The organism is Rhodococcus sp. SB1D, assembly GCF_048573875.1.
GTDB lineage: Bacteria > Actinomycetota > Actinomycetes > Mycobacteriales > Mycobacteriaceae > Rhodococcus_F > Rhodococcus_F qingshengii.
Genome location: NZ_JBMAIQ010000018.1, coordinates 1 through 56,902, shown reverse-complemented (window position 1 = coordinate 56,902; position 56,902 = coordinate 1). Strand labels below are relative to the sequence as shown.

Annotated in this window: 58 protein-coding genes and 1 riboswitch (1 of these 59 cut by a window edge); of the genes, 23 read left to right on the top strand and 35 right to left on the bottom strand. The window is 63.3% G+C overall.

Going from position 1 to position 56,902, the window contains the following annotated elements; all coding sequences use genetic code 11:
- Together ACN50D_RS28655 and ACN50D_RS28650 are read right to left on the bottom strand one after the other, a co-directional pair.
- Positions 1–420: the 5' portion of a deoxyguanosinetriphosphate triphosphohydrolase gene (locus ACN50D_RS28655; RefSeq protein WP_007731110.1), read on the bottom strand. The gene continues 879 nt to the left of window position 1, outside the view; only the first 420 of its 1,299 coding nucleotides appear in the window; the start codon lies at positions 418–420; the stop codon falls past the left edge of the window.
- A gap of 5 nt (positions 421–425) precedes the next feature.
- Positions 426–1,004, bottom strand: coding sequence for a YdcF family protein (locus ACN50D_RS28650; RefSeq protein ID WP_128638009.1), 579 nt, complete (start codon positions 1,002–1,004; stop codon positions 426–428).
- Positions 1,005–1,184: 180 nt separating this feature from the next.
- Here ACN50D_RS28650 and ACN50D_RS28645 point away from each other — a divergent pair, with 180 nt between their 5' ends.
- Both ACN50D_RS28645 and ACN50D_RS28640 read left to right on the top strand, forming a co-directional pair.
- Positions 1,185–3,251: a TPM domain-containing protein gene (locus ACN50D_RS28645; RefSeq protein ID WP_075833620.1), complete on the top strand. Its 2,067-nt coding sequence runs from the start codon at positions 1,185–1,187 to the stop codon at positions 3,249–3,251.
- 99 nt (positions 3,252–3,350) lie between these two features.
- The gene (locus ACN50D_RS28640) at positions 3,351–4,088 is read left to right on the top strand and encodes a polyprenol monophosphomannose synthase (RefSeq protein ID WP_003944487.1); all 738 of its coding nucleotides are present in this window, start codon (positions 3,351–3,353) and stop codon (positions 4,086–4,088) included.
- Here the strand turns inward: ACN50D_RS28640 and ACN50D_RS28635 are convergent.
- The gene (locus tag ACN50D_RS28635) at positions 4,063–4,869 is read right to left on the bottom strand and encodes a helix-turn-helix domain-containing protein (protein WP_047270801.1); all 807 of its coding nucleotides are present in this window, start codon (positions 4,867–4,869) and stop codon (positions 4,063–4,065) included. The two genes, ACN50D_RS28640 and ACN50D_RS28635, sit on opposite strands and share 26 nt — an antisense overlap.
- A gap of 138 nt (positions 4,870–5,007) precedes the next feature.
- Between ACN50D_RS28635 and ACN50D_RS28630 the strand changes: the two genes are divergently transcribed.
- Positions 5,008–5,373 carry a nuclear transport factor 2 family protein gene (locus ACN50D_RS28630; RefSeq protein WP_007731104.1) on the top strand — a complete coding sequence of 122 codons (366 nt, stop codon included), beginning with the start codon at positions 5,008–5,010 and terminating at the stop codon, positions 5,371–5,373.
- Between the two features lie 48 nt (positions 5,374–5,421).
- Positions 5,422–5,913: a MepB family protein gene (locus ACN50D_RS28625; RefSeq protein WP_007731102.1), complete on the top strand. Its 492-nt coding sequence runs from the start codon at positions 5,422–5,424 to the stop codon at positions 5,911–5,913.
- Here ACN50D_RS28625 and ACN50D_RS28620 read toward each other — a convergent pair.
- Positions 5,888–6,469, bottom strand: a complete 582-nt coding sequence (locus ACN50D_RS28620) for a dihydrofolate reductase family protein (protein ID WP_054827647.1) — start codon at positions 6,467–6,469, stop codon at positions 5,888–5,890. The genes ACN50D_RS28625 and ACN50D_RS28620 overlap by 26 nt on opposite strands.
- A gap of 94 nt (positions 6,470–6,563) precedes the next feature.
- Positions 6,564–7,955 carry a glycine--tRNA ligase gene (locus ACN50D_RS28615; protein WP_003944491.1) on the bottom strand — a complete coding sequence of 464 codons (1,392 nt, stop codon included), beginning with the start codon at positions 7,953–7,955 and terminating at the stop codon, positions 6,564–6,566.
- 198 nt (positions 7,956–8,153) lie between these two features.
- Between ACN50D_RS28615 and ACN50D_RS28610 the strand changes: the two genes are divergently transcribed.
- A complete protein-coding gene (locus ACN50D_RS28610; protein ID WP_003944457.1) occupies positions 8,154–8,537 on the top strand; it encodes an ArsR/SmtB family transcription factor in 384 nt (127 codons plus the stop codon).
- Between the two features lie 11 nt (positions 8,538–8,548).
- Entirely contained in the window at positions 8,549–8,980 is a 432-nt protein-coding gene (locus ACN50D_RS28605) for a Fur family transcriptional regulator (protein ID WP_003944514.1), read from the top strand.
- 5 nt (positions 8,981–8,985) lie between these two features.
- Here ACN50D_RS28605 and ACN50D_RS28600 read toward each other — a convergent pair whose 3' ends face one another.
- The 3 genes from ACN50D_RS28600 to recO are packed head-to-tail and all read right to left on the bottom strand — an operon-like array spanning position 8,986 to position 10,995.
- Positions 8,986–9,408: a YbjN domain-containing protein gene (locus ACN50D_RS28600; protein WP_019749000.1), complete on the bottom strand. Its 423-nt coding sequence runs from the start codon at positions 9,406–9,408 to the stop codon at positions 8,986–8,988.
- The gene (locus ACN50D_RS28595) at positions 9,405–10,223 is read right to left on the bottom strand and encodes an isoprenyl transferase (RefSeq protein ID WP_003944543.1); all 819 of its coding nucleotides are present in this window, start codon (positions 10,221–10,223) and stop codon (positions 9,405–9,407) included. The genes ACN50D_RS28600 and ACN50D_RS28595 overlap by 4 nt, the downstream gene beginning before the upstream one ends.
- Complete coding sequence (gene recO, locus ACN50D_RS28590) at positions 10,180–10,995, bottom strand: DNA repair protein RecO (protein WP_029255636.1); 816 nt, start codon at positions 10,993–10,995, stop codon at positions 10,180–10,182. Before recO ends, ACN50D_RS28595 begins: the two co-directional genes overlap by 44 nt.
- Before the next feature lie 96 nt (positions 10,996–11,091).
- Here recO and ACN50D_RS28585 point away from each other — a divergent pair, with 96 nt between their 5' ends.
- On the top strand, positions 11,092–11,841 hold the full coding sequence (locus ACN50D_RS28585; RefSeq protein WP_003944575.1) for a TetR/AcrR family transcriptional regulator: 750 nt from the start codon (positions 11,092–11,094) through the stop codon (positions 11,839–11,841).
- Here the strand turns inward: ACN50D_RS28585 and ACN50D_RS28580 are convergent.
- Together ACN50D_RS28580 and ACN50D_RS28575 are read right to left on the bottom strand one after the other, a co-directional pair.
- The gene (locus ACN50D_RS28580; RefSeq protein WP_211921214.1) at positions 11,838–12,827 is read right to left on the bottom strand and encodes an AurF N-oxygenase family protein; all 990 of its coding nucleotides are present in this window, start codon (positions 12,825–12,827) and stop codon (positions 11,838–11,840) included. The two genes, ACN50D_RS28585 and ACN50D_RS28580, sit on opposite strands and share 4 nt — an antisense overlap.
- A gap of 103 nt (positions 12,828–12,930) precedes the next feature.
- Positions 12,931–13,371 carry a DoxX family protein gene (locus ACN50D_RS28575; protein WP_003944516.1) on the bottom strand — a complete coding sequence of 147 codons (441 nt, stop codon included), beginning with the start codon at positions 13,369–13,371 and terminating at the stop codon, positions 12,931–12,933.
- Between the two features lie 138 nt (positions 13,372–13,509).
- Positions 13,510–13,603, top strand: a riboswitch (TPP riboswitch).
- A 17-nt stretch (positions 13,604–13,620) separates the two neighbouring features.
- On the opposite strand from ACN50D_RS28575, the gene ACN50D_RS28570 reads away from it, so the two are divergent.
- Complete coding sequence (locus ACN50D_RS28570) at positions 13,621–14,385, top strand: 3-oxoacyl-ACP reductase (RefSeq protein ID WP_007731086.1); 765 nt, start codon at positions 13,621–13,623, stop codon at positions 14,383–14,385.
- A complete protein-coding gene (locus tag ACN50D_RS28565; RefSeq protein WP_007731085.1) occupies positions 14,385–15,665 on the top strand; it encodes an LLM class flavin-dependent oxidoreductase in 1,281 nt (426 codons plus the stop codon). The genes ACN50D_RS28570 and ACN50D_RS28565 overlap by 1 nt, the downstream gene beginning before the upstream one ends.
- Here ACN50D_RS28565 and dinB read toward each other — a convergent pair.
- Positions 15,662–16,960 (bottom strand): DNA polymerase IV, encoded by a 1,299-nt coding sequence (gene dinB, locus ACN50D_RS28560; RefSeq protein ID WP_007731083.1) that lies wholly within the window; start codon positions 16,958–16,960, stop codon positions 15,662–15,664. The genes ACN50D_RS28565 and dinB overlap by 4 nt on opposite strands.
- A 121-nt stretch (positions 16,961–17,081) precedes the next feature.
- On the opposite strand from dinB, the gene ACN50D_RS28555 reads away from it, so the two are divergent.
- Both ACN50D_RS28555 and ACN50D_RS28550 read left to right on the top strand, forming a co-directional pair.
- The gene (locus ACN50D_RS28555) at positions 17,082–17,543 is read left to right on the top strand and encodes a MarR family winged helix-turn-helix transcriptional regulator (protein WP_007731082.1); all 462 of its coding nucleotides are present in this window, start codon (positions 17,082–17,084) and stop codon (positions 17,541–17,543) included.
- Entirely contained in the window at positions 17,540–18,520 is a 981-nt protein-coding gene (locus ACN50D_RS28550; protein ID WP_042924097.1) for a zinc-binding alcohol dehydrogenase family protein, read from the top strand. The genes ACN50D_RS28555 and ACN50D_RS28550 overlap by 4 nt, the downstream gene beginning before the upstream one ends.
- A gap of 9 nt (positions 18,521–18,529) precedes the next feature.
- Here ACN50D_RS28550 and ACN50D_RS28545 read toward each other — a convergent pair whose 3' ends face one another.
- The 6 genes from ACN50D_RS28545 to kdpF are packed head-to-tail and all read right to left on the bottom strand — an operon-like array spanning position 18,530 to position 26,297.
- Complete coding sequence (locus ACN50D_RS28545) at positions 18,530–19,210, bottom strand: response regulator (protein ID WP_003944545.1); 681 nt, start codon at positions 19,208–19,210, stop codon at positions 18,530–18,532.
- Entirely contained in the window at positions 19,207–21,747 is a 2,541-nt protein-coding gene (locus ACN50D_RS28540) for a sensor histidine kinase (protein WP_158170118.1), read from the bottom strand. Before ACN50D_RS28540 ends, ACN50D_RS28545 begins: the two co-directional genes overlap by 4 nt.
- A gap of 7 nt (positions 21,748–21,754) precedes the next feature.
- Positions 21,755–22,405, bottom strand: coding sequence for a potassium-transporting ATPase subunit C (locus ACN50D_RS28535; RefSeq protein ID WP_007731080.1), 651 nt, complete (start codon positions 22,403–22,405; stop codon positions 21,755–21,757).
- Positions 22,406–22,411: 6 nt separating this feature from the next.
- Positions 22,412–24,517 (bottom strand): potassium-transporting ATPase subunit KdpB, encoded by a 2,106-nt coding sequence (gene kdpB, locus ACN50D_RS28530; protein WP_007731079.1) that lies wholly within the window; start codon positions 24,515–24,517, stop codon positions 22,412–22,414.
- The gene (gene kdpA / locus ACN50D_RS28525; protein WP_003944472.1) at positions 24,514–26,199 is read right to left on the bottom strand and encodes a potassium-transporting ATPase subunit KdpA; all 1,686 of its coding nucleotides are present in this window, start codon (positions 26,197–26,199) and stop codon (positions 24,514–24,516) included. Before kdpA ends, kdpB begins: the two co-directional genes overlap by 4 nt.
- On the bottom strand, positions 26,199–26,297 hold the full coding sequence (gene kdpF, locus ACN50D_RS28520; protein WP_007731078.1) for a K(+)-transporting ATPase subunit F: 99 nt from the start codon (positions 26,295–26,297) through the stop codon (positions 26,199–26,201). The genes kdpA and kdpF overlap by 1 nt, the downstream gene beginning before the upstream one ends.
- 329 nt (positions 26,298–26,626) lie before the next feature.
- Between kdpF and ACN50D_RS28515 the strand changes: the two genes are divergently transcribed.
- Entirely contained in the window at positions 26,627–28,045 is a 1,419-nt protein-coding gene (locus ACN50D_RS28515; protein ID WP_007731074.1) for an amidase, read from the top strand.
- Positions 28,046–28,049: 4 nt separating this feature from the next.
- A complete protein-coding gene (locus tag ACN50D_RS28510; RefSeq protein WP_003944561.1) occupies positions 28,050–28,601 on the top strand; it encodes a TetR/AcrR family transcriptional regulator in 552 nt (183 codons plus the stop codon).
- Here the strand turns inward: ACN50D_RS28510 and era are convergent.
- From era to ACN50D_RS28485, 5 genes are all read right to left on the bottom strand, one after another.
- Positions 28,598–29,515 (bottom strand): GTPase Era, encoded by a 918-nt coding sequence (gene era, locus ACN50D_RS28505; protein WP_211921215.1) that lies wholly within the window; start codon positions 29,513–29,515, stop codon positions 28,598–28,600. The two genes, ACN50D_RS28510 and era, sit on opposite strands and share 4 nt — an antisense overlap.
- A gap of 24 nt (positions 29,516–29,539) precedes the next feature.
- Positions 29,540–30,844 (bottom strand): hemolysin family protein, encoded by a 1,305-nt coding sequence (locus tag ACN50D_RS28500; RefSeq protein WP_003944509.1) that lies wholly within the window; start codon positions 30,842–30,844, stop codon positions 29,540–29,542.
- A gap of 21 nt (positions 30,845–30,865) precedes the next feature.
- Positions 30,866–31,408 (bottom strand): rRNA maturation RNase YbeY, encoded by a 543-nt coding sequence (gene ybeY / locus ACN50D_RS28495; RefSeq protein ID WP_003944525.1) that lies wholly within the window; start codon positions 31,406–31,408, stop codon positions 30,866–30,868.
- 48 nt (positions 31,409–31,456) lie between these two features.
- On the bottom strand, positions 31,457–32,545 hold the full coding sequence (locus ACN50D_RS28490; RefSeq protein ID WP_054826182.1) for a PhoH family protein: 1,089 nt from the start codon (positions 32,543–32,545) through the stop codon (positions 31,457–31,459).
- 112 nt (positions 32,546–32,657) lie between these two features.
- Positions 32,658–33,353, bottom strand: a complete 696-nt coding sequence (locus tag ACN50D_RS28485; protein ID WP_007731067.1) for a TetR/AcrR family transcriptional regulator — start codon at positions 33,351–33,353, stop codon at positions 32,658–32,660.
- Between the two features lie 128 nt (positions 33,354–33,481).
- Here ACN50D_RS28485 and ACN50D_RS28480 point away from each other — a divergent pair, with 128 nt between their 5' ends.
- On the top strand, positions 33,482–35,086 hold the full coding sequence (locus ACN50D_RS28480; RefSeq protein ID WP_211921217.1) for an MFS transporter: 1,605 nt from the start codon (positions 33,482–33,484) through the stop codon (positions 35,084–35,086).
- Here the strand turns inward: ACN50D_RS28480 and ACN50D_RS28475 are convergent.
- The 5 genes from ACN50D_RS28475 to hrcA form a co-directional block, all read right to left on the bottom strand.
- Positions 35,078–35,854, bottom strand: coding sequence for an alpha/beta hydrolase family protein (locus ACN50D_RS28475; RefSeq protein WP_065352637.1), 777 nt, complete (start codon positions 35,852–35,854; stop codon positions 35,078–35,080). The two genes, ACN50D_RS28480 and ACN50D_RS28475, sit on opposite strands and share 9 nt — an antisense overlap.
- A 14-nt stretch (positions 35,855–35,868) precedes the next feature.
- Positions 35,869–37,107, bottom strand: coding sequence for a L,D-transpeptidase (locus ACN50D_RS28470; RefSeq protein ID WP_003944568.1), 1,239 nt, complete (start codon positions 37,105–37,107; stop codon positions 35,869–35,871).
- 123 nt (positions 37,108–37,230) lie between these two features.
- Positions 37,231–37,992 (bottom strand): 16S rRNA (uracil(1498)-N(3))-methyltransferase, encoded by a 762-nt coding sequence (locus tag ACN50D_RS28465; protein WP_003944495.1) that lies wholly within the window; start codon positions 37,990–37,992, stop codon positions 37,231–37,233.
- A gap of 2 nt (positions 37,993–37,994) precedes the next feature.
- On the bottom strand, positions 37,995–39,146 hold the full coding sequence (gene dnaJ, locus ACN50D_RS28460; RefSeq protein WP_003944460.1) for a molecular chaperone DnaJ: 1,152 nt from the start codon (positions 39,144–39,146) through the stop codon (positions 37,995–37,997).
- Between the two features lie 80 nt (positions 39,147–39,226).
- Positions 39,227–40,270 carry a heat-inducible transcriptional repressor HrcA gene (gene hrcA, locus ACN50D_RS28455; RefSeq protein WP_003944583.1) on the bottom strand — a complete coding sequence of 348 codons (1,044 nt, stop codon included), beginning with the start codon at positions 40,268–40,270 and terminating at the stop codon, positions 39,227–39,229.
- Between the two features lie 157 nt (positions 40,271–40,427).
- Here hrcA and ACN50D_RS28450 point away from each other — a divergent pair, with 157 nt between their 5' ends.
- A complete protein-coding gene (locus ACN50D_RS28450) occupies positions 40,428–40,751 on the top strand; it encodes a type II toxin-antitoxin system VapB family antitoxin (RefSeq protein ID WP_003944521.1) in 324 nt (107 codons plus the stop codon).
- Between the two features lie 3 nt (positions 40,752–40,754).
- Here the strand turns inward: ACN50D_RS28450 and ACN50D_RS28445 are convergent, their stop codons facing one another.
- Both ACN50D_RS28445 and hemW read right to left on the bottom strand, forming a co-directional pair.
- On the bottom strand, positions 40,755–41,375 hold the full coding sequence (locus tag ACN50D_RS28445) for a CG0192-related protein (protein ID WP_065352966.1): 621 nt from the start codon (positions 41,373–41,375) through the stop codon (positions 40,755–40,757).
- A 35-nt stretch (positions 41,376–41,410) separates the two neighbouring features.
- The gene (hemW, locus tag ACN50D_RS28440; RefSeq protein WP_042450186.1) at positions 41,411–42,637 is read right to left on the bottom strand and encodes a radical SAM family heme chaperone HemW; all 1,227 of its coding nucleotides are present in this window, start codon (positions 42,635–42,637) and stop codon (positions 41,411–41,413) included.
- Positions 42,638–43,139: 502 nt separating this feature from the next.
- Here hemW and ACN50D_RS28435 point away from each other — a divergent pair.
- The 7 genes from ACN50D_RS28435 (at position 43,140) to ACN50D_RS28405 (ending at position 50,378) form a co-directional block, all read left to right on the top strand.
- A complete protein-coding gene (locus ACN50D_RS28435) occupies positions 43,140–44,867 on the top strand; it encodes a nitrite/sulfite reductase (protein WP_125051439.1) in 1,728 nt (575 codons plus the stop codon).
- Positions 44,864–45,577: a phosphoadenylyl-sulfate reductase gene (locus ACN50D_RS28430; protein ID WP_003944488.1), complete on the top strand. Its 714-nt coding sequence runs from the start codon at positions 44,864–44,866 to the stop codon at positions 45,575–45,577. Before ACN50D_RS28435 ends, ACN50D_RS28430 begins: the two co-directional genes overlap by 4 nt.
- Positions 45,574–46,509 (top strand): sulfate adenylyltransferase subunit CysD, encoded by a 936-nt coding sequence (gene cysD / locus ACN50D_RS28425; RefSeq protein ID WP_007731054.1) that lies wholly within the window; start codon positions 45,574–45,576, stop codon positions 46,507–46,509. The genes ACN50D_RS28430 and cysD overlap by 4 nt, the downstream gene beginning before the upstream one ends.
- Positions 46,509–47,795 carry a sulfate adenylyltransferase subunit 1 gene (locus ACN50D_RS28420; protein ID WP_020969973.1) on the top strand — a complete coding sequence of 429 codons (1,287 nt, stop codon included), beginning with the start codon at positions 46,509–46,511 and terminating at the stop codon, positions 47,793–47,795. The genes cysD and ACN50D_RS28420 overlap by 1 nt, the downstream gene beginning before the upstream one ends.
- Positions 47,796–47,799: 4 nt before the next feature.
- Positions 47,800–48,555, top strand: a complete 756-nt coding sequence (locus ACN50D_RS28415; RefSeq protein WP_007731050.1) for a sirohydrochlorin chelatase — start codon at positions 47,800–47,802, stop codon at positions 48,553–48,555.
- Between the two features lie 94 nt (positions 48,556–48,649).
- The gene (locus ACN50D_RS28410) at positions 48,650–49,426 is read left to right on the top strand and encodes a DUF998 domain-containing protein (RefSeq protein ID WP_042450193.1); all 777 of its coding nucleotides are present in this window, start codon (positions 48,650–48,652) and stop codon (positions 49,424–49,426) included.
- A gap of 55 nt (positions 49,427–49,481) precedes the next feature.
- Positions 49,482–50,378 carry a universal stress protein gene (locus ACN50D_RS28405; RefSeq protein WP_003944544.1) on the top strand — a complete coding sequence of 299 codons (897 nt, stop codon included), beginning with the start codon at positions 49,482–49,484 and terminating at the stop codon, positions 50,376–50,378.
- Between the two features lie 125 nt (positions 50,379–50,503).
- Here ACN50D_RS28405 and ACN50D_RS28400 read toward each other — a convergent pair whose 3' ends face one another.
- From ACN50D_RS28400 to ACN50D_RS28375, 6 genes are all read right to left on the bottom strand, one after another.
- Positions 50,504–51,553, bottom strand: coding sequence for a sulfate/molybdate ABC transporter ATP-binding protein (locus ACN50D_RS28400; protein ID WP_007731046.1), 1,050 nt, complete (start codon positions 51,551–51,553; stop codon positions 50,504–50,506).
- Positions 51,550–52,356, bottom strand: coding sequence for a sulfate ABC transporter permease subunit CysW (gene cysW / locus ACN50D_RS28395; RefSeq protein ID WP_003944503.1), 807 nt, complete (start codon positions 52,354–52,356; stop codon positions 51,550–51,552). Before cysW ends, ACN50D_RS28400 begins: the two co-directional genes overlap by 4 nt.
- The gene (gene cysT / locus ACN50D_RS28390) at positions 52,353–53,201 is read right to left on the bottom strand and encodes a sulfate ABC transporter permease subunit CysT (RefSeq protein ID WP_030536617.1); all 849 of its coding nucleotides are present in this window, start codon (positions 53,199–53,201) and stop codon (positions 52,353–52,355) included. The genes cysW and cysT overlap by 4 nt, the downstream gene beginning before the upstream one ends.
- Before the next feature lie 7 nt (positions 53,202–53,208).
- Positions 53,209–54,240 (bottom strand): sulfate ABC transporter substrate-binding protein, encoded by a 1,032-nt coding sequence (locus ACN50D_RS28385; RefSeq protein WP_003944569.1) that lies wholly within the window; start codon positions 54,238–54,240, stop codon positions 53,209–53,211.
- A gap of 196 nt (positions 54,241–54,436) precedes the next feature.
- The gene (locus tag ACN50D_RS28380; protein ID WP_309599318.1) at positions 54,437–54,526 is read right to left on the bottom strand and encodes an Ms4533A family Cys-rich leader peptide; all 90 of its coding nucleotides are present in this window, start codon (positions 54,524–54,526) and stop codon (positions 54,437–54,439) included.
- Between the two features lie 123 nt (positions 54,527–54,649).
- Entirely contained in the window at positions 54,650–54,856 is a 207-nt protein-coding gene (locus ACN50D_RS28375) for a hypothetical protein (RefSeq protein ID WP_003944489.1), read from the bottom strand.
- Between the two features lie 82 nt (positions 54,857–54,938).
- Between ACN50D_RS28375 and ACN50D_RS28370 the strand changes: the two genes are divergently transcribed.
- Entirely contained in the window at positions 54,939–56,897 is a 1,959-nt protein-coding gene (locus tag ACN50D_RS28370) for a glycoside hydrolase family 15 protein (RefSeq protein ID WP_003944557.1), read from the top strand.
- Positions 56,898–56,902 lie beyond the last annotated feature (5 nt).

Here is a 56,902-nt window from a genome sequence, read left to right as displayed (position 1 = left end):
CTGCGCATTGCCCTCGAAACCGCCGCAGTCCTTGGCGACTTCGTCGAGGGCCTTCTCGCCGTTGTGACCGTACGGTGGGTGCCCGATGTCGTGCGCGAGACCGGCGAGGTCCACCAGGTCCGGATCGCAACCGAGTCCGTCGGCGATCCCTCGCCCGATCTGTGCGACCTCCATCGAGTGCGTCAACCGCGTGCGAGGTGTGTCACCGTCGCGCGGGCCGACAACCTGGGTCTTGTCGGCCAAGCGCCGCAAAGCCGCGGAGTGTTGGACACGCGCCCGATCTCGCGAGAAGTCCGAACGATGCTGCGCCGCTGCGATCTGCGAACCCGGCAACCCCGCTCGCTTCGGCGCCTCGACGACACGACGTTCGAGGTCGTGTTCGGAGTAGGTGCCGCCTCCGTAGGTGGTGTGAGCTGTCATGGTCTCTATTGCCCTGCCGTGTAGGGGAAGTCTGCCGAGAAGTGCGTGAGCTGATACCAGAGCAGCGCGCCGGTTTCGCGAGCGATTCCGTGCAACTGGGATTCGCGGGTGAAGACAGCCGGGCCCTGACGAGTAGGTGCGGTCCACGCCTGGAGTCCTGTGTCGCGGGCCATCGTCCGCGTTCGCAAGGAGTGCCACGGGTCACTGACCAGGACAGCGGAATTGATTCCCTGCGAGGACATCTCGGCGCTCACCGCGTCGATACTGAGCAGTGTGTCCGAACCGGTCTCCACCGCGGTGATCGCACTCGAAGGAATTCCGCGATCGGTCAGATACATCTTTCCCGACGCCGCTTCGGTGTACTCGTCACCTTCTTGTTTGCCGCCGACAGTGATGATCTGCGGCGCCACTCCGCGCTTGTACAGCTTGTACGCCTGCTCGAGTCGGGCCTCGAAGACGGACGACGGAGTGCCGGAATACTGAGCCGCGCCCAGAACGACTATCGCGTCGGCCGGCCGCGTGTCGTCGATGCGCGCCACCTGCCACACCCGGAACGCAGTACCCCCGACCAGAACCACGGCCATCAACACGGCACCGGCGATCAGTCGGCGCGTCCAGCGAGCCAATCCTGCCCCGAAGCCGCCCGCCCGCGAGGGTGATGGGTCGTGGGGGCGGTTACCGAAAGCAGGTTTCACTCCCGCAATTCTGCCAGTTCGCAGCGATCACCTCCGATGCCGACGCGCCACAACGGATAGATTTGCGTCATGGCCCTCGCACCACACTTCGCGCAGTTGTCCTCGGTAGAGCAGAGTCGGACAACCACCCGACCCGTTCGGCGTCGGGGAAGCGCCGCCGCCGTCGCTGCGATTTTCGCTCTGCTGGCGCTCGTCTTCAGTCCTGCGCTCGCCTCGGCGGACGCCCCGATGGTGTTGCCGAATCACATCACCGACACCTCCGGGGTCCTCGATTCCGGGCAACGCAGCGACATACAAGCCGCGATCGATCAACTCGGCGAGGACCACCAGATCGATCTGTGGGTCGCGTTCGTCCCCGATTTCAACAACCTGGGTGGCCAGGCGTGGGCACAGCAGACAGCCACGAAGTCGACGCTGAGTACCAAGTCCGTCCTGCTTGCAGTTGCCACGGCAGAGCGTGCTTACTACCTCGACGTCCCGGCCGAGCTGCGCAACATCACGGATTCCGACATCGAATCGATCAATACCGACGCGGTGGAACCGGCTCTCGCCGAGGATGATTGGACCGGCGCGGCGATTGCCGCGGCCGGCGCACTCGGCGACGCGAACAACACGAGCGGCGGAATGGGAGTCGGAACACTCCTCATCGCGGGCGGCGCTGTGGTGGTCGGGACGGGCGGCGTGGTCCTGTACTCACGCAAGCGCAAGAACGACAAGAACAAGGCAAGCGTCGAAGCCGCGAAGAACATCTCCCCCGACGACATCGCCAGCCTCAACGCACTCCCGCTGCCGACGCTCGACGAACGCGCGAAGGAGATCCTCGTCGAGACGGACAACGCGATCGCCGGCAGCCAGGAGGAACTCGATCTGGCCCGCAGCGAGTTCGGAGATTCCGCCGTCGCACCCTTCTCGGCAGCATTCGACAAGGCCAAGGCCACCCTCGCCGAAGCCTTCGCGATCAGGCAGCGACTCGACGACGCCATCCCGGAAACTCCCGATCAACGCCGACAGATGCTGATCGACATCATTTCCTCGTGCGGTCGAGCCGACCAAGAACTCGAAGCTCGCGTCGAGGAGTTCGACGGGCTTCGCGACCTTCTCATCAACGCCCCCGCACGTCTCGATGCGTTGACGCAGAGTGTTGTTTCTCTCAGCGTGCGCTTGCCCGAATCCGAGGCGATTCTGACCAAATTAAAGGATCAATTCCCCGCGCCGACGCTGGCATCGGTCGTGAACAACGTCACGATGGCGAGTGAGCGCCTGACGCTCGCCGAGAAGTCGATCGAGGAAGGACGAGACGCGACGGCACTGCCGGCAGGTAAGCAAGGCGCTGCCGTCACTGCGATTCGCACGGCCGAAGCCGCCCTCGATCAGGCACGCAAGCTACTCGACGGCGTCGATCACGCCGCCGACGACATCCGAAACGCCATCGCGACACTTCCGTCCGCGATGGACGACGTCCAGCAGGGCATCACCGCTGCGGACGCTTACCTGGCGCAAGGCGGGCAGAAGTTGGCGGACGCGAAGGCCGCAGCCCAGGCAGCGTTGGCGAATGCTCAGACGTCGAAGGACAGCGATCCGCTGACAGCCTTCAACCAGATCGTCGCAGCCGACGCCCAACTCGACGCGCTTCTTGCCGACGCTCAGGAGCAGAAGCAGCAGCTCGAACGTGCACAGCAGCGCCTCGCCCAGGACATTCTGGCCGCACAGGCTCAGGTGACCGCTGCAGGCGACTTCCTCGGAACCAGGCGCGGCGCGATCGGGGCGGAGGCGCGCACTCGCTACGCCGAGGCTCAGCGGCACCTGCAGGCGGCCCAGCAATTGCAGACCTCGGATCCGTCGAAGGCACTGCAACACGCCCAGGCCGCGACCACCTTGGCGACGCACTCACTTCGCGCCGCGCAGAACGACGTCAACACCTGGGAAGCAAACCAACGACCCCGCGGTGGCGGCGGCGATGCGACGGGAGCGATCCTCGGCGGCATCCTGATCAACAGCATTCTGCGAGGTGGCGGCGGGCCCCGCTCGTACGGCGGACCGAGCAGCAGCGGACGCTCCGGTCGCGGTGGCGGCGGCGGTGGTTTCGGCGGCGGGGGCGGCGGCCGAACCAGTCGAGGCGGCGGCGGCCGGTTCTGACGGATCCCGTCGAGGTAGTAAAATCCCTACTTTGTTCACGACCGCACTCGTCGTACGCTTCATCCGGCAAGTCGGGATCACAGATCATACGAAGGTGTTATGGAAAGCGTCGCCCCGCAGATAACCGTCGTTGTACCCACATACAACGAGCGTGAGAACCTGCCAAAGCTCGTCGATCGCCTCGCCGCGTTGAAGATCCCGAACCTGCACGTCCTCGTGGTGGATGACAACTCCCCCGACGGAACGGGCGAGGTTGCGGACAAGTTGGGTATCGATGGTCCCATCCCGGTCGGAGTGCTTCACCGCACGGTCAAGGACGGTCTCGGCCGTGCTTACGTCGCGGGCATGAGCCGGGCTCTGGCGGAGAACGCAGACATCGTCATTCAGATGGACGCAGATCTCTCGCACCCGTCCGAAGCGATCCCCGCCATGATCGAGATCCTCACCACTACCGATGCGGCAGTCGTTCTCGGCTCCCGCTACGTCGAAGGCGGCGCAGTCGCCGGCGACTGGCCGTGGCACCGCAAGGCCTTGTCCGCCTGGGCGAACTTCTACGTCAACGCCATTCTGCGACTGCACGTCAAGGATGCGACCGCCGGCTTCAAGGCGTGGCATGCAAAGACCTTGCGCGACATCGACGTCGAATCGGTGCAGAGCAACGGCTACGCGTTCCAGGTCGAGATGAACTACCGAGTTGTTCAGCGCGGCATGAAGATCGCCGAAACGCCCATCCGCTTCGAGGAGCGCACCGAAGGCGTCTCCAAGATGAGTCTCTCGGTTCAGTTGGAGTCTGCTCTGGTGCCGTGGAAGCTCAAGTTCGGCAAGAAGTCCCTGTGACCTCGGCGGCCGATCGAAAGTAGTCGGCCGTCTGCGTGTCCGACGGGTAGAACGATTCGATCGCAATCTCTGCGAGCGTGACGTCGCGCGGCGTACCGAACACGGTGGTGGTGCTGAACATCGCCAGTTCGGTATCGCCGACGCGTACACGCAACGGAACCAGCAGGGAATTCGCGCGGTCGTCGTGCCAGTCTCCGCCGCTCGGATAGGCGCGCAGCTCGTCGAGCAACGACGACAGCTGCACATCCGCACTGACCTCCACTTCCCGAGCCAGCCTTGTGAGCAGGTGGGCCCGCCACTGCGCGAGGTTCACGATCCGCGGCGCCATGCCCTCGGGATGCAAGCTCAGACGCAATACGTTCACCGGTGGTTCCAGGAGGAAATCAGCGGCGCCCGCGGTCAAAATTCCCACGGCCTGGTTCCCGGCGACCATCTCCCACTGCTGATCGACCACCACGGCCGGATACGGGTCATGCGCGTCGATGATGCGATCGATGGCCTCACTCACCGCTGACATCGGCGCTTCTGCCAACGACTTCTGCGAGTACTCCGGCGCGTGGCCACTTGCCAGCAGAAGCGTGTTCTGTTGTCGTAGAGGAACATCCAGACATTCGGACAGGTGAAGAATCATGTCCCGGCTCGGCTTGGAGCGGCCGGTTTCGATGAAGCTCAGATGCCTGGTCGACACTCCTGCCGCCGCCGAGAGTCCCAACTGAGTGAGCCTTCGCCGCTCCCGCCACCGCTTGAGTTCGGAGCCCACGTCCATCGTCTCGAAGGTCATTCTTTCAAGTTAGCGACCCGAGGTAGCCGAGGCCATGACCTCAGAGGTAATCGACCCGACGCAGTTTCGGAGGAACAGTGGTCTCAGCCGGCGAGGCCGCCGGACATTCACCACCGGAAACTGATCAAGGGAGCGACCATGAGCGACTTCGACGCAATCGCCGACGCCTACATCGACATGTGGAACGAAACCGATACCACCGCCCGTAAAGCACGGGTCGAGCAATTGTTCGCACCCGGCGGTCGCTACACCGATCCGCTCGCGGACGTCACCGGACACGTTCAGATCGACGCGATGATCAACGCTGTGCAGCAACAATTTCCGGGCATGCACTTCACCCTCGTCGGACCTGTGGACGCGCATCACCGACAGGCCCGATTCGGTTGGGCTCTCGGCCCGTCGGGGGCCGAGTCACTGATCGACGGATTCGACGTACTCGAACGCGACGACGACGGCCGGGTGACGCTTGTCCTCGGGTTTCTCGACAAGGTGCCTTCGGCCTGAATCGGGACTACCACCGACAGCGTTCGTCACGAAGGTTGTCGGTGGTTCGTGGCATCATCGGTGCCGATGAACGCCGACGGATTTACCTGGTCCACACCGATTCCCGAGTCCGAGGGTGCTGAGTACGACGCTCACACGTTGACCGTCAACGGCCTTGCCTCCGTCTATCGAACCGCCAAGACGACGCCGACCAAGCTCGGTCAGTTCGTCACGCTGTGGCGCCGTTCCGAGGCCGGGCCCATCCGCCCATTCGACACCAGCGACGGCGTCGCGCTGTTTGTGGTGAAGGTATACGACGAAGAGCATTCGGGGCACTTCGTCTTTCCCGTCGAAACCCTCGTCGAACACGAGATCGTCTCGACGAACTTCTCCGGCGGTAAGCGCGCTGTCCGGGTCTATGCGCCCTGGGTTACGCCGACCAGCGCGCAAGCAGTCAGAACTCAGCGCTGGCAGATCCGGCATTTCGGCGAGTTCCCTGATGTACTCAGCTCGACTGTGTTCAGCTCAACTGCGTTCAGCTCAACTGATACGTCGCGATGATGACGCCTGTTGTCGTAGGGACGCTGTCGGTGAGGGTGAACTGAGCGAGCGCAGCTCCGTCGGGGAACAATCTGCGCCCGGTTCCGAGAACCAGCGGATGTATCAGCAGAGTGTAGGTGTCGACGAGACGTCGCGCGGCCAAGGACGTGATCAAGTCGCCGCTGCCCAGAATCACCAGATCCGGGCCCTCACTTTCCTTGAGCGTGGCGACCGCGTCGGCGGCATCGCCTTTCAACACAGTCGAGTTCTTCCACGGCAGCGGTTCACCCAAAGTCCTTGACGCTACGTATTTCTGCGTGTTGTCGAGCACCTCGGTAAACGGATTGTCGGTCTGAAACGGCCAGTACGAGGCGAAGTTTTCATAGGTTCTGCGTCCGAACAGCAACTCCGATTTCTTCGCCATCCCCTCCCCCATCTTCTGCGCCATGACGGAATCGTTGAAGGGTGCTGCCCACCCACCGTGCTCGAATCCGCCACGACGGTCCTCGTCCGGCCCACCAGGTGCCTGCATGACACCGTCGAGAGTCACGCTGTTGGTCACGCTGAGTTTTCTCATAACTTCGATCCTGCGCCTGAAGGACCATCGGGGAAAGAGAAAACGGGCGGTCCTTCTCGATTGAGAAGGACCGCCCGTCAGCTTAGAACGAGAATCAGGAGCCGATCAGCCGTGCGGCCAGGTAGCTTTCCACCTGATCGAGGGCGACGCGTTCCTGCGCCATGGAGTCACGCTCACGCACCGTCACAGCCTGGTCTTCGAGAGTGTCGAAGTCGACCGTGATGCAGAACGGTGTGCCGATCTCGTCCTGGCGACGGTAACGACGACCGATGGCGCCGGCGTCGTCGAACTCGACGTTCCAATTCTGACGCAGCTGCGCTGCAAGATCTTTGGCCTTCGGCGTCAGGTCCGCGTTACGCGAGAGCGGCAGAACGGCAGCCTTGACGGGAGCGAGTCGACGATCCAGGCGGAGCACTGTGCGCTTGTCGACGCCGCCCTTGGAGTTGGGCGCCTCGTCCTCGGTGTAGGCGTCGACCAGGAAGGCCATCAGCGAACGCGTGAGACCGGCCGCCGGCTCGATGACGTACGGCGTGTACCGCTCGCCCGTCGTCTGGTCGTAGTAGTTCAGCTCGGTGCCCGAGTGCTTGGAGTGCGTCGAGAGATCGAAGTCGGTACGGTTCGCGATACCTTCGAGCTCGCCCCATTCGCTGCCCTGGAAGTGGAAGCGGTACTCGATGTCGGTCGTGCCCTTCGAGTAGTGCGAAAGCTTTTCCGGCGCATGCTCGTACAGACGCAGGTTGTCCTTGTTGATACCGAGGCCGGTGTACCAGTCAAGGCGGTAGTCGATCCAGTACTGATGCCACTGCTCGTCCTCGCCCGGCTTGACGAAGAATTCCATCTCCATCTGCTCGAACTCACGGGTGCGGAAGATGAAGTTGCCGGGGGTGATCTCGTTGCGGAAGCTCTTGCCGATCTGGCCGATGCCGAACGGCGGCTTCTTACGCGAGGTGGTCAGCACGTTGGCGAAGTTCACGAAGATGCCCTGTGCGGTCTCGGGGCGAAGGTAGTGCATGCCCTCTTCGCTCTCGACGGGGCCGAGGTACGTCTTGAGCATCATGTTGAAGTCGCGCGGCTCGGTCCACTGGCCGACGGTGCCGCAATCGGGGCAACCGATGACATCCATCGAGACGTCGTCCGGGTTGTCGAGCTTCTTCTTCTCCGCGTACGCCTCCTGCAGGTGATCCTGACGGTGACGCTTGTGACAGTTGAGGCACTCGACGAGCGGGTCGTTGAAGACACCGACGTGACCGGACGCGACCCACACCTCGCGGGGCAGAATCACCGACGAGTCGAGGCCGACGACGTCCTCGCGGCTGGTGACCATGTTGCGCCACCACTGGCGCTTGATGTTCTCCTTGAGCTCGACACCCAATGGGCCGTAGTCCCATGCGGACTTGGTACCGCCGTAGATCTCACCGCACGGGTAGACCAGGCCTCGCCGCTTGGCGAGATTGACAACGGCTTCGATCTTGGACTTGGGTGCCACTCGATTGCTCTCCATCTGGGTAATAGATGCATGATTTTCGTGCGCTTTTCGCACCATCAGCCTATCTGGCGGCTGCCACGCACTTCCGTCCAAGGTTGACATGCATACTTGTGCATATCAAAATGAAAGTGATTTGCAATAATGTGGTGAGATGGCTATGCCCGGACATCATGATCTACCCCTCGAAGGAGCCTCGCTGTGAGCATTGCGGATACCGGCGATCTCCACAAAAGCCATGATCATTCCGACCTCGGACACACGCACGACCCGTTCGAAGCCGCACCGCCCGCGCCCGTGCCGCCCAAGGAAACCCTGGCGGCCGCCGGCGAAATTCTGCGGGCGCTCGCTGCACCCGTTCGGATCGCGATCGTGCTTCAGTTGCACGAGTCGGAGCGTTGCGTTCACGAACTCGTCGGAGCTCTCGGTGTCACTCAGCCACTCATCAGCCAGCATCTGCGCGTACTCAAAGCAGCGGGCGTCGTCCGCGGCGAGCGCAACGGACGAGAAGTTCTCTATCGACTCGTCGACGATCACCTTGCACACATCGTCGTCGACGCTGTCGCCCACGCCGAAGAAGGATGAGATTCCACCGCATGAACACCCCGGGCAGTACGACCTCGAAACGTGGACCGGCCACAGTCGGCGTTCGTTCCACGAAACAGCGCAGCGCCATCTCCGCCCTGCTCGACGACATCGACGAATTCAAGTCGGCACAGGAATTGCACGACGAACTGCGCAAGCGAGGTGAAGGCATCGGCCTGACCACCGTCTACCGCACGCTGCAGGCACTCTCCGACGCCGGAACCATCGACGTCCTACGCACCGACACAGGTGAGTCCGTCTACCGACGCTGCTCCTCCGGGCACCACCATCACCTGGTGTGCCGCAACTGCGGATTCACCGTCGAGGTCGAGGGCCCGACGGTCGAGCAGTGGTCACAGACCATCGCCGAGGACAACGGTTTCACCGAAGTGAGTCACACCGTCGAGATCTTCGGCACCTGCCGCGACTGCGCCGCCGCCTGAGAGCGTCAGGGAATCAAACCCTGCCGGGCGGTATCGGCACCGGTGAGCGCCAGTAGCAACATCGTGGTCAGTGCCTCGTCGTCCAGTCCGGCGGCAGGGAACGTGTAACGCAGGATGACGTCCGCCAGACTGCCGTGGCCGAACACCGCGATGGAGCCGAATTGGATGGTGCGATTTCGCTCGGCCACCTTGCGATGCAGTGCCGCGCTGACCGGTCGGTCCCATGCGAGAACGCACGTCATGGACAGCACGTCCAGACCCTCGGACAGATTCATCGCCTGGATGGAACACAGCGCGCCGGAGTACTGGAAACCCAGTGATCCGTCGGCAGCCACATCGACCGTCACGAAATGCGCCAGCGAGGCGGCCGCGCGTTCTTGTAGGCGGGCTGCTTCGTCGGTGGTGTCGGTCATGTTCTCCCCTGTCATTTGACGCCACCGAATCTACGGTCACGTGAGGCGTACTCGACGCAGGCGGCCCAAAGGTCGCGGCGGTCGAAATCGGGAAACAGCTTCTCCTGGTACACCATTTCGGCGTAGGCGGATTGCCAGATCAAGAAATTGGACGTCCGCTGTTCCCCCGACGGACGCAGGAAGAGATCGACGTCGGGCATGTCGGGTTCGTCGAGGTACTTGGCAACCGTCGCCTCGGTGATCTTGTCCGGATTGATCTCACCGGCCGCGACACGCTTCGCGATTTCCTTTACCGCATCGGCAATTTCGGCCCGGCCGCCGTAGTTCACACACATGGTCAAGTTCATGACGGTGTTGTTCTTGGTCAGTTCTTCGGCGATCTCGAGTTCCTTGATCACGCTGGCCCACAGGCGTGGCTTACGACCGGCCCAGCGAACACGCACACCCATTTCGTTCATCTCGTCGCGTCGACGGCGGATGACATCACGGTTGAAGCCCATCAGGAATCGAACCTCGTCGGGACTGCGCTTCCAGTTCTCGGTGGAGAAGGCGTAAGCGGAGAGCCACTCGACACCCATCTCGATGCACCCGCAGACGGTGTCCATCAGGACAGCTTCGCCGCGTTCGTGCCCGGCGGTTCGGGGCAGACCGCGCTCCTGCGCCCATCGTCCGTTGCCGTCCATCACCAAAGCGACGTGGCGCGGGATCAGTTCGGTCTGCAGGATCGGCGGGGTCGCCCCGGACGGATGTGGGTCCGGTGGTCGGATCACCCGGTCAGCAGCAGAATCAAGCGGAGTTCGCGGTTCGCGTCGTCGAATCACGTGTTCCATCCTGCCTCACGGGCAAGTCGACCTCGACGGCTGCATGCGGCCTCGAACGCTCGATCAGCGGCAACGTCCGCAATTGGCGCTCGAGATGCCACTGCAGGTGTGCCGCGACCAGTCCGCTGGCTTGCGTCCGCAGCGTCGCGGGCGCCGAATCGGTACCCTCCCACTCCCCTCGGAGCAGAGCTTCCATCAAGTCGAGCACTCCGGGCGACGGCGTCGCAGCACCCGCCGGGCGGCAATAGGTACACACGGCTCCGCCTGCGGCGACATGAAAGGCCCGGTGCGGTCCAGGAGCACTGCAGCGGGCGCACTCTTCGAGGGCAGGCGCCCAACCCGCATAGCCCATGGCTCTCAACAAGAACGCGTCGAGCACGAACTCGACCGGTCGTGCCTGCTCGGCGATCGCACGCAGTGCTCCCACCGTCAATCGCTGAAGCTGCGGGGCCGGCGCGCGTTCCTCGCCGGCCAACCGCTCGGCAGTTTCGAGTACGGCGCAGGCCGTGGTGTACCGGCTGTAGTCGTCGACGATGTCGGTGGCGAATGCGTCGACCGTCTGCACCTGAGTGATGATGTCGAGATTCTTGCCCGGAAGTAGTTGCACGTCGATGTGAGCAAACGGTTCGAGTCTGGCACCGAATTTGGAGGTGGTTCGGCGGACACCTTTGGCCACGGCACGTACCAACCCGAACTGACGGGTGAGCAACGTGACGATGTGGTCGGCTTCGCCCAGTTTGTGCAGGCGCAGCACCACCGCCGTGTCTCGATACAACCTCACTCGACCAGTGTCCCACGTTGTACCGACGACCGATCCCGATGCCGCGCCCGATGACAAGTCGGAAACACGGCAGGTCCGTCGGGATAGACTGGCGCGATGCCGAGCGACGCAATTGTGCAACCTGTCACTGCAGAGTTGACCGGTCGCGAAGCGCGGTGGGAGCGACACAACTCCGAGCGTCAGAAACGGATACTCACCTCGGCGGTCGAACTGATCGAAGAGCGTGCGGCAGGTGCCGAGGTGTCCGTCCAGCAGATCGCCGATCGTGCCGGCCTCGCCAAGTCGGTGGTGTACCGCCAATTCAGCGGCCGAGACGACCTCGATCGACGAGTGCGAGCGTTTGTGCTCGGCCAATTTGCGGCGGCCCTGGATGCTTCGATGAGCATTTCGGTAGGCACTCTCGACCAGATCCTGACCCGAACCATCAGCGCCGTCGCCGAGTGGATCACCGAGCATCCGCGGATTCACGAGTTCATGGGTACCGGCCCCACCGACTACGACGACGAGAGCATCGACGCGATCAGCAGTCTGAAGGCCACAATCGCCGACTCCGCCCGCACCACTATCACCGAAGTCGGTCGATCCGTGGGGATCGACTCCTCACCCTTCGATTCACTACCGTTCGCAGTGGTGACAATGGTCGAGGGCACGCTCACCCACTGGGTCCGAAGCACCGATCCGAAACCGAGCCGCGAAGAGATCGTCGCCGACCTCGCGAAATACACCTGGTACATGTTCGACGGCGTTGCCCGCTCGAGCGGACTACAGATCGATCCCCATGTCGAATTGTCCACGCTCATAGCCGAGCTGGTGTCCTCCGACGGAGGAACTTCGCGGCCGGACTAGATCCGGGTCTTGTCGGAACGCTTCGGCTCGCCGCGGTAGCGGGCGTAGTCGCCGTCGATGCGCAGCTTTCGCCACGCAAGCTTCGACACCGGATTCATCAATCCGAGTTCGTCTGCCAGGGCTCGCATTTCGCCGAAGTAGTTACCCAGGATGCGGCGTGAATGCGGGCTCCCCCAGAAGGCGCTCTTCATCACCTCGTCCGGGATTCCGAATTCTTCGGCGAATTCCTTTGGCGGTGACATGATTTCACCCGCAAGCCAACGCATCGCGCCGGGGAAGGCGACCGATGTGATGGCTCGACTCGTACGACTGAGTCTGGGGACGTGATTGCGCAGGAACTCGTGAGCAAACGAGATGTGTCTCGCTTCTTCGGCGATGTGGATCTCCATGGTGCGGAGCATCGCCGGCGGCGTGTCCTTACCCTCACGGATGAGATCCTTCTGGAAGTGGTCGATCGGTTCTTCACCAGCCAGAATGCCGATGAAGAAGATGACCGGGAACTTTGCTCCCAGCACTCCGATGATCGGCGACAGTCGCCGGAACATCGGACGCATACCCGGCACGTCGATGTCCATGCGATTGACGAGTTCCTGGAACATCTGGATGTGATTGCACTCTTCGGTCATCTCGTGCAGGCAGTACCGGAACTCAGGCGACTGGTTGGGTAGCGCCATGATGTATTGCAGCATTCCCCGGATCAAGATGCTCTCGAAGGCCGAACCCACCTTGGTCACGTTCGCCTGACGCCACATTCCCATGGCGATTCGACGCTCCAACGACTGATCCTGGTACCACTGCGTCGCCCCGAGGGGGTCCGACACGGACGAGAGCACCCATCTCGGATCATGCGGATCGATCGCGAACTCTGGTGAATCCCAGTCGATGTCGAGATAGGGATCGAAACTGCGGGCAACTGAGCCCTCGGACAAAGTCTGCAGTACCTGGTGGTACGGCTTTTCCACTTCGATCGACGCTGACCGAGCCATCGGTGTCTCCTCACGGCCAGTCCGTCGATTGCAGTCGACGGACTTGAATGAGGTCAAACATAATGGGACACCGCGTCCCACGCAACCCCCTCGGGGGCCTATTTCAGGCCCGACGCAGCGGGATGATCTCGCGAACCTTCTCGTCCCGGAGATACAGTCCCGCCCACATGACGATTCCGGTGTAGACGGCAAACAGGGTCGTGCTCAGCAGAGGCTGTTCAGCTCGAAGGTTGGTCAACACCGCTCCCCCCAGGTAACCGGTGAGCAGAATCGCGCCGAGTATCGACGTTCGCGGAATCACGTACAGCGCAAGGCAGATCAGTTGCACCACCCCAGCCGTCAATGCCAGCGAGTCCGGCAACCCAAGTTCAGCCGACGCATCCTTGACTGTCTGAAGGTTGAGAATGTGGATGATGCCGTCGAAGAGCATGAAAACGACGAACAGCCCACTCAGGACGTATCCGAGCTTGCGAGCCGTGGCCGAAGGTGTCGTCGTCGTGGCGTTACCGGAAACAGTTTCGTTGTGGACGGGCTGGGTGGTCATCGGAATCTCCTGGGGCGAAGGCGAGCGGCCGGTTGCCACTTCGCTTGCAATTACGACTCCCGCGCGATCGAAAACTCATCGCGCCGGCCGTTACAACGCACCCGGCGTTCAGGACGATTCACCTCACGTGGTCTGATGGACGGTGACACGGGGTGCCGAAAAAGTCGGCTGAGATCAGACCCGATGAACCTGACCAGTTAGCACTGGCGGAGGGATGTCGACGTGACCGAACAGCAATTTCAGCGCGCATTGAACCTCGACGAGCAGATCGTTCTGATCACCGGTGGCGCCCGCGGGCTAGGCGCCGCACTGAGCCGAGCATTCTCCCGCTCGGGCGCCCGCGTAATCGTGAACTACAACAAGAGCCGCGATGCCGCCGAGGCCCTGGTCGCCGAACTGGGTGAGGATCGCACCTTCGCAGTCCAGGCGGACGTGACGGACCGCAGTTCCGTCGACCAGTTGTTCTCCGCTGCACGCGAGAGATTCGACGCACCGATCTCGACCGTGGTCGACAATGCACTGGTCGACTTCTCGTTCAACGGCGATGCACGGCCGAACGCGGACACGATCACCTGGGCCGACTTCGAGTCTCAACTACGCGGAGCTGTTGCCGGAACACTCAATACCACCCAGGCAGCGCTACCAGGCATGCGCGAACTCGGCTTCGGCCGAATCATCACTGTCGGAACCAATCTGGTCCAGAATCCGGTAGTTCCGTACCACGACTACACCGCTGCCAAGGCCGCACTGTTGGCACTGACACGGACGCTGTCCGCCGACCTCGGTCCGGACGGGATCACAGTCAACATGGTCTCCGGCGGCTTGCTCCGCACCACCGATGCGAGTGCCGCGACACCGGAAGCCGTGTTCGACATGATCGCGGCAAGCACTCCCCTGCGCCGAGTCACGACGCCGGACGAATTTGCCGACGCTGCACTCTTTTTCGCCTCACCATGGTCACGGGCCGTGACCGGCCAGAACCTGGTTGTCGACGGCGGACTCGTCAAGAACTGATGGGCGCACAGCTGCGGATAGGTGCGTTCCTGCTCGGTTGCGGACATCACAGTGCGGCATGGCGTCATCGCGACTCACCGGTCGAAAGTCTCGGCGACATCACGTATTACGAGTCGCTCGCCCAGATCGCCGAACGCGGCAAGCTGGACGCCGTCTTCTTCGCTGACGGTCACAGTGTTCGCGAACCCGAGTCGGGTGCGTCGTGGTTTCTCGAGCCGATCACCGCATTGACTGCCATGGCACGAGCGACAGCGGACATCGGCCTGGTGACCACCATTTCCACCACTTTCTACACGCCGTTTCACGCGGCGCGACTGTTGGCCTCGCTCGACCACATCAGCGGCGGACGGGCCGGCTGGAACGTCGTGACCTCGATGTTCGACCAGGAGGCGCGCAACCACGGACTCGAGGCGATGCCCGATCACGCATCCCGATACGAACGAGCCGACGAATTTGTCGAAGTGGCCCTCGCATTGTGGGATTCATGGTCGGAAGACGCGCTGATTCTCGACCGGTCGGGGCGTTTTGCCGACGCAAACAGGATTTCTCGAATCGATCACGACGGCAAACATTTTCGGGTGGACGGGCCGTTGACGGTTCCGCGCTCCCCGCAAGGCCGGCCGGTGTTGTTCCAGGCCGGGGCCTCCGAGCAGGGCCGCGATCTGGCGGCGCGTCGCGCCGAGGCAATCTATTCGGTTGCCTACGACTTACCCAGCGCACAGGCCTACTACGCGGACGTGAAATCGAGAATCGAGCGAGCCGGCCGGGATTCGAACTCTGTCGCCGTGATGCCGGGACTGGTCACCTACGTCGGCAGCACCGTCGCCGAGGCCAGGGCGAAGAAGGCCGAACTCGATCTCCTGCTGCCCACCGAACAGTCGATACGCCAACTCTCGTTGTTCACCGGACAGGATTGCGAGAACTGGGATCTCGACGGGCCCGTGCCCCCGTTGCCTCCACTCGAAGCGTTCACAGGGCCGCAGGGACGCTACGCCACTATTTTGCGGATCGTCGAGAAGGACGCACCGACTGTGCGGGAGCTCCTCGGGACGCTCGCTGCGGGTGGTGGTCACGCAACGATGATCGGAACACCGGAGTCGATTGCCGACGAGATGGGATCCTGGTTGAACGGCCGCGGTGCCGACGGTTTCAATCTGATGCCGCCGACCTATCCGCAGGGTCTGGAAGATTTTGTCGATCACGTGATTCCGGTGCTGCAGGCGCGTGGGTTGTTCCGTCGCGAATACGAGGGAGCGACTCTGCGAGAAAACCTCACCTAGTCCGGCAGTAGCGGCACCGACAGGTCCGGATCGCGTCCCAGGAGCACTCCCCTCGTGAGGGCCGCGGAGCCGAACTTCTTCCGGACACTGTCCATTGCCGAGTCGAGGGCGGCAGTGTCCGGACCCGCGAATCCTGGACCGTCGAAGGGCAATTCGAGTTGTTCGGCGCCGTCCCGATCCAGGTTGGAGACAGCGACACCGATCAACGTGATGCCCTTGTCCGCGATCATCGGTATCGCTTCGTCCAGCAGCACCATCGAGGCGCTCAGCAATTCCGCTGTGTCGGCGGTGGACCGGCGCAGCGTGTGAGATCGAGTTGCCCGCGTGAAATCCGCGAAGCGGAGCCGGAGCGTGACCGTGCGCCCCGTCCGCTGCGCCGAACGCATGCGTCGACTGACACGGTCGACAAGGGACATCAACGACGCATCGAGTTCTGCGCGGGGATGGGATCCGCGACCCAGCGCATGCTGAGCACCCATCGAACTGCGGCCACGATAGGCGCGGACGGGGCGCGGATCTCGATTGTGTGAGAGTGCGTAGAGATGGCGACCGGCGCCGCCCCCGAGAATCGAGACGATCGAGGATTCGTCGTGCCGAGCGATGTCACCCACCGTCACGATGTCGAAGTTTCGCAGCTTCTGGGCCGTGATCTTGCCGACGCCCCACAGCTTCTCGACCGGCAAGGGATGCAGGAACTCGGTCTCGCCCTCCGGCGGCACTCGCAGCAATCCGTCGGGTTTCGCGAATGCACTGGCGACCTTGGCCAGGAACTTGGTGCGTGCGATTCCGACCGTGATCGGTAGTCCGACCTGCTCGGCCACATCGCGTCTGAGGTTGGCTCCGATCTGCAGCGGGTTTCCCACGATCTTGGCGAGCCCGCCGACCTCGAGAAAGGCCTCGTCTATGGAGATTCCTTCGACCAGCGGCGACGTGTCGTGAAAGACGTCGAACACGTCTTTGCTCGCCTGCGAGTACGCCGACATTCGCGGAGGGACGACTATCGCCTGAGGACACAGTGATCGGGCCTGACCACCGCTCATGGCTGTGCGAACCCCGAACGCCTTGGCCTCGTAGCTTGCCGCCAAGACCACCCCACCACCGACGATGACCGGCCTGCCGGCCAGAGTCGGGTCGTCGCGTTGCTCGACTGATGCGTAGAACGAATCGAGGTCCGCATGCAGGATTGTTGCGTCACCTGTGGACCGACTACCGCCAGAATGATTACCGCCGGAACGAGCACCGCCAGGGTGATTACCTGGCGTTTCTTGATCCAGCGGTTCATGCGACACGAACATATGTTCCCATGCGCCACCGACACAATGAAAGGCCGCAAATAGATTCCATGGAATTAATCACGAATCGGGCGTACGGTGAGAAAATGATTCCACGGAATGCATATCGGTTCGGAGTCTGCTCGTGACCAGATCAGCCCTGAGCAGGCACTTCGACAACCTCGTCCGCTTCGAAACCGAACTGTGGACGGCCGTCGACCAGCGACTCCGAATCGAGCACGACCTGCCACTGAGTCGATTCGAGCCGATGCAGATCATCGACAGGCTCGGCTCCTGTCGGGTCTTCGACATCGCCGAGGCCCTCGCGATCACCGTCGGTGGCACGAGCAAGCTGGTGGATCGAATCGAAGCGGCTGGACACTGCCGTCGAAAATCCAATCCCACCGACAAACGATCCTCACTCATCGAGTTGACTCCCGAGGGCAATGAGCTGTTGCGGCGGGCGAAGGCAACGTTCGACGGCGAATTGGAGCGCCGTCTCGGTTCCGTGCTGACGCCCGACGCTCTCGATCGATTCGGCGCCACACTGGCCACGCTGCGTGAAGCCAATCGAAACCTGACACCGACCACGAAGGAAAAAGCATGACCGACACAATGCGCGCAATCGTGCTCGACGCCCCCGGCCCGCCAGAAGCATTGACTATCAAAGTGATTCCGATACCCGTGCCGATTGCGGGCTGGGTACTGGTCCGGGTGAAGGCTTTCGGCCTCAATCGATCCGAACTTCACACCCGCCTCGGCCTCGCCGAAGGCGTGACATTCCCGAGGGTGCTGGGCATCGAGGCCGTCGGCGAAGTGGTGAACTGCCCCGGCGGGGAGCTCACCGAAGGCCGGCAAGTCGCCGCCATGATGGGTGGGATGGGGAGGACGTTCGACGGCGGTTATGCCGAGTACACGTGCGTTCCCGTCAGTCAGGTCGTTCCCTTCTCGAGCGAACTGGACTGGTCGACAGTGGGAGCTGTTCCCGAGATGCTGCAGACGTCCTACGGCTCGCTGACGGTAGGACTGGACGCGAAATCCGGTCAATCCCTGTTGATCCGGGGAGGAACCTCCTCGGTCGGCATGGCAACCGCAGTCCTGGCGAAGCAGTGGGGACTCACTGTCCTTGCGACCACCCGAGATGCGAACAAAGCGTCGTCGTTGACCGCGATCGGGGTTGACCACGTTATCGTCGACGACGGTGCTGTGGCCGGCCAGGTTCGAGACATCCTCCCGGGCGGTGTTGATCTGGCCCTCGAATTGGTCGGAACACCAACACTTCCCGACACGTTGCGCGCGACCCGCGTTCACGGCACCGTGTGTTTCACGGGAATGCTGTCCAACGAGTGGACAGTCAAAGACTTTTATCCGATCGACTACATTCCACGCGGAGTGCGATTGACCTCGTACGGTGGGGACGCGTCCGACCTGCCTGCCGGCGTACTGCAAGACTTCCTCTCCGCTGTGGCGTCAGGCGAGGCGGTGGTACCGATCGACGAGGTGTTCGCGTTCGAGGACATCGCGCGAGCACATGCCAAGATGGAAGCCGGTACGGCACGTGGCAAATTGGTAGTTGTGCTCTGACCTGGCTTCTCACACCACGAATCGATAACCCATTCCTGCCTCGGTGATCAGATGCTTGGGGTTCGCCGGGTCATCCTCGAGCTTCCGACGAAGTTGAGCCAGGTAGACACGTAGATAGTGGGTCTCGGTGTCGTACGCCGGTCCCCACACTTCCCGAAGCAACTCCTTCTGCCCGACCAGCTTTCCGCGGTTGCGCACAAGCATCTCGAGCATGCCCCACTCGGTCGGAGTCAGGTGCACCTGTTCACCGCGCCGACTCACTGTTTTCGCAGCCAAGTCCACCGTGAAGGACGCGGTCTCGACCGACGGTTCCGAAGTGTCCGCCGCGGAGGTTCCCCGCCTCGCCGCAGCGCGCACGCGGGCCAGAAACTCGTCCATCCCGAAGGGCTTGGTGACGTAGTCGTCCGCACCGGCGTCGAGAGCCTCGACCTTGTCCGCGGAATCCGTGCGCGCCGACAGCACGATGACCGGCGCCGTGCACCAGCCACGCAGGCCGGCAAGCACTTCGGTGCCGTCCATGTCGGGCAGTCCGAGATCGAGTACCACGACGTCCGGTGGACGCTCGGCAGCAGCCCGCAAGGCACCGGCGCCCGTCGACGCGGTCACCACCTCGTACCCGCGCACCGAAAGATTGATACGCAGAGCTCGCAGAATCTGCGGTTCGTCGTCCACTACCAGGATTCGACTCATGATCCATTCCCATTCGTACCGGCCGCAGCCAACTCCACGATCATCGTCAATCCCCCACCAGGTGTGTCTGTGGCGCTGACCGTTCCGCCCATCGCATCGACAAATCCGCGCACCACGGAAAGTCCGAGGCCCACTCCGCCGGTGTTGTCGCGATCTCCCATCCGTTGGAACGGCTGGAACATCGTTTCGGCCTCACCTCGCGGAACACCTGGGCCCGTATCGGCAACACTGATCACCACACGATCACCGAGTTGCGCCGCCCCGACGCGCACCGGGGTTTCTCCCCCGTAGCGCAGAGCGTTGTCGACGATGTTCGCAATCACCCGCTCGAGCAGACCTTGATCTGCCTGCACTGCAACGGTACCCACGTCGACGACTACACTTCGAGCCCGCGAATCCGAGCGTCCACCGATGCCGAGGCCCAGCAACGCGCGGTGAACCACCTCGTCCAGATACACCGGCCGCAGCGTGGGTTTCACCACCCCGGCGGCAAGTCGGGACGAGTCGAGCAAGTTCCCGACCAGCGCCGTCAACTGATCCGCCGACTCCTCGATGGTTGCCAACAATTCAGCGGTGTCTTCGGGCGAGAACTCGATGTCGTCGCTGCGCAGACTCGACACCGCCGCCTTCACTCCGGCGAGAGGCGTTCGCAGGTCATGGCTTACCGCTGACAGCAGGGCTCGACGCAGTTGATCAGCCTCGGTGAGCGCGGCAGCCTTGCTCGCCTCGACTGTCAGTTTCTCCTGGCGGATCATCCCAACTGCTTGGTGAGCCACCACCGTCAGCACTCGTCGATCCCGCGCACTCAGGTCGGGCCCAGCCAACAACAGCGCGTATTCCCCGTCGTTGACCTCACAGACCGTATCCGCTTCGTCGTCCGTGGTCGGCGGCTGCGTACCCACGGCGGCGATGACTCCGTCGTCGTGATGAATGACGGAAACCCCTCGCTGGCGATAGATTTCGAGTGCCTTCGACAGAAGTGTCGACAGATCCGCTCCGCGGAGAACTGATCCCGCGAACAGTGTGAGCAGTTCGGCTTCCTCGGATGCGCGCTTCGCCTCGCGGGCGCGCTTTGCTGCGGCGTCGACCAGAACGGCAACTGCCACAGCCACGATCAACAGCACGACAGTGGTGATGAAGTTGTCAGGTTCGGCGATGGTGAAGCTGTACCGCGGATCGGTGAAGAAGTAATTGAGCAGCAGTCCCGAGATCAGGGCCGACAATATCGCCGGGCCGACGCCGCCGAGGAGGGCGACCAGAACGACCACGACGAAGAACAGCGCGTTCTCGCCGTTGACCCCGGAGATTCGGTCGACGAGACCCATGATCGCGGCCGCGAGCGAAGGCACGACGATCGCCGCAATCCACGACAGGACCCGGCGCTCCGAGCGCCCCAGCACCGAAATGCGTCGTCGCGCCGTCGCTTCCTCGTGCGTGACCATGTGAACGTCGATACCACCGGACTGCTGAACCACCGCAGCGCCGATCCCCTCGTCGAGGATGCGAGCCAGGCGGGAACGCCGCGACGTTCCCAGCACCAACTGTGTGGCGTTCTCCTCACGCGCGAACTCGAGGAGCGTCGACGGTACGTCGTCACCGACAACAGTGTGAAGCGTGGCGCCGACTCCGACAGCCAACGCGCGCACCTTGCCCATCTCGGGGGCCGAGACACCGGTGAGTCCGTCACCGCGTACGACGTGGACCACCATCAGCTCGGCGCTCGACTTCGACGCGATTCGAGATGCGCGTCGTACCAGGGTTTCCGACTCCGGTCCCCCGGTCACGGCAACGACGACACGCTCGCGCGCTTCCCAGGTATCGGTGATCTTGTTCTCGGCCCGGTATTTCGCCAGTGCGGCGTCCACCTGATCGGCCACCCACAGCAGTGCCAGTTCGCGTAGCGCCGTGAGGTTTCCGCGTCTGAAGTAATTGCCCAAGGCCGCATCGACCCGTTCCGGTGAATACACGTTTCCGTGAGAAAGTCTGCGGCGCAGCGCCTCCGGGGTGATGTCGACCAGCTCGACCTGCGCCGCACTACGCACTACCGCGTCCGGAACCGTCTCCTGCTGAACCACGCCGGTGATGTGCGCGACAACGTCGTTGAGGCTTTCGAGGTGTTGCACGTTGACCGTGGACAGAACGTCGATCCCGGCTTCGAGCAGTTCCTGTACGTCCTGCCAGCGCTTGTGATTCTTGCTCCCTGGCGTGTTGGTATGTGCCAACTCGTCCACCAGGACAAGGGCCGGACGCCGAGCCAACACGGCCTCGACGTCCAGTTCCGGCATCCGTGTTCCGCGATAATCCACCAGCTTGGGCGGCACTGTTTCGAGGTCTCCGATCTGCGCCGCGGTGCGGGCGCGGCCGTGTGTCTCCACGACGGCCGCGACCACGTCACAGCCACGATCTCGACGCCGATGAGCCTCACCGAGCATCGCGAAGGTCTTTCCGACGCCAGGCGCAGCGCCGAGGTAGATACGCAATTCACCACGTTTGCGTGCCCTACCGAAAGATTGACCGACCTTCTCCGAAGAACTCACGTGACAATCATCCACCAGTCGTCGGTGCAGCACACGTAGGTGCCGTCAATCCGAGTGCCAGGTTCAATTCCAGGACGTTGACTCGCTCGGCTCCTAGAAATCCGAGTTGCCGACCGTCGGTGTGCTCGGCCACCAAGTCCCGCACCTGGTCTTCCGAGATGCCGTTGTTCGCCGCCACCCTCGCGACCTGCAGTTCGGCGTACGCCGGACTGATGTGGGGATCGATACCCGAGCCCGAACCGGTGACTGCGTCGACGGGAACCGATGCAGGGTCGACACCTTCACGTGCCGCGATGGCTGCCCGGCGCTCGATGACGAATCCGGCCAGAATCTCGCTGCTCGGCCCCTGGTTGGACGGCAGTGCCGCAGCGGGATCACCGGTGGCAAACGGATCCTCGTCCGAAACGGATCCGACAACACGATTGTGGAAGAACGGGTCCTGCTGCCCTTCGGCGACCTGCGGATCGACACCCACCCAGGCACTGCCGACCACGCAACCGGCGGCATCGGTGACCGGTGAGCCTTCGGCAGATCCGGAGCTGATCCGGCTGACACCCCACACCGCGGCGGGATAGACCACACCGAGAACGACGGTGAGCGCGAGCAATACGAGCAAACCCGCCCACACCTGTTTGGCAAAACCGATAGTGAAACGCATGTCAGGTCACCCAATTCCAGGAATCAAACGTACGACGAGATCGATCAACCAGATACCGACGAACGGTGTGATCACACCGCCGAGACCGTAGACGAGCAGGTTACGTCCGAGCAACTGCGATGCCGTCGACGGTCGGTATCGAACACCCTTGAGTGCCAACGGAATCAAACCGATGATCACCAAGGCGTTGAAGATCACGGCCGAGACGATCGCCGATTCGGGGGTGGCGAGACGCATGATGTTCAACGCGTCCAGCTGCGGGTAGATGCCGCTGAACAAGGCCGGCAGGATTGCGAAATACTTCGCCAGGTCGTTCGCCAACGAGAATGTGGTCAACGCGCCGCGGGTGATCAGCAATTGCTTGCCGATTTCCACCACCTCGATCAGCTTGGTGGGATCGGAGTCGAGATCGACCATGTTCCCGGCCTCTTTGGCTGCCGAGGTTCCCGTGTTCATCGCGACCCCGACATCGGCCTGGGCAAGGGCGGGAGCATCATTGGTCCCGTCACCGGTCATCGCGACGAGACGTCCGCCTTCCTGTTCCTTCCGGATCAGGGCCAGTTTGTCTTCCGGGGTGGCCTCCGCCATGAAGTCGTCGACGCCCGCCTCGTCGGCAATCGCCTTCGCGGTCAACGGATTGTCGCCGGTGATCATGATCGTGCGAATACCCATCGCCCGGAGTTCGGCGAACCTGTCAGCCATTCCCGGCTTGACGACGTCGGACAACGCGATCACGCCGAGGATCGAGGTACTCTCACCATGCTTGACGGCAACTACCAGCGGCGTTCCGCCCGCTTGGGCGATGTCGCCCACGGTGTCGGTCACCGCGCTCTCCGCGTGTCCACCGCCACTGACGACCCAGTTCATCACCGCATCTGCTGCACCCTTTCGGATTTGGCGTCCGGAGTGGTCGAGTCCGCTCATCCGGGTTTGTGCCGTGAACGGAACGAACTCTGCGCGTTCCTCGTCCAGCGTCGGCTCGGCAGCGAGACCGAACTCCGCTGCGCACAGCTCGACGATGCTCCGTCCCTCGGGAGTTCCGTCGGCCAGGCTCGACAAGCGAGCTGCCGCAGCAAGATCGTCGGCGGATACACCGGGCGCCGGATGGAGTGCGGTGGCCCGGCGGTTACCGAAAGTGATGGTTCCGGTCTTGTCCATCAACAGGGTGTCGATGTCGCCCGCAGCTTCCACCGCGCGCCCCGACATCGCGAGAACGTTGCGCTGGACGAGGCGGTCCATGCCCGCGATACCGATCGCCGAGAGCAGCGCTCCGATGGTCGTCGGGATCAGGCAGACGAGAAGTGCGATCAGCTTAATCGGATCCTGCTCGTGCCCCGCGTACAAGCCCATCGGGCCGATGGCTACGACGGCGAGGAGGAAGATGACGGTCAACGACGCGAGCAGGATGTTGAGCGCAATCTCGTTGGGTGTCTTCTGACGTGAAGCACCCTCGACGAGCGCGATCATCCGGTCCACGAACGAACTGCCCGGTGCTGCGGTGATTTCCACGACGATGCGGTCCGAGAGAACCGTCGTACCACCGGTGACGGCGCACCGGTCACCACCGGATTCACGGACCACCGGCGCGGATTCACCGGTGATCGCCGATTCGTCTACGGAGGCAATACCTTCGACCACGTCGCCGTCGCCGGGGATGACCTCGCCGGCAACCACTATCACCCGATCGCCGACCACCAGTTCGGTGCCGGAAACCGATTCGATCGCACCGCTCATCGTGATCCGATGTGCTGTGGTGTCCTGCTTCACCTTTCGCAGGCTCGCCGCCTGCGCCTTGCCGCGCCCTTCGGCCACGGATTCGGCGAGGTTCGCGAAGATCACCGTGAACCAGAGCCACAGGGTGATCACCCAGGAGAACACCGAGGGATCGGCGATCGCCATGACAGTGGTGATGACGGAACCGACGAACACCACGAACATGACCGGGTTGCGGGCGAGGTGGCGTGGGTCGAGTTTGCGCACGGCCCCCGGCAACGCGGTGATCATCTGCCGCGGGTTGAAAACGCCTGCGTGTACTTGACGGGACTGCCCTGGATCAACCTTGTCGGCAGCGTCTTGCGCTACCACGGGTTTCTCACTGATACGCACGGTCATTGAAGAGCCTCCGCTAGCGGGCCCAGCGCGAGGGCCGGGAAGAATGTAAGTGCAGCAACAAGAACGACGGTGCCGGTCAACAAACCCGTGAACATCGGTCCGGACGTCGGGAGGGTGCCGGCCGTCGGCGCCACCTTCTTCTGCGAGGCAAGAGCACCGGCCAAAGCGAGAACGAAGATGATCGGCAGGAATCGGCCGAGAAGCATGCAGATTCCGAGAGACGACTGGAACCAGTCGCTGGTGACCGTCAGACCGCCGAAGGCGCTGCCGTTGTTGTTCGAGGCGGAGGCGAAGGCGTAAAGCACCTCACTGAACCCGTGGATCGATCCCGGCGTACCCGGATCTCCCCCATTGCCTTGATAACCGGTGGTCGAACCGAGGATGACGGTGATGGCGGTACCGATCAAGACCAGCGCGGGCATGACCAGAATCGACAGCGCCGCAAGGGTGATCTCGCGTCGACCCAACTTCTTGCCGAGATATTCGGGCGTGCGACCGACCAGCAGTCCGCCGACGAACACTGCGATCAATGCCAGCACAAGAATCCCGTAGAGGCCGGTTCCGACTCCACCTGGCGCAATTTCGCCGAGCAACATGTTGAGCAGGACCGCGCCGCCGCCGAGGGGGGACATGCTGTCGTGGGCCGAGTTCACCGCGCCCGTCGACGTTCCCGTGGTCGCCACCGCGAACAACGCCGATCCGGGGATTCCGAAGCGAACTTCCTTGCCCTCCATCATCGAACCAGCTGCTGTGGCGGCAACACCGCGTGCGCCGGATTCGGCAGCGAGCGTGACTGCGAGCAGCCCGCTCCACAGGATTCCCATCACTGCCAGCAGGGTGAGGCCTTGCCTACGATCCCCGACGAGAGTTCCGAACGTTCGGGTGAGGCAGACCGGAATCAACAGGATCGCCAGGATCTCGACGACATTGCTCAACGGGGTGGGGTTCTCGAACGGGTGCGCCGAGTTGGCAGCCAAGATCCCGCCACCGTTGGTGCCGAGTTCCTTGATCGCTTCCTGGGACGCGACGGGGGCCAGTGCATTGGTGACCGCATTGCCGTCGAGGCCGGTGGAGGCGAAACCGCTGTGGAACGACTGGATCACTCCCTGGCTCAACAGGATCAGGGCGATCACGAAGGAGAACGGGAGGAGGATGCGCAGAGAACCACGCGTCAGATCGACCCAGAAGTTGCCGATCTCGCCGCCCCTGGCCACCCGAATGAAGCCGCGAACCAATGCGATGGCCACCGCCATGCCGACCGCTGCCGAGACGAAGTTCTGCACCGCCAGACCGACGGGCTGAACGAAGTTGCTCATCGTCGTTTCCGGCGTGTACGACTGCCAGTTGGTGTTCGCCACAAACGAAATCGCGGTGTTGAACGCTACGGCAGGACTGACCCCGGACAGACCGTCACTCAGCGGCAGTACTCCCTGAATCCGTTGCAGGAAGTACAGGAACAATGCGCTGGCCAGCGAGAATCCGAGAACGCTTGCGGCGTAGCCGTACCACGTCTGCTCGGCCCTGGAGTCGATCCGACCGACGCGGTAGATCACACTCTCGACCCGAAGATCTCGCGTCGACGAGTAAACACGCGCCATGTAGTCGCCCACCGGAACGTAGGCGATTGCCAGAACGACGAGGACAAAAGCGATCTGCAGGCCGGCTGCAAGAGCGGGCGACATCAGAACCTCTCAGGATCTACGAGTGCAACGAGCAGGTAAATGACCAATGCCGCGGCGACGGCGATCAGAACCACGCTGACCACACCGGCAACCGTCATTTGGGAGCGCTCGCCTGTAGGGCGCGCAGTACCAGCGCGCACACGAGAAAACCGCCGAGAATCAGAGCAACGTAGGCCAGATCGGCCATGAGCTTCCCTCTTCGAAATCTTTTGCCGTGCTGCTGTGCATCGCAGCCATGACGCGCGGTCGCCCTCGACCGGATGCGCTCTCTCAGCTTCGACCTCCGGAAAGGCCGATTCCGCGTCTCTGACGATCCGCTTACGCACTGACCTGGCGTCTTGACGCGATCTTGACGCGAAACCGAAGTTCACTAATACTGAAACAAGTTACTGTTCGTTCGAACGAACAGTTTTGCGAAGGGAACCTGATGACTTCTCGAACCGACCACGATCTCGCCCCCGGTCTTGTCGACCAGGTTGCGAGTCTGGCCTCGGGCGCCACCTCGTCCGTCGCGGCCACGGAGGCAACGCTGAGCCGGATCGAGGCCACTCAGCCTCACCTCAATGCGTTCAAGATCGTGCGGCGCGAGAAGGCACTCGAGGAAGCTGCCGAGGCCGACAGGCGTCTCGCACTCGGCGAGCGCCTACCTCTTCTCGGCGTGCCGATCGCAGTGAAGGACGACGTCGACATCACCGGCGAACCCACCGCCTTCGGTTGCCCTGGCGATTTCCCGGCCAAGACCGAGGACTCGGAGATGGTTCGACGCCTCCGCGACGCCGGCGCAGTGATCGTGGGCAAAACCAACAGCCCGGAATTGGGTCAGTGGCCCCTTACGAGCGGTTCAGCCTTCGGTTACACGCGCAATCCGTGGTCGCGCCACCACACTCCAGGCGGATCGTCGGGCGGCACCGCCGCGGCCGTCGCCGCCGGATTGGTCAGCGCCGGAATCGGTTCCGACGGTGCCGGTTCCATCCGAATCCCTGCGGCCTGGACCAACCTCGTCGGAATCAAACCGCAGCGCGGGCGCATCTCCACCTGGCCCGACGCCGAAGCGTTCTACGGCCTGACGGTCAACGGCCCGCTCGCTCGCACCGTCGCCGACGCGGCACTGCTGCTCGACGTCGCTGCCGGCAACCATGACGGCGACCTCCACAAGCCGACACCGGTCACCGTCAGCGACGCGGTGGGACGCGACCCCGGAAAACTGAAAATCGCGCTTTCCCTTCGCAATCCGTTCACCGCCACTCCCGTGAAGCTGGACCCGGAAGTGCGCCTGGCCGTGCATTCGATCGCCGACACGCTGCGGGAGCTCGGACACCACGTCGTCGTCGACGATCCCGCATACGGCCTGATCTTCGGCCTGAACTTTCTGCCCCGCTCACTCGTCGGGGTCCACGACTGGCTCGGACGCGTTCCCGACCCGACACTGGTCGATGCCAGAACACGCGGAAATGCCCAGAACGGCAAGCTACTTCGCGGCGCACCTCTGCGCGCGGCCCGCGCGGCCGAGCCACGGATGCGAAAGCGGATCGGAGCGATCTTCGACACCTACGACGTCGTCCTGGCACCCACGACGGCAACTCCACCGATCATGGCGACCGCGATCGACGGCATCGGTGGCTGGGACACAGACAAGGTCATGACCGGCGCCTGCCCGTACGCGTGGCCGTGGAACGTCCTCGGCTGGCCCTCGGTCAACGTACCGGCCGGATTCAGCAACACCGGCCTTCCCATCGGTGCGCAGTTGATGGGCAACGAGAACACCGAACCTCTGTTGGTCTCCCTCGCTTCACAATTGGAATCGGTCCTGCGTTGGGATCAGGTCCGCCCCGAGCCGTGGTGGTGACTCGATGAGTAACCGGGACGTCCGCGCGCGAATACTCGACGCCGTTCTGCACGTCGTCGGTACCGACGGCATCCCGGGTGTGAGCAACCGGCGCATCGCCGCGCAGGCCGGCGTCTCACTCGGATCGATCACGTATCACTTCGCCAGCCAGTCGGACATGCTCCGCGCTGCTCTGTCTCGTTTCGTGACAGACGAGACGACGCGCCTGCGCGCCTTGGCCGAGGAGTACCGCGACAAAGGTCTGAGCGTCGAGGACGCCGCGGCAATAGCCGAAAAGGTGACGCGAGATCTTTCGTTCTCGGCCGAGCGGATCGCGCCGTTCGAGATGTACATCGCCGCCGGGCGCGACCACGAACTCCACGAAGTCGCCGTCGAATGCTTCGCCGCCTACGACGATTTGACCGTCACGATTCTGACGGCACTCGGTGTACCTGATCCGGAGTCGATTGCATCGACGCTCGTCGCCGTCATCACCGGCCTCCAACTCCGACGCCTGGCCACCGGCGTCGACGAGCAGGACATCGGCGCGGCGATCCTCAGGGTCCTCCGGCCCTAGAAGCCCAGCCGGCCGAGCTGCTTCGGGTCGCGCTGCCAGTCCTTGGCGACCTTGACGTGCAGCTCCAGGAAGATCCGCACACCGAGCAGCTTCTCGATCTGCAGGCGCGCACTGGTACCGACTTCCCGCAGACGCGCCCCGCCCTTACCGATGACGATGCCCTTCTGACTGGGCCGCTCGACGTAGAGCAACGCATGCACGTCGAGCATCTCGCCCTGCTTCTCGGTGCGACCCTCACGCGGGATGACCTCCTCGATCACCACAGCCAGAGAGTGCGGCAATTCTTCGCCGAGCCCCTCGAGCGCAGCCTCACGGATCAGTTCGGCCATGAGCACCTCTTCGGGCTCGTCCGTCAATTCGCCGTCCGGGTAGAAGGCCGGGCCCTCGTCCATCAGACCGGCGAGGACGTCGACCAGGATCTCGACCTGTTCACCCGACTTCGCGGACACCGGAACGACCTCGGATTCGGGGCCGAGCAGGGTGGACAGCGCGAGCAACTGCTTTCCGACGGCGTCGCGGCTGACCTTGTCGATCTTGGTCACGATGCCGACAAGCTTGGTCTTGGGCGCCATCTGACGGACCTGCTGCACGATCCAGCGGTCTCCGGGCCCGATGGCCTCGTCAGCCGGGATGCACAGGCAGATGACGTCGACCTCGGAGTACGTGTCGCGAACCAGGTCATTGAGGCGCTGCCCGAGCAAAGTGCGGGGCTTGTGCAGTCCAGGGGTGTCCACCAGGATCAGCTGCGCATGCTCGCGGTGAACGATGCCGCGAATCGTGTGGCGCGTCGTCTGCGGGCGCGAGGACGTGATCGCGATCTTGCTGCCGACCAACGCGTTGGTCAGCGTGGACTTGCCCGTATTGGGTCGACCCACGAAACACACGAAGCCTGACCGGAATTCGTTCTTTCTCATAACTGCTCCTCGCTGAACTCTCGCTCAGTCATCGGTGTCTTCTGTCTCTTCGTCTTCGGACGGCGGGATGCGCTGCACGAACACCGTGCTGATGCGTACCCGGCCTCGGCCCGTATTGGTTCCCTCGCCGCGCAGGATCAAACCGTCGTACTCCACTTCGGAACCGGGAAGTGGCACTCGGCCGAGTACGTATCCGATCAGCCCGCCGACGGTCTCCACCTCGTCGAGTTCGAGTTCGAGATCGAACAATTCACCGAGGTCTTCGATGGGAAGTCTCGCGGATACGCGGAACATTCCGTCACCGAGATCCTCGATGGGCGGCGTCTCGTCCTCGTCGTATTCGTCGGCGATCTCACCGACGATCTCTTCGATGACGTCCTCGATCGTGACGAGCCCGGCGATTCCGCCGTACTCGTCGACGAGTATCGCCATGTGGTTGCGGTCGCGCTGCATCTCGGCCAGCAAGCTGTCGAGCGGCTTCGAGTCGGGAACGAAGACGGCGGGCCGCATGACGTCGCAGACGTTGACGTTCCGGCCGCCGTCGGGCAGGTGGTAGGTCTGCTTGACCAGATCCTTGAGGTAGACGACACCGAGCACGTCGTCGACGTTCTCCCCGATGACCGGCAGGCGCGAGTGACCACTGCGGACGGCCAACGACGTCGCCTGCCCGGCATTCTTGTCGTTCTCGATCCACACCATGTCGGTGCGCGGCACCATCACCTCGCGTGCCGACGTGTCTCCGAGCTCGAAGACGGACTGGATCATTCGGCGTTCTTCGTCGGCCACGACGCCACGTTCCTGCGCCATGTCCACGAGTTCACGCAACTCGATTTCCGACGCGAACGGGCCGTTGCGGAAGCCCTTACCCGGGGTCAATGCGTTACCCACGAGGATCAGGACGCGACTGATCGGCCCGAGCAGAACCCCGATCCACAGCAGTGGCAGCGACGCGGCCATCGCGATGGAGTACGCATGTTGGCGCCCAAGCGTTCTCGGTCCGACGCCGATGACCACGTACGAGACGAGAACCATGATCACCGCGGTGACGGTCAGTGCCCAGCCCAGCGAGAGGACGTCGATCAGGCCGCCCACGAGTACGACGGTGGCCGTGATCTCGCACAAAATGCGAAGCAGGACCATCAGATTCACGTATCGCGGACGATCGGTCAGGATGCGTTGCACTCGCGCGGCGCCGGCTCGCTCTTCCTTTGCCATCTCGTCGATCCGCGCCGACGAAATGGTGTTGAGCGCCGAGTCGACGGCCGCGAACACACCACCGACCGGGACAAGAGCAATCGCCAGAACAAAGAGCGCTATGGCGCTACTCACTACAGAACCCCCGGATAACTGTTATCGGTCCACTCCGTCGACGAAACCGGTCTTACCGAGCAGCTTCTGATCGCGTTCGGCCAGTGCTGCTTCGCGGTCGATACGGCGAAGGTCTTCGTACCACTCTTCGAGGAGGCTGTTCTGCAAGCCGAACATCTCCTTCTCCTCTTCCGGCTCCGCATGGTCGTAGCCGAGAAGGTGCAACACACCGTGGACGGTCAGGAGGGCAAGTTCGTGAGCCAGTGAATGCCCGGCCTTGTCAGCCTGATCCGCGGCAAAAGACGGACACAGCACGATGTCGCCGAGCATCGACGGCCCCGGCTCGGGGGAATCGGGACGGCCACCCGGCTCGAGTTCGTCCATCGGGAACGACATGACGTCGGTCGGACCCGGCAGGTCCATCCAGCGAACGTGCAGATCCGCCATCGTCGCGGAGTCGACGAGAACCATCGACAGCTCGGCCGCCGGATGGACATCCATCCGAGCGATCACGAAACGGGCAACGCTGATCAACTCCGGTTCGGAGATGTCCATGCCCGATTCGTTCGAGACCTCGATGCTCATGTGCGACGCTCTTTCCTGGGAAAAGTAGGGGTTGATGCGTCGCTCAGCCTACCGTCGCGGTGAATGAGCATGTGCAGCGCGGCGCTGCGCCCGGTTTCCGACCGCCAACTCGCCGGACCGATCCGATTCGTGACGCTCGTAAGCGTCGACGATGTGAGAGACCAGCCGATGACGTACGACGTCGCTGCTGTCCAGAGTGGCGAAATGAATATCGTCGATCCCGGTGAGGATTTCGGATGCCGCGCGCAGACCCGAACGGGCCCCGCCCGGCAGATCGACCTGGGTCACGTCTCCGGTGACCACGATCTTGGAACCGAACCCGAGGCGGGTCAGGAACATCTTCATCTGCTCGGCCGTGGTGTTCTGCGCTTCGTCCAAGATGATGAAGGCGTCGTTGAGCGTCCGGCCACGCATGTAGGCGAGCGGAGCGACCTCGATGACTCCGGCCTGCATCAACTTCGGAATCGCCTCGGGATCCATCATGTCGTGCAATGCGTCGTGCAGCGGGCGGAGATACGGATCGATCTTCTCGTGCAGCGTGCCGGGCAGAAAGCCCAGTCGCTCCCCGGCCTCGACTGCCGGCCTGGTCAAGATGATCCGAGAGACCTGCTTGGCCTGCAACGCCTGAACGGCCTTGGCCATGGCGAGGTAGGTCTTGCCGGTACCGGCCGGGCCGACTCCGAACACGATGGTGTTCTCGTCGATGGCGTCGACGTAGCGTTTCTGGTTGAGGGTCTTCGGCCGAATCGTCTTGCCCCGACGCGAAAGAATGTCGAGGGAGAGCACCTCGGCCGGAGACTCGCCGACCTCGTTGGTGAGCATGCCGATGGTTCGTCGAACAGCGTCCGGGGCAATGGGCTGCCCTCGACCGGCCAGCGACGCCAATTCACTGAACACACGTTCTGCCAGCGCCACGTCTGCAGCCGTCCCCGACAAGGAGATGGTTCCGCCACGTACATGAATGTCGGCACGAAGCTCACGTTCGATCGCGGTGAGATTCTCGTCCGTCGCCCCCAGGACTTGACGCACGGTCTCCGGCGCCAGATCCATACTCGAACGGACGGTGCGCTCTGCGGGCAGAGCGCGCTCGGTGATGGTGGTTACACGGTTCCCGTCGAGTTCACTGTGTTCACTCACGTGGTGAATATGGCCTGCTTTCTGGTCCGATCAGCCCACTCGACTCGTGAGCCTCGATACTTCGAAGTCTAGCGCCAGAGTCGGACACGGCCCACTTGTTAATCGTCCCGGCCTAATCCTCGCGGCGACCGGACGGCAGCGATTCGCGGATCCACTCCGACGCTTCGGCGACGATCTCGGAGCTTCTGTCCGGACTGATACCCGCGATGACCAGGCACACGGCGGCAAAGGATTCGCCCGAGTCCGTGATGAGCCCACTGTTGGCCTGATCGAACAAAGTGATCGTGATCGCCTCGGTCATCGCTACCAGAGTCTCGGCCGGCAGGTATTTCGAGAAGGTTCCGTCACGCTGACCGCGCTCGACGACGCTGATACTCACGGCACGCGCGGGCTCCATCAGATCGAGAATCCGCTGCTCCCCCAACTCTTTGCGAGCAAAGCTGAGCAGCATCCGGAAGCGATCACCGACCGGCCATGACAGCAATGCCAGTACGGCAGTCGCCAGATCCGGGCGCTCGGGCGGCTCGCCGGCTTGGCTCAGCGCAGCTACGAGATCGGTCGACGCCTCGTCCACGATGCCGTTGATCAGCGCCTCTCGGCTGTCGAAGTGCGCGTACACGGTTCGCCTGACCACACCGGCGGCCTTTGCGACGTCGTCCATGCTCGCATCCGGATCAGCAGCGAACGCCGTGATCGCCGCCTCGATGATGCGATTGCGATTGGCCGCGGCCTGACTACGACGCTGCCGTCCGCCCGATTCGGCAGTTCCCGAAACGACTGTGCCCGAATGCGTCAACGCGCGTTCCACCTCTTTCGACTGCCCAACTGTGATCTAGGTCAATCATAGTTGCACATCGGTGTGCAAGTTATTAACTTACACATCAGTGTGCAAATAGATCGAGGAGTGTCTTCGATCATCAGGAACGGAGTCGCGTCATGACGACACTCATGAGCAAACCTGTCTCGGAGATGGACCAGCCGTACTCACGGCGGTGGGCCGCGCTCGGGGTGTTGTGCCTGAGTCTGCTGATCGTCGTGATGGCGAATACCGCGCTGATCGTCGCGGCGCCGGACATGACCAGAGACCTCGGCCTCACCAGCACGCAACTTCAATGGGTCATCGACGGCTACACCGTTCCCTACGCCGCATTGATGCTGCTGTTCGGCGTGATCGGTGACAAGTACAGTCGCCGCGGCGCACTTCTCGCCGGACTCGCCGTGTTCGCCGGCGGCGCCGTCTTCGGCAGCATCGCGGACACCACCAACGCCGTCATCGCGGCACGAATGATCATGGGCGTCGGCGCCGCGATCATCATGCCCGCGACGCTTTCGCTTCTGGTCGCTACCTTTCCCAAAGCGGAGCGATCACGCGCCATCGCGGCGTGGGCGGCGACATCGGGTCTCGCGATTGCACTCGGTCCGCTGTTGGCCGGATGGATTCTCGACAGTCATTCCTGGAGCATCACTTTCCTGATCAACGTCCCGATCGCCGCAGTCGCTGCCGTCGCCGCCGTATTTCTGGTGCCGCCGAGCAAGGCCGAGCACCTGGGCCGGATCGACTGGATCGGCGGCGCACTCTCGGTGGTCACCATTGGCTCGCTCGTGTACTCGATCATCAACGGATTCCACTTCGGGTGGACCGGCGGACCCATCGGTGCCGCCGTACTCGCTGCGATCGGCCTCGTCTCGTTCGTCGTCTGGGAACTGCGTCACCCGCAGCCACTGCTCGACGTCCGTAAGCTCGGCCAGCGCATGGTCGGCGGCGCGACGCTCGCCGTACTTCTGCTGTTCCTGGCCGCCTTCGGCGCCATCTACTTCATCTCACAGCAGTTCCAGTTCATCCTCGGCTACGGCGCACTCGAAACCGGTGTTCGTCTGCTGCCCTTGGCAATTGCCGTTTCGATCGGCGCCGTTGTCAGTGGGCGGATCACTCCGCTGATCGGCGTCCGGGCATCCATCGTCGGCGGCATGGTGGTCGCCGCGATCGGCGTTCTGATTCTCACGCAGGTCGACGGCGATTCGGGCTACTGGATGTTCGCAGTCCCACTGATCCTGCTCGGCCTGGGCATCGGTCTCAGCGAACCGCCGGCCACCGACGCCATCATGGACAACTTCTCCGAGGACGATCTCGGTGCTGCGGGTGGCCTCAACGACACCGCCATCGAACTCGGCGGCTCGCTGGGTATCGCGATCCTCGGCTCGATCCTCGCTGCGAGCTACAAGGATTCGATTGCCGGATTCATCGATGGAATGCAGGTTCCGCAGTTGACGGGCGAACTTGCGCAACAGGCCGCGTACGCGATGGAGGTGTCGGGCGAATCCGTCGGCGGCGCTTCGTTGGTCGCCGAAGAGATGGCAGGCAACCCGTTGGCTGCAGCTCAGGCAGGGCCGTTGCTCGACGCCGCAGGCAGTGCCTACGCCGACGCGATTTCGGCGGCCAGTTGGGCGGGCGGTCTTGCACTGTTCGTGGGGGCAGTTGTCGTGGCGTTCATCCTGCCGGGCAAGAAGGCCCCTGTGGAAGTAGACCCCGCGTCAGTCTGACGTGCACGGAGCCAGCGGGTCTTCGGCGAGAACCAACTCGCGGGAGACCCGCCACGACTCGGTCGAGGGTGAGAGAAACGCGTCGTGTCCTTCGCCCTCGATCACACGCAGTGCCACGGGATCACCAGCCGCTTCCGCGGCTTTCGCGTACCGGGAGCTCACCTTGGCCGGCACCTGCAGATCGTCCGCACCCGTGACGCACACAACGGGGACGCCGATCGGCAATCGATGCTGCGGCGACGCACTGCGATACAGATCCGGGTCCGCGTCGAACGGAACGCCGAACAGATCCTCGATGAAGCTGATCCGTCGTCCACGCTCGCCTGCCGACGCCAGATCGAGTGCGGCCGCCTGTGCGATGACCCGTTCAGGCCGGGTGAACGTGTCCTTCTCCCCCGCCAGCCACACTGCAAGATGTCCTCCGGCCGAATGCCCGAGCAAGCGAATCTGATTCAGATCCAATTCGGCCGAGGACTTCCCGGCAACCAGTCCGGGGATTTCGTCGTACGCCGTTTTCACGTCGGCGGACATCTCCGGCCAACCACCGCCCGCCCCGAGACGGCGGTATTCGATGTTCCACACCGCGACGCCGTGCCGCGCGAGTTCGACGGCAAATGCGGTGCCCAGAGTCAATCCGTACTGCCCGCTCCAGAAGCCGCCGTGGATCTGCATGACGACCGGGATCGGGCCGTCAGCGACTCCGTCGGGAACGTAGAGATGCCCGAACTGCTGCTCGTGTCGGCCGTACGGAATCTTGAATCGAGGCACCGAGGAAATCTATCTCAGGCGAGGGCGCTGCCTGCGGCCCAGTCTGCCCAGGAAAGGGTCCAGTCGCCGTTCTGCCACACCTCCAGCGGAGCGCCGCCGGTGTTCTTGATCTCGACGACATCTCCCGGCTGCGAGAAATCGAAGAACCATTTGGCATTGGCCGCACTGAGATTGAGGCAACCGTGCGAGGTGTCGGTGTTTCCCTGCGCCCAGACGGTGCTCTCCAACTCGTGAAGATAGATACCGTCGGTGCTGATGCGGGTGGCCCAGTTGATGGATTCCTTGTAGCCGAGGCGCGAGTTGATCGGCAGACCGTAGGTCGACGAATCCATGATGACGGGGTTGGCCTTGTCCATCACGGTGTACGTGCCGGGCTGGGTCCAGAACGAGAGCGTCGTGCCGCCGATCGTCTCGGTGCCGCCCATTCCCATCGAGGTCGGCATTTCCTTGATCACCTGACCGTTTTCGTAGACGGTCACCATCTTGGTGTTGTCGTCGGCGACCGAGACGTGGGAGTCGCCGATCTTGAAGGACACGGTGTCGTCCTGCTGGCCGTACAGTCCGTTGCCGAGTTGCTTGCCGTAGATGTTCGCGTTCACCGAGACCGTCGTGCCTGGTGCGTAGTAGTTCTGCGGTCGCCAGTGAACGTTCTGACCGTCGACCCAGTACCACGAACCCTGTACGGGCGGATTGGTTGTGACCAGCAGAGACTTCTCGGCCGCGGCCTTGTCACCGATCAACTCGTCGAAATGAACGGCGACGACGGTGCCGACACCGTACGTGCCACCGTCCGATATCGAGGCGCCACCGGTGGTGTTGATGTACGCCCGGGTCTGGTTACTCGGCGCGACGGTGGTCAGCGTCGTGTTCTTGGTCGTGGCAACACCATTCGCGTCGACGGCGTCGACGACCAACTTGTAGGTCTTGCCGTATCCGAGTGGTTCGCTCGGTTTCCAGGACGTCTTGTCCGGCGTGGTGATACCGGCGACTTCCTTACCCTCGGGATTGGTCAGCGCGACGGTCGTCAGTGTTCCCTTCGCGACCTGGACCTCGATGGGGTCGAGTGGACTCACCGGAGTTCCGCCGTCCGCCGGGGTGACGGTGACGAGCGCCTCGCTGGTCGGAGTAGTGGTGACGGCGCTGCTGGAGGAACCCGTGTTGTCTCCGGTGGAGACCGTGCACCCCGCGACGAGCATCAACGCCGCCGCGGCACACACCGCTCCAACGATTCGCATATGCGCACGTGACAACATCTGGCCTCCTGAAATCCCCGAACCAACTCACGCCGAAGGCGACCCCCGACGTCCTTACGATAGTGCGCAAATCTGACACTTCGCTGAGCGCCGGATCCGATTCAGCTCGGGATCACAACAAGATCAGTGCAGTGGCCGTGGTCCCCAGCGATCGGTCAGCACTCCGATCGCGCCCAGAGCAACAGCCCCGGCGGTCGACGTGCGCAGAACCGTCGGGCCGAGAAGCACCGGAGTGGCCCCGGCCTCCGACAACGCGCTGATCTCCGAATCGTCGAGCCCACCTTCGGGACCGACAACCAGAAATACCTCGTCCGCGCTCGCCAGCGGCAAACCGGCCAACGGCGTCGTCGCCGATTCGTGAAGCACCGCAACCACAGCGCCACGGGCAACGGCGTCACGAACCAACGCGATCACCGCCGGCGTCTTGTGCAGTTCCGCAATTTCCGGGACGAACGCGCGTCTGGACTGCTTTGCCGCAGACACTGCCGCACTTCGCCAGCGTGCGACGCCCTTGGCGAGCTTGGGGCCCTCCCACTTGGCGACACACCGCAAGGACTGCCACGGGATCACCGCGTCGATCCCCGCCTCGGTCGCCAGTTCGACGGCCAACTCGGAACGCTCGGCCTTGGGAAGTGCCTGAACGAGGGTCACCAACGGCTTGGGCTGCTCGAGAACCTGAACGTCACTGACCAACAGTTCCAGGCGGTCCTTGCCGACGCTCGTCACCTCGGCGTCGGCCACCCGGCCACGGCCGTCGGCCAACACCAATCGCTCACCGACGCCGATCCGGCGGACAGTGGCCGCGTGGCGACCCTCCTGTCCGTCCAGAACTGCGATTTCACCGACGCCGGGAACCGGGTCGAGAAAGAAGACCGTTGCGGCCACCGTCAGCGGCCGCTGAATGCTTCGCGAAGACGCGAGAACAATCCACCGCTGTTCTGCGAGGCCGTCGAGACAACCTCGGCCTCGTCACGATCGCGGAGCAGCTTGAATTCCTTGAGCAGCTTGGACTGCTTGTGATCGAGACGGCTCGGGATGACCACCTCGAGGTGAGCGTGCACGTCGCCGCGCACTCCCGACCGCAGTTTCGGCATGCCATGACCGCGAAGAACAGCAACGTGTCCGGGCTGGGTGCCTGGCTCGATGGTGATTTCCTTGGGGCCGTCGATGATGGTGTCGACGGTGACAGTCGTACCGAGCGCTGCGTCGACCATCGGAACGCGGATCGTGCAGTGCAGGTCTTCACCGTCTCGAACGAAGACGTCGTGCTGCTGCTCGACGATCTCGACGTAGAGGTCGCCGGGGTGTCCGCCGCCTGGGCCCACTTCACCCTGCGCGGTCAAACGGATACGCATGCCACCGGCGACACCCGCGGGAACCTTCACGGTGATGTCACGCTTGGCCCGCACTCGGCCGTCGCCGCCACACTTGTGGCAGGGATCCGGGATGGTCTCACCGGCACCGCGGCACGTCGGGCAGGGACGCGAGGTCATGACCTGACCGAGGAACGAGCGCTGGATGGACTGAACTTCGCCGGCACCGTTGCAGGTCTCACAGCGGACAGGCTTGGAGTCGCCGTTGGTTCCGGCTCCGGTGCAGCTGTCGCACAGAATGGCCGTCTCGACGGTCACGTGCTTGCTGACTCCCGTCGCACATTCTGCGAGGGTCAGCTTGGTGCGAAGCAACGAGTCGGCTCCGGGCTGAACGCGACCGCGCGGCCCACGACCTGCGCCGCCACCGCCGCCGAAGAATGCTTCGAAGACGTCGCCGAGGCCACCGCCACCGAAGCCGCCGCCGAAGCCACCACCGCCGCCACCACCGGACTCGAGTGGGTCTCCGCCGAGATCGACGATGCGACGCTTCTCCGGGTCGGTCAGGACCTCGTAGGCCGTCGAGATCTCCTTGAACTTGGCCTGCGCCGCCTCGTCAGGGTTGACGTCCGGGTGCAGTTCGCGTGCCAGCTTGCGGTAAGCGCGCTTGAGCTCCTGGTCTGTCGCGTTCTTGTCGACGCCGAGCAATCCGTAGTAATCCCGTGCCACGTTGAGTCTCTCGTCCTTCTCTTACTTCTAGGTTTTCCTCAGTCCTCGCGAGGAGGCGTGCCGACGAATGTCGACGTCCGTCATCGCTCGGAGAGAACTTCGCCGATGTATCTGGCAACGGCGGCAACCGATGCAATTGTTCCCGGATAGTCCATCCGAGTGGGTCCGAGCACACCGACACCACCGAAAACGGTACCGGCCGCGCCGTAGCCAGTCGAAATCACGGAGGTTCCGCGCATCTGTTCGACCTGCGTCTCTTCACCGATCTGAACGGTGACCGTGCCGGAGTTCTGCGTCGCAGCGAGCAGTTTGAGGACCACTACCTGCTCTTCCAGTGCTTCGAGCACTGCGCGCAGCGAACCGGGGAAGCCGGCCAGACCGGAGAAATCGGCGGCGTTGCGCGTGAGATTCGAGGTTCCGCCCAGAACGAGGCGATCTTCCGGATGTTCGACCAGGGTCTCGACCAGCACCGTTGCCGAGCGGATCACGGCGTCGCGAAGGTCGGCCGGAGACTCGTCGGCCAGTTCCGCCACGGCAATCGACGCGGCGGCCAGGCGCTTGCCTTCCAGTGCTCCGCCGAGAAGCGTGCGCAACCGGGAAAGGTCTTCGTCTTCGAGGACGTCTCCGAGTTCGACGATTCGCTGATCGACGCGGCCGGAATCGGTGATGAGAACGAGAAGCAGGCGCGCCGGCGTCAAAGCGACCACCTCGAGGTGGCGAACCGACGACGCGGACAGCGACGGGTACTGGACAACCGCGACCTGACGGGTCAGTTGCGCGAGCAGTCGCACACCGCGGCGCAGAACGTCGTCGAGGTCGACACCCGACTCCAAGAACTCGAGGATCGCTCGACGCTCGGGCCCGGACATGGGCTTGACGTCGGCGATGCGATCGACGAATTCGCGGTATCCCTTGTCGGTGGGGACGCGGCCGGAACTGGTGTGCGGTTGGGCGATGTAGCCCTCGGCCTCGAGGAATGCCATGTCGTTGCGCACAGTGGCGCTCGACACTCCGAGGTTGTGACGCTCGACCAGTGCCTTGGATCCCACCGGGTCCTGGGTGGAGACGTAATCGGCCACGATTGCACGTAAGACCTCGAAACGCCTGTCGTCGGTACTCGACATCGTTGCCACCTCCGTTTCCTGAAAAGAACGAACGCCGACATTTACACATCGGTTTCCACTGGCAGTCTAATCGCCCGAGCGCCAGAGACGGCTGTTGCCCTTACTGTGGAGTGAGATCGGCGAAAGGTCGATCGCACAACCATGGACAAGGCGGCACATGATCTTCAAAGGCGTGATGGACGGCAAACCGTATCCCGATCACGGACTGTCTCTACGCGACTGGTCGAAGTTCCCTCCACGTCAGGTTCGACTCGACGAGATCGTGACCACCACGAAGGTCCTCGAACTCGATCGCCTGCTGTCGGAGGACTCGACCTTCTACGGCGATCTGTTCCCGCACGCAGTGCAGTGGCGCGGCACTCTCTACCTCGAGGACGGTCTGCACCGAGCGGTTCGTTCGGCCCTGCGAAACCGCGTCGTGCTGCACGCGCGTGTCTTCGACTTCGACGCGATGCCCGGTGTCATCGAGGGAGTCCGCTGACGCTCAGGCGATAGTCACGAGCAACGCAGGTGTCGTTTGCCCCGGCCAGGTTCCGGTGAGCGTCTCCGAGTCCGAGACTCGATCTGCGTCGATCACTCTCGCCACAGTCAGTTCCAGGCTTCCCGCGCGGATGATCGTGTCGGTGCCGACTGTCGAGCAGGTCACGGATTCCACTGCCGGTACGGAAGCGTCGGCCGTACCGCTGCCTACTACGTGAGCCGTCACGGGGATGCGATCGGCGGTGTCCGCGAAGACCAGTTCGACTCCGGCCCCACCCGTCAGAATCGCGGTCGCCACCGCGCTGACGTAGACCGGATCACAGCATGCGTCGTACACCCACCGTTCGCCGAGTACCGAATGATCCATGGTCGCGATCAGCGCGGTCTCCGCCCCGTCCAGCGGAGCACCACGATAAGTGAGCGGGACCTGAAGAATTCGACCGTCGGCAGAGCGCATCAGGTGCGTCTCGATTCCGACCTCACCGTCCGGGTCGTCGAAACGATAGGCGTCGACGCGTTCGAGCGTCGAACAGTCGACCGACCCGAGCCACGGCTGCTTGGGCACCCACGCTCGGAGCAGGTCGTTCTTGGACGGATTCAGCTGCGCACGATGAATGATGGCCACCACGGCCACATTACGCGGCGAAGGATGGTTGCGCGTCAGGTCAGGATCGTGCGAATCACCGCATCGGCGAGCAGGCGACCACGGTCGGTGAGAACCACGTGATCGTTCTCGATCACGGCCAACCCGTCGACTACCACCTGTTCGGCCGAAAGACGTTCGGATGCAGACAGTTCCGACAACGGAAGTCCCGTACGCAACCGTGCGGTCAGCATGACTCGCTCCATGTGTTCGTCCTCGGCGGTCAGTTCTTCGCTGCCGCCGACGGGAAGTTCGCCGAGCGCCAACTGTTCCGCGTACCGCGCCGGGTGCTTGACGTTCCACCACCGCACTCCGCCGACGTGGCTGTGCGCGCCCGGACCGGCACCCCACCAGTCACCGCCGTCCCAGTAGCCGAGGTTGTGACGACACCGGGTGTCACCGGAGTCCGCGGTTTCCGCCTTTGCCCAGTTGGAGACCTCGTACCACCGCAAGCCTGCCTCGGACAGGCGTGAATCGATTCGTTCGTACCGCGAGGCCAGCACGTCGTCGTCCGGGGCGGGCAGCTCGCCGCGCCTGACCTTGCGAGCCATGGCGGTGCCGTCCTCGACGATCAACGCGTAGGCCGAGACGTGATCGACATCGGCGGAAAGGACCGCATCGAGTGAGGCGTCCAGGTCTTGATCGCGCTCCCCCGGGGTTCCATAGATCAAATCGAGATTCACGTGCGAAAAACCAGCTGCGCGAGCCTCTTTCGCGGCAGCGACGGCGCGACCGGGGGTGTGCGTGCGGTCGAGGATCTTCAGAACGTGCTGGGCGGCCGACTGCATGCCGAGGGAAATCCGGGTGAATCCAGCGCTGCGGAGAGCACCGAAGAACTCCGGCGACGTCGATTCGGGGTTCGATTCCGTGGTCACTTCGGCGCCGGACGCCAGGCCGAAGCTGCTCCGCACCGCCGACAGCACGTCGGACAATCCGTCACCACCGAGCAGCGACGGCGTTCCACCGCCCACGAACACGGTCTCCGCCGCCGGGGCGCCCGTCATCTCGGCCGCGAGATCGAGTTCGCGCCGCAGACCTTCCAACCACGATTGCGGCGAGGCGGAAGTTCCGAGCTCTCCGGCCGTGTAGGTGTTGAAATCGCAGTACCCACACCTGGTGGCACAGAACGGGACGTGGATGTAGATCCCGAACGGCCGTTTCCCGACACCCTCGAGCGATCGCGCGGGCAAGGCGAAGGGCGTCGCCTCGCTCTGTCGAGTGGGAGTCGTGCTGGTGGCATTCACGCCTCCAGTGTCCCAGCATCCGGAACGCACACCTATTCAGCCTGCGATGCAGGTCGGCGTACGGCTTGAACTCGATATTTCCCCCGTTTTTCGTGGAAATACGCACCCGAGTCGGAATTATCGAGTTGACGTGGCACAATGGTCCGCATGACCGGACTCGGAGTGCGACTTGTGGCGCGTCGCCATGTCGACTTCAAGCGTGTGTGCAGCTCGTCGTGTCTGCACCTGTGTAGCTGTTGATCTTTCACTGATCTTCCAGCCTTTCCCGCTCATCTCCATCTGCTTCACCGAAACACTCTCTGCAGAGAAATGCCTTTTCAGGGACGCAGCTTCTCCAGCTGTTCGTTTTCGTGAGCACACCTGCCGGCCGCGAGCTTTCCGAGACCGAGGACAGCCCCCTCGATTTCCGACACGGACCGGTGCGTCCCGATCAGACACCGCCACAGTTCATCGATAGTGCGTGCCGCGTGCCGATCAACCGCCCAGATCCAGGAGTTCATCGATGACGTCGACCACCGACGCCGCCACACCCGCCGATTCGGCAGCTGCCGAAGCCCGGCCTGCACGCGCTGCGCGTCCCGCCAAGCGTCGCGCCGAAGGTCAGTGGGCCCTCGGTTACCGCGAGCCGCTCAACGCCAACGAGCAGGCCAAGAAGGACGACAACCCGCTCAACGTTCGGGCCCGCATCGAGAACATCTACTCCAAGCAGGGCTTCGACAGCATCGACAAGGGCGACCTTCGCGGCCGCTTCCGCTGGTGGGGTCTCTACACCCAGCGCGAAGAAGGCTACGACGGCACCTTCACCGGCGACGAGAACATCGACCTGCTCGAGGCCAAGTACTTCATGATGCGCGTGCGTTGCGACGCCGGCGCTCTCAACGTCGAGCAGCTGCGCACCATCGCCGGTATCTCGAAGGAATTCGGCCGGAACACCGCCGACCTGTCCGACCGCGAAAACGTCCAGTTCCACTGGATCGAGGTCGAGAACGTTCCGGAGATCTGGAAGCGCCTCGAAGCCGTCGGACTCAAGACCACCGAAGCGTGCGGTGACTGCCCCCGCGTCGTCCTCGGTTCTCCCCTGGCCGGCGAATCGCTCGACGAGGTCCTCGATCCCACCCCGGCGATCGACGAGATCGTGCGCCGCTACATCGGCGACCCCAAGTACTCCAACCTGCCGCGCAAGTTCAAGACCGCCATCTCCGGCCAGCAGGACGTCGTTCACGAGATCAACGACATCGCCTTCATCGGCGTGAACCACCCCGAGCACGGCCCGGGCCTCGACCTCTGGGTCGGCGGCGGACTGTCCACCAACCCGATGCTGGCGCAGCGCGTCGGCGCCTGGATTCCGCTCGACGAGGTCCCCGATGTCTGGGAGGGCGTCGTCTCGATCTTCCGTGACTACGGCTACCGCCGTCTGCGCGCGAAGGCCAGGCTCAAGTTCCTCGTCAAGGACTGGGGTATCGAGAAGTTCCGCGAGGTTCTCGAGACCGAGTACCTCGAGCGCCCGCTCATCGACGGCCCCGCGCCCGAGAAGCCCAAGCGCCCGATCGATCACGTCGGCATCCAGAAGACCCGCAACGGCCACAACGCAGTCGGTTTCGCTCCGATCGCCGGCCGCGTTTCGGGAGACATCCTGGCTCAGGTCGCCGACGCCGCCGAGAAGGCAGGCAGCGACCGGATCCGCTTCACTCCGTACCAGAAGCTGATCATCCTCGACGTCGCCGACGAGACGCTCGAGCCGCTCATCGCCGATCTCGACGCGCTGGGTCTTCCCGCCCGTCCGTCGCACTGGCGCAAGAACCTGATGGCCTGCTCCGGCATCGAGTTCTGCAAGCTCTCGTTCGCCGAGACCCGCAAGCGTTCGCAGGTGCTCGTGCCCGAACTCGAACAGCGTCTTGCCGACATCAACAGCCAGCTCGACGTGCCGATCACCATCAACATCAACGGTTGCCCCAACTCCTGCGCTCGCTCGCAGATCGCCGACATCGGCTTCAAGGGCCAACTCGTCGACGACGGTGAGGGGAATCAAGTCGAGGGTTTCCAGGTTCATCTGGGAGGCAGCCTCGGATTCGACAGCGCCTTCGGACGCAAGCTGCGCCAGCACAAGGTCACCAGCGTCGAGATGGGTGACTACATCGACCGCGTCGTACGTCAGTTCGTCAAGAACCGCAACGAAGGTGAACGGTTCGCCGAATGGGCAGTGCGCGCAGACGAAGGAGATTTGCGATGACAGTGGACATTTCGCGAGCAACTGCCGACGAGCTTCGGTCCATCGCCGAACGCGGTGCAGTAGAACTCGACGGAGCCGGCGCGCAGGAACTGTTGCAGTGGACCGAGGACACGTTCGGTGACTCGTACATCGTGGCGTCGAACATGCAGGACGGGGTGTTGGTTCACCTTGCCGCACAGGTGCATCCGGGCGTCGACGTACTCTTCCTCGACACCGGCTACCACTTCCCCGAAACCATCGGCACGCGTGACGCGGTCGAGCAGGTGTACGGCGTCAACGTCATCAACGCTCGTGCGCTGGCAAGCGTCGCCGAGCAGGATGTCGCCGAGGGCAAGGATCTGTTCGCCCGTGATCCCAACCGCTGCTGCGCACTACGCAAAGTCGCGCCGCTCAAGCAGACACTGTCCGGGTACAGCGCGTGGGTGACCGGCATCCGCCGCGTCGAAGCGCCCACCCGCGCCAACGCTCCCCTGATCTCCTTCGACGAAGCCTTCGGACTCGTGAAGATCAACCCGATCGCTCCCTGGTCGGACGAGGAGATGCAGAACTACATCGACACCAATTCCATCCTCGTCAATCCCCTTGTCGACGAGGGATATCCGTCCATCGGCTGCGCACCCTGCACCAGCAAGCCAGCCCCCGGCAGCGATCCGCGTAGCGGTCGTTGGGCCGGTGCCTCCAAGACAGAATGCGGGTTGCACGCATCATGACAGTTGACTTGACACCTTCACGGCCTCAGCTCGACGGCACACAGTTCGATACTCTCGACGCCCTCGAGTCCGAAGCGATCCACATCTTCCGAGAGGTGGCCGGCGAATTCGAACGCCCGGTCATTCTCTTCTCGGGCGGTAAGGACTCCACCGTGCTGCTGCACCTGGCGATCAAGGCCTTCTGGCCTGCGCCGTTGCCGTTCACCCTGCTGCATGTCGACACCGGCCACAACCTGCAGGAAGTCCTCGACTTCCGCGACCACGTGGTGGCCAAGTACAACCTGCGCCTGCACGTGGCCAGCGTCGAGGAGTACATCGCGGACGGTCGCCTCACCGAGCGCCCCGACGGTATCCGCAACCCGCTGCAGACCGTGCCGTTGCTGGACGCGATCTCCGAGAACCGCTTCGACGCCGTATTCGGTGGCGCTCGCCGCGACGAGGAGCGGGCCCGCGCCAAGGAGCGGATCTTCTCGCTGCGCAACGCTTTCGGTCAGTGGGACCCCAAGAAGCAGCGCCCGGAACTGTGGAACCTCTACAACGGTCGCCACTCCCCCGGCGAGCAGGTGCGCGTCTTCCCGCTCAGCAACTTCACCGAGCTGGACATCTGGCGTTACATCGCCCGCGACAACGTCGAACTCGCCAGCATCTACTACGCCCACCAGCGTCCGGTGTACCAGCGCGACGGCATGTGGATGACGCCCGGCGTCTGGGGTGGACCGGCTGACGGCGAAGAGCTGCAGACCCTTTCGGTGCGTTACCGCACCGTCGGCGACGGTTCGACCACCGGCGCAGTCCTCTCCGATGCCGCTGACAACGAGGCCATCCTGGCCGAGGTTGCGGCATCACGTTTGACCGAGCGCGGCGCGACCCGTGGCGACGACCGAGTTTCCGAAGCGGCCATGGAAGACCGCAAGCGAGAGGGCTACTTCTGATGAGCGATCTGCTCAGACTGGCAACTGCCGGCAGCGTCGACGACGGAAAGTCCACCCTCGTGGGCCGTCTGTTGTACGACACGAAATCCGTTCTCGCCGACCAGATCGACGCCGTGACCCGTGCGTCGGTGGACCGCGGTCTCGACACCCCTGACCTCTCGCTCCTGGTGGACGGACTGCGCGCCGAGCGTGAGCAGGGCATCACCATCGACGTGGCGTACCGCTACTTCGCGACCCCCAAGCGCACCTTCGTGCTCGCCGATACACCGGGCCACGTGCAGTACACCCGCAACACGGTCTCCGGTGCCTCGACGGCTCAGCTCGTGATCCTGCTGGTCGATGCTCGCAAGGGCGTCATCGCGCAGACTCGCAGGCACGCAGCGGTTCTCGCGTTGCTCGGTGTCCCGAAGCTCGTTCTCGCCGTGAACAAGATCGACCTCGTCGAGAACCCCGAAGAGGTCTTCACCTCGATCTCCGCCGAGTTCAACGAACTCACCAGCTCACTTGGCTGGGCAAGCGAAGACGTCGTCGAGATCCCGGTGTCGGCACTGCACGGTGACAACGTCGCCATCCGCTCCGACAAGACCCCGTACTACACCGGCCCCACACTGATCGAGCACCTCGAGTCGATTCCGGTCGACGCCGAGCCACATCGCGTCGGTCTGCGTTTCCCGGTGCAGTACGTGATCCGCCCCCGCACCGCAGAGTTCCTCGACTACCGCGGCTACGCCGGTCAGGTCGCTGCCGGTTCCGTCGTGCCCGGCGACGAAGTGGTGATCCTGCCCTCGGGTACGCGCACCACCGTCACACGTATCGACACGGCCGACGGCGAACTGGACGTCGCCCACGCCGGACGCAGCGTCACGCTGATCCTGGCCGACGACGTCGACGTCTCTCGCGGCGACACCATCGCATCGCCGTCCGACGCACCCGAGCCGATCGGCGAATTCGACGCCACTGTCTGCTGGCTGGCCGAGAAGTCGCTGCGCCCCGGTGCACGTCTGCTGCTCAAGCACGGCACGCGAACGACGCAGGCCATCGTGGGCAGCTTGGTGGAACGCTTCAACGAGCAGGACCTCACCACGGATCAGGGCCCGGACACTCTCGAGCTCAACGAGATCGGCAAGATCTCCATCCGGGTGGCCGAGCCGATCGTGGCTGACGACTACGCCGTCAACCGCCACACCGGCAGCTTCCTGCTGATCGATCCCGCTGGTGGAAACACTCTCGCAGCCGGCCTGGTGGGCGACGTCATTTCCGCTGTCGAATTGGGCGAGCGCGTCTAAGTCGATGGTTCCGCTCATCGCTGTTGCGCACGGCAGCCGTGACCCCCGTTCTGCTCGGGTGATCGCGGCTGCTGTGGCAGCTCTTCGTGAAGTCCGGCCAGACCTCGATGTCCGGCTGGCGTTCCTCGACCTCAATGCACCGTCCATCGATCAGGTCCTGGACGGAGTTGCACACGACGGCCACACTCACGCCGTTGTTGTTCCGATGCTGCTGGGCAATGCCTTCCACGCCCGGGTAGATCTGCCCGGACTCTTGGCCGCTGCCGCGACACGCCACCCCCAGTTGACCGTGTTCCAAGCAGACGTGCTGGGTCGCGATGCTCGGCTGATCGAGGCAGTACGCGAGCGAATTCTCGAAGCGGGTGCCCGCCCGGACGATCCGTCGGTCGGTGTCGCTCTTGCGGCAGTCGGCTCGTCCGACGCGCGCGCCAATGCCGCGACCGCAGAATTGGCGTCCACTCTCCTCGGCGGAACCAACTGGTCGGGCGTTCGAATCTGTTTCGCGACATCCGCGGAACCGACAGTTGCCCAGGCGATCTCCGCACTCGAGCAGGACGGCGCCGAACGTGTTGTCGTCGCACCGTGGTTCTTGGCTCCCGGCCTACTGACCGATCGACTCAGCGCTGCCGCAGCAACTGCATGTCCGCGCGCGCGTTTCGCCGACACGATCGGTGGGCACTCTCTACTGATCGAAACGATGATCGACCGTTACCGACAAGTCGCTGATGCACTACCCGACCGTCTGGTCCGCTCCGCCTGATCCGGTTTCACAGGCCGTTATCAGATTGTTACCGTAGTGTTGGATCTGTCCAGCTCGCGAAGGTACCTCCTTCGCCTGCGAAACAGATCTTTGGGTGCAATCCCCTCAGAGCGCCGCGAGAGGGAACACCATCACTCACAATCTTCGCCTCGGCACAGCCGGCATCGCATGGGTCCTGTCGGTGCTCTACCTGCTTGTCGAAATCTTCACAGCCGGAGCATGGAAGACGCCGTACAGCTTCGCGCGCGACTCCATCAGTTCGCTGGGCGTGACGACATGCAGCGTGGATTCGTGTTCGCCGATGCACGACGTGATGAACGCGGCCTTCATGATCCTCGGTGCGCTCACCATCCTCGGTGCAGCCTTGCTGCACAAGTACATTCCGGACGGTCGTGCGAAGAAGTGGATTCTCGGTCTTGCCGTCGTCGTTGCATTGAGCACCGCGGCCACCGGCCTCTTCCCGGCGAACGACGGGACCTTCGTTCATTGGACCGCCGTACTTCCCGGCTTCGTCGCACGTCATGCCGTTCTCGTCCTCATGGCAATTCAATTCTGGAAGCACAGCAAATGGATCGCAGTGTGGTCAGGGCTGTGCGCGGCTACCGGAATCGTCGGTGCCGTACTGCTTCTCGGACGAACCCTCACTTTCGGCCTTGGTGAACGCCTGACGCTGTACCCGCTGCCTATGTGGATGGCCGTCACCGGCGTCGCAGCCCTGCTTGCGTTGATGCGCCGAACCGTGTTGAAGAACGTGGAACTGACACTGTCCGGTAACGGATTCATCACCGCTCTGTTGTCGTTGCGCCCGCGTCGATCTCGCGCGGCTGTGCCTACCGACGTTCTCGCACCGCGGAAGCTGACGAGTTTGTAGCGAACCCGGGGTGACCAGGGACACACTGGTAGGGAGGCGACGCGAGGAGACTTCCATGACCAGTGCATCTGTTCGACACGGAATCGTGGCCGGTATCGACGGCTCGGCAAGCGCGGTCAACGCCGCGAGGTGGGCAGCTTCGGCTGCAAAGAGATTCGACGAACCACTTCGCCTGACCCACGTGCTGCCAGGACAACCCGAGTCCGGTGGCGGTACCAACGTCACCGACGAAGAGATGTTCGACCACCACCTTCGCGTCGAGGGTGCAAAACTGCTCGACGAGGCCGAGGACGCCATCCGCGATGATCACACCGACGTCACCGTCGAACGTGGCCTCGTGACCGGTACTCCCGCAACCACACTCGTCGAACTCTCGAAGTCGGCTCGCATCGTTGCACTGGGTCAGGCCGGCACCAGCGAAATGCAGTCCGTGTTTCTCGGATCCGACACCATTCGGGTGGTCAACCGCGCGCACTGTCCCGTGGCCGTATTCCGCGGTACGGGTGATCACGCGATGGCCGACACCAGGCCCATCGTCGTCGGCGTCGACGGGAGCAAGCTCAGCGAACTCGCCGTCGCGCATGCCTTCGAATTTGCCGCGTTCCTCGGCGCACCTTTGGTTGCGGTCCACACGTGGAACGAGCACGCCTCGCTGGGCGGGTATTCCGAAGCCAGGCGCTTCGTCGACTGGGGACCGTACGAACAGCATGAGCATGCACTGCTGTCCGAGTGCCTCGCCGGCTGGACGGAGAAGTACCCCGATGTCGAAGTCACCCGCAGTGTCCAGCGCAGCGGACCGATGAAGGCACTGCTCGAGCACTCGGCGGAAGCGCAACTCGTAGTCGTCGGTAGCCACGGCCGCAGCCCGTTCATGGCGTCGATAGTCGGATCGACCAGTCAGAGCCTCATCCACCACGCCCAATGCCCGGTCCTCGTCTGCCGAGAGGGCTGAACTCGTCTCGCTGTTGCCCGACCCCCAACTCTGAGCGAACGGCACTTTCGGCGCCATCAGGAGTCCGAAAGTGCCGTTCGCTCAAACAGGAGTGGGGGTACAACAGGTCAAACAGGGCGAGCGGGTCACACCTGGCCGACCACGCTCACCGTGACCGGCTCCTGCACCGGCGTCGACACCGGGGTCTCCGGCAGATCCGGCACCCGGGTAGCACGCGCGTACACCGTCTCCCCCGCCTCGAGGTGCAGCGCTGCACTGTCACCGCGCGTGACCTGAGCCGAGAAGAGCTCGCCGGTTGCCTCGTTGCGCAGGTCCACTCGAACCTCGAAGCCGAGGTACACGACGCGCTCGACTGTTGCGCGTGTGACGCCGAGCGACTCGGCCGTTCCGGATTCCTGCGCGAGAGCCATGCTCGGATCGCGGCCGAGGCGGATGTCGTGCGGACGGACCAACTGCCCGTTGAGCTTCGCGACGGATCCGAGGAAGGACATCACGAAGTCGTTGGACGGGCGGTCGTACAGGTCGGCAGGTTCACCGATCTGCTCGATCCGCCCCTTGTTCAGCACCGCGATGCGGTCGGCGACGTCGAGAGCCTCTTCCTGGTCGTGTGTGACCAGGACGGTGGTGACGTGCACCTCGTCATGCAGGCGACGCAACCACGTGCGCAGGTCGGCACGGACCTTCGCGTCGAGGGCGCCGAAGGGCTCGTCGAGCAGGAGCACCTGCGGATCCACCGCCAGAGCGCGCGCCAACGCCATGCGCTGGCGTTGACCACCGGACAGCTGCGCGGGGTACCGATGCTGAAAGCCGTCGAGGCCGACGATCCCCAGTAGTTCGTTGACCTTCTTCTCGATCTCCGGCTTCGGGCGCTTGCGGATCTTGAGCCCGAACGCCACGTTGTCTCGCACCGTCATGTGCTTGAACGCTGCGTAGTGCTGGAACACGAAACCGATGTCACGCTTCTGCGGCGACACGCCGGTGACGTCCTTGCCTGCGATGGTGATGGTTCCCGAATCGAGTTCTTCGAGCCCTGCGATCGAACGCAGCAACGTCGACTTTCCCGAGCCACTGGGCCCGAGCAATGCCGTCAACGAACCCGAGGGAATGTTGACCGTCACGTCGTCGAGCGCCGCGAAATCACCGTAGTTCTTGCGGGCCCCGGTCACTGTGATCATGTGGTGCTCCTCTTACGGTCCAGCAGCGTCATCAGCAACAGGACAATGATGGCGATGCCCATCAGCAGCGTTGCCGCCGAATACGCACCAAAGGTGTTGTGGTCGTCGATGTATCGCGAGTGCACCAGCAACGTCAGTGTCTGGGATACCCCCGGGAAGCCGGAAGAGACCATGATGACTGCGCCGAATTCACCGAGCGAACGCGCCACCGTCAACACGATTCCGTATGTCAAGCCCCAACGGATCGCGGGCAAGGTGATCCGCCAGAACGTCTGCCAACCAGAGGCACCGAGCGTCGCGGCCGCTTGTTCTTGCTCGTCGCCGATCTCGTGAAGTACGGGTTCGACTTCCCGGACGACGAAGGGCAGCGTCACGAAAATCGTCGCGATCACCATGCCTGGCAACCCGAAGATGACTTTGAACCCCAACGATTCGATGCCGCCGAACCAACCGTTGGCACCCCACAGGAGAATCAACGACACACCGACGACGACGGGCGAGACTGCGAAGGGCAGGTCGACCACCGACTGCAGAACTCCGCGGCCCGGGAACCGACCACGCACGAGTGCCAGAGCGGTGACCACACCGAACACGACGTTGATCGGGACCACGATCGCCACGATGATCAGCGAAAGATTCAACGCGGAGATCGCTGCCGGTGTCGTGATCGATTCGAGAAACGGGCCGATTCCGTTCTCGAACGTTCGCGTCAGGATCACACCGATCGGCACGACCAGCAACACGAACAGGTAGACGAGAGCGATGGTCCGCAGACCGATCTTCGATCCTCTGGACACGTTCATCGGGAACTCTCCTCACGTCGCTGTCCCCGCGATGCGAAGATTCGCAGGACGAACAGCGTCACGAATGCGATGGCCAGCAACGCTACCGAGACGGCAGCGGCGTTGGTCGGACGATCGATCTCGATCTGCTGCTGAATGTACTGCGACGTCATCTGTGTCACGCGTGGGATGTTGCCGCCGATCAGAACGACCGAGCCGTATTCACCGATCGCTCTGGCGAACGCGAGGCCCGCACCGGAGATGACGGCAGGCGCCAACGTCGGGAGAACAACCGAGCGAAAGATCGTCCAGTTGGAAGCTCCCAACGACGCAGCGGCTTCCTCGACTTCGCGGTCGACCTCCATCAGCACCGGCTGCACGGAACGGACGACGAACGGCAAGGTCACGAAGGCCAATGCCACGATCAGTCCGGGCTGAGTTGCATTGAGATGGATGTCGATCGGTGACTGCGGGCCGTAGAGGGACAGCAGCACGATCGATGCCACGATGGTCGGTAGCGCGAACGGCAGATCGATCATCGAGTTGACGATGCGCTTGCCCGGGAAGTCGTCCCGGACCAGCACCCACGCGATGATCGTGCCCATTACGACGTTGATCAATGCCACGATCACCGAGACCAACAACGTCACGCGCAACGACGCCAAGGCGACGGGTGCGGTGACGGCGTCCCAGAATCCGGAGATCCCCTCGTCGAACGCGGTGGCGGTCAACGCGGCGAGCGGAAGCAGAACGATGACGGAGAGCCACAGGGTGGCCACTCCGATTCCGAGCGGCCCCACACTCCCCGTGACCCGCGCGAGTTTTCGCCGACGAGCCACGGGGGTGGGGTCAATAGTGTCAGTCACGTCAGTCTTACTTGGTCGCGTTGTCGTAGATCACTGCGATCGAACCGGTGTCCTTGGTGAACAGAGCACTGTCCACGGCCTTCCAGCCGCCGAGGTCTGCAATGGTCCACAGCTTGGTCGGCTCGGGGAACTTGTCGGTGAACTTGGCAGCGACGGCGGGATCAACGGGACGGAATCCTGCTTCGGCCCAGAGCGTCTGACCCTCGGTCGTGTACAGGTAGTCCTTGAACGCGGTCGCCTTGTCGAGGACCTTGCTGTTCGAGATCACGGCAACGGGGTTCTCGATCTTGAAGGTCGTGGGCGGGGTGACGTGCTCGACCGGGTCGCCGTTGCCTTCGATGAACAGTGCTTCATTCTCGTAGCTGATCAGAACGTCACCGCTGCCCTGCAGGAAGGCTTCCGAAGCCTCGCGTCCCGACTTGGGCTGGATCTTGACGTGATCGTTGACCAAGGCGGTGACGTAGTCGAGCCCCGCCTGCGGGTTCTTGCCACCGTCGCTCTTCGCGGCGTACGGCGCCAAGAGGTTCCACTTGGCCGAGCCGGAGCTGAACGGGTTCGGCGTGACGACCTCGAGGCCGGGCTGAAGCAGGTCGTCCCAGTCCTTGATGCCCTTCGGGTTCCCCGGACGCGTCACGATGGTGACTACCGATCCGAACGGAATTCCGTTGTAGGCGTCCTGGTTCCAGTTCTGATCGACCAGACCGGCATCGACCAGGCGGGTGATGTCGGGCTCGACGGAGAAGTTGACGAAGTCTGCCTCGGCGCCGTCCTTCACCTTGCGCGACTGGTCGCCCGAGGCGCCGTAGGAAGGATTGAAGTTGACGTTCTTGCCCTCGTCGGTCGCCTGGAAGGCTGCGGTGAGCTTGTCGAAGCCAGGCTTCGGCACGGCGTAGGCGAACAGGTTGATCGTGCCGGCGCTACCGTCGCTGGCGGCGCTGTCACCACCCACGGTGTCGCTCGAGCCACCACTGCACGCTGTGAGTACCACGGCCCCCATGGTCGCGATAGCAGTGAGAAGTGTGCGGGAACGGCGTTTCATTGCAGATACCTTCCTGAAAGGACTGACAAACGAGGGTTGGTCAAACGACAAGTCCGAGACCTCTGGGGCTGATTCCATCGGGATGTTCAGACATGGAGAGCCGACGGGCGATGAGCCCTGAATCGGGGGCGCGAGTTACGCGCAGAGAAGTTCGAGTGGGGTGCGCAGCACCACCGGAGAGGTCGAACTCAGGAAATCAACAACAGGCGACGTCAGCGACGTCGAGCATGCCGACAGCAATCAACGCCAACTGGTGGCGGATTACGGGAGCTGTTGCTTCGGACACGCGGTGGACTTTAGCAGAGCACCGGCGCCCGCTCTAATCGGGAGAACTAACGGGTGAGAAGCCACGCGACGATCACGAGGAGAATCAGGGCTATCAGGGCGAGAGTGACCCGTGAGCGGGGCATCAGCTTTCCTCTACTTCTCGAGAATTCCTACGCAACCAGCCGAAGAGCGGCAGAGCGAGAACGGCGGCCAACGCGCGATCCAGACCGATGGCCACCAGGCGGCACAGCGGAACGACGACGATCAGGACCAACGCGACCTGCGGGATGAACGGGAGCCCCGCCATCCACAGCTCGAAGCTGTCCCACCAATCCGCTATCCGATCCACGCCAACACCCTATCCTTCGGACGATACGGTCCCGACAGCGTGTGGATTGGACGTGTGCCGATTCTGGCCGGATGATGGCCGAATGAGTGCTGACGACGAAGTGGTGCAGACGATTCCTCCCGCCTCCACGGGTCACCATCGAAGCAACTTTCCCCCGATCGACGACTATGCGTTTCTTTCCGATTGCGAAACCTCGTGCCTGATTGCCCGTAACGGATCTGTCGAGTGGATGTGCGTTCCCCGCCCGGACTCCCCCAGCGTGTTCGGTGCCATCCTCGACCGCAGTGCGGGCCATTTCCGTATCGGCCCCTACGGCCAGAACGTGCCGGCCGCTCGGCGCTATCTGCCGGGTGGACTCATTCTCGAAACGACCTGGCAGACCGAGACCGGCTGGCTCGTCGTCCGCGACGCCCTGGTTCTCGGCCCCTGGCACAACGTCGACAAGCGATCGAACACGCACAAGCGCACACCGACCGACTGGGATGCCGAACACACCCTTCTCCGTACGGTCAAATGCGTCAGCGGCACCGTCGAACTCGAGATGAGCTGTGAGCCCGCGTTCGACTATCACCGTGGCACGGCGAATTGGGAGTACACCGGAAAGGTCTACGAGGAAGCAACGGCAACGTGTCGCTCCGCCAAGCCCGGCGACCATCCCACTCTGCGCTTGACCACCGATCTCCGACTGGGTCTGGAAGGTCGTGAGGCACGGGCCCGGACGCGACTGGTCGAAGGCGACAACGTGTACGTCGCGCTCTCGTGGTCGGATCTTCCCGCGCCGCAGACGTTCGACGAGGCCGCCGACAAGATGTGGCAGACGTCCAAGTCCTGGCGTGAGTGGGTGACGATCGGCAAGTTCCCCGATCACCCGTGGCGCGGATACCTACAGCGCAGTGCGCTCACACTCAAGGGGCTCACCTACGCACCGACCGGAGCCCTGCTTGCGGCTTCGACGACCTCGCTACCGGAAACACCAGGCGGAGAACGCAACTGGGACTACCGCTACGCGTGGGTTCGCGATTCCACCTTCGCACTGTGGGGCCTTTACACGCTCGGGTTGGACCGTGAGGCCAACGACTTCTTCAACTTCATCTACGACGTGTCGAGTTCGGACAACGGTCAGCCGCATCCCTTGCAGGTGATGTACGGCATCGGCGGCGAGCGCACACTCGAGGAATCCGAACTCAACCATCTGTCCGGCTACGACGGCGCCCGTCCGGTGCGTATCGGCAACGGGGCGTTCGATCAACAGCAGCACGACATCTGGGGCACCATGCTCGACTCGGTGTACCTCCACATCCGTACCCGCGAGCGTGTCCCCGAAGCGCTGTGGCCGCTGCTCAAGAAGCAGGTCGAGGAAGCGATCAAGCACTGGCGTCAACCCGACCGCGGGATCTGGGAGGTGCGCGGTGAACCGCAGCATTTCACGTCGTCGAAGATCATGTGCTGGGTCGCACTCGATCGCGGCGCCAAGCTGGCAGAGATGCAGGGCGAGAAGAGCTTTGCGCAGCAATGGACGGCCATCGCGGACGAGATCAAGGCCGACATCCTCGCGCACGGTGTCGACTCGCGCGGAGTTCTGACACAGCGGTACGGCCACGATTCACTCGACGCGTCGCTCTTGTTGGCACCGCTGCTGCGCTTCCTGCCGGCCGACGATCCGCGCATCCGGGCGACGGTGCTGGCGATCGCCGACGAGCTCACCGAAGAGGGGTTGGTCCTGCGCTATCGCGTCGACACCACCGACGACGGATTGAGCGGGGAGGAGGGCACGTTCACCATCTGTTCCTTCTGGTTGGTGTCCGCCCTCGTCGAGATCGGCGAACTGGATCGCGCAAAGCATCTCTGTGAGCGCCTGCTCGGGTTCGCGAGCCCGCTCAAGCTGTACGCGGAGGAGATCGACGCGCACACCGGTCGCCATCTGGGTAATTTCCCGCAGGCGTTCACACACCTGGCGCTGATCAACGCCGTGGTCCACGTGATCCGCGCCGAGGAAGCTGCCGAAGCCGGAGCTTTCCAGCCCGCGCACAACGCGACCTAGACCCC

Bases quoted from the DNA above. Each gene is read 5' to 3' on its own strand.
- ACN50D_RS28650 (WP_128638009.1), bottom strand. From the start codon at position 1,004: ATGGCCGTGGTTCTGGTCGGGGGTACTGCGTTCCGGGTGTGGCAGGTG.
- ACN50D_RS28645 (WP_075833620.1), top strand. From the start codon at position 1,185: ATGGCCCTCGCACCACACTTCGCGCAGTTGTCCTCGGTAGAGCAGAGT.
- ACN50D_RS28640 (WP_003944487.1), top strand. From the start codon at position 3,351: ATGGAAAGCGTCGCCCCGCAGATAACCGTCGTTGTACCCACATACAAC.
- ACN50D_RS28635 (WP_047270801.1), bottom strand. From the start codon at position 4,869: ATGACCTTCGAGACGATGGACGTGGGCTCCGAACTCAAGCGGTGGCGG.
- ACN50D_RS28630 (WP_007731104.1), top strand. From the start codon at position 5,008: ATGAGCGACTTCGACGCAATCGCCGACGCCTACATCGACATGTGGAAC.
- ACN50D_RS28620 (WP_054827647.1), bottom strand. From the start codon at position 6,469: ATGAGAAAACTCAGCGTGACCAACAGCGTGACTCTCGACGGTGTCATG.
- ACN50D_RS28605 (WP_003944514.1), top strand. From the start codon at position 8,549: ATGAACACCCCGGGCAGTACGACCTCGAAACGTGGACCGGCCACAGTC.
- ACN50D_RS28600 (WP_019749000.1), bottom strand. From the start codon at position 9,408: ATGACAGGGGAGAACATGACCGACACCACCGACGAAGCAGCCCGCCTA.
- ACN50D_RS28595 (WP_003944543.1), bottom strand. From the start codon at position 10,223: ATGGAACACGTGATTCGACGACGCGAACCGCGAACTCCGCTTGATTCT.
- ACN50D_RS28585 (WP_003944575.1), top strand. From the start codon at position 11,092: ATGCCGAGCGACGCAATTGTGCAACCTGTCACTGCAGAGTTGACCGGT.
- ACN50D_RS28580 (WP_211921214.1), bottom strand. From the start codon at position 12,827: ATGGCTCGGTCAGCGTCGATCGAAGTGGAAAAGCCGTACCACCAGGTA.
- ACN50D_RS28575 (WP_003944516.1), bottom strand. From the start codon at position 13,371: ATGACCACCCAGCCCGTCCACAACGAAACTGTTTCCGGTAACGCCACG.
- ACN50D_RS28565 (WP_007731085.1), top strand. From the start codon at position 14,385: ATGGGCGCACAGCTGCGGATAGGTGCGTTCCTGCTCGGTTGCGGACAT.
- dinB (WP_007731083.1), bottom strand. From the start codon at position 16,960: ATGTTCGTGTCGCATGAACCGCTGGATCAAGAAACGCCAGGTAATCAC.
- ACN50D_RS28550 (WP_042924097.1), top strand. From the start codon at position 17,540: ATGACCGACACAATGCGCGCAATCGTGCTCGACGCCCCCGGCCCGCCA.
- ACN50D_RS28545 (WP_003944545.1), bottom strand. From the start codon at position 19,210: ATGAGTCGAATCCTGGTAGTGGACGACGAACCGCAGATTCTGCGAGCT.
- ACN50D_RS28535 (WP_007731080.1), bottom strand. From the start codon at position 22,405: ATGCGTTTCACTATCGGTTTTGCCAAACAGGTGTGGGCGGGTTTGCTC.
- kdpB (WP_007731079.1), bottom strand. From the start codon at position 24,517: ATGACCGTGCGTATCAGTGAGAAACCCGTGGTAGCGCAAGACGCTGCC.
- kdpA (WP_003944472.1), bottom strand. From the start codon at position 26,199: ATGTCGCCCGCTCTTGCAGCCGGCCTGCAGATCGCTTTTGTCCTCGTC.
- kdpF (WP_007731078.1), bottom strand. From the start codon at position 26,297: ATGACGGTTGCCGGTGTGGTCAGCGTGGTTCTGATCGCCGTCGCCGCG.
- ACN50D_RS28515 (WP_007731074.1), top strand. From the start codon at position 26,627: ATGACTTCTCGAACCGACCACGATCTCGCCCCCGGTCTTGTCGACCAG.
- ACN50D_RS28510 (WP_003944561.1), top strand. From the start codon at position 28,050: ATGAGTAACCGGGACGTCCGCGCGCGAATACTCGACGCCGTTCTGCAC.
- era (WP_211921215.1), bottom strand. From the start codon at position 29,515: ATGAGAAAGAACGAATTCCGGTCAGGCTTCGTGTGTTTCGTGGGTCGA.
- ybeY (WP_003944525.1), bottom strand. From the start codon at position 31,408: ATGAGCATCGAGGTCTCGAACGAATCGGGCATGGACATCTCCGAACCG.
- ACN50D_RS28480 (WP_211921217.1), top strand. From the start codon at position 33,482: ATGACGACACTCATGAGCAAACCTGTCTCGGAGATGGACCAGCCGTAC.
- ACN50D_RS28470 (WP_003944568.1), bottom strand. From the start codon at position 37,107: ATGTTGTCACGTGCGCATATGCGAATCGTTGGAGCGGTGTGTGCCGCG.
- hrcA (WP_003944583.1), bottom strand. From the start codon at position 40,270: ATGTCGAGTACCGACGACAGGCGTTTCGAGGTCTTACGTGCAATCGTG.
- ACN50D_RS28450 (WP_003944521.1), top strand. From the start codon at position 40,428: ATGATCTTCAAAGGCGTGATGGACGGCAAACCGTATCCCGATCACGGA.
- ACN50D_RS28435 (WP_125051439.1), top strand. From the start codon at position 43,140: ATGACGTCGACCACCGACGCCGCCACACCCGCCGATTCGGCAGCTGCC.
- ACN50D_RS28430 (WP_003944488.1), top strand. From the start codon at position 44,864: ATGACAGTGGACATTTCGCGAGCAACTGCCGACGAGCTTCGGTCCATC.
- cysD (WP_007731054.1), top strand. From the start codon at position 45,574: ATGACAGTTGACTTGACACCTTCACGGCCTCAGCTCGACGGCACACAG.
- ACN50D_RS28420 (WP_020969973.1), top strand. From the start codon at position 46,509: ATGAGCGATCTGCTCAGACTGGCAACTGCCGGCAGCGTCGACGACGGA.
- ACN50D_RS28415 (WP_007731050.1), top strand. From the start codon at position 47,800: ATGGTTCCGCTCATCGCTGTTGCGCACGGCAGCCGTGACCCCCGTTCT.
- ACN50D_RS28405 (WP_003944544.1), top strand. From the start codon at position 49,482: ATGACCAGTGCATCTGTTCGACACGGAATCGTGGCCGGTATCGACGGC.
- ACN50D_RS28400 (WP_007731046.1), bottom strand. From the start codon at position 51,553: ATGATCACAGTGACCGGGGCCCGCAAGAACTACGGTGATTTCGCGGCG.
- cysW (WP_003944503.1), bottom strand. From the start codon at position 52,356: ATGAACGTGTCCAGAGGATCGAAGATCGGTCTGCGGACCATCGCTCTC.
- ACN50D_RS28385 (WP_003944569.1), bottom strand. From the start codon at position 54,240: ATGAAACGCCGTTCCCGCACACTTCTCACTGCTATCGCGACCATGGGG.
- ACN50D_RS28370 (WP_003944557.1), top strand. From the start codon at position 54,939: ATGAGTGCTGACGACGAAGTGGTGCAGACGATTCCTCCCGCCTCCACG.